Raw genomic sequence first — 49,815 nt, forward strand, 5'->3', positions numbered from 1 at the left:
CGATTAACTTTGCAACATACTCTTTATACTCTTGGGAATTATGTTTACTCATGTGAACACGTCCTTTTAAATGATGATTGTATTATAAACTAAATCTCATTTTTACGTGTCCACTTTTAAGACTAACCTCAGGTTCGGACACTTCCTCCTCTTTTTCAATCAGTTTTGTCCGAGGTTGCTCAGGTTCGGACACTTCCTCCTCTTTTTCAATCAGTTTTGTCCGAAGGTTGTTCTGGTTCGGACACTTCCTCCTCTTTTAACAGGACCTTCCCGATGAAAGTAAATACCCGGTGAGGAAATCTACAAGCAAATTAGCAGGGATAATCAATAATAAAAAGGTAATTTAGATTAGACAAAATAAATAATTGCCTAGAAAAAGACCCTTTCTCTACAATAAAAGCCGCCAAAAAATGGCGGCTTTTTCGTTTAGTGTTGAACCTGCTTTTGCTGCTCCATTACCTTCTTGTGTGAAGGAAGTAGGAAAGTAGCCAGTAAGTTTGCGATTGCGATAAAGAACACGAGAATAAACACAAGGTGCATACCATGAGCGAGAGCCTCTTGAATCAACTTCATGACATTTGCAGGAAGTTTATTGACAGCGTCTGAGCTTAAGAGATTGTTAATATTGCCGCCACCGCTCCATGCTCCGTTTGAATATTCTTTTCCAAACTGAATGAGTGAGTTGTTAAAAATAGTTCCAAACACAGCAATTCCCACCGTTTGTCCGATTGATCTGGTAAATGAGTTAGAAGCGGTTGCCGCCCCACGCATCTGCCAGCCTACTGCTGCTTGAACAAGTACAGTTGTCGGGGTTGTCGCGTAACCCATACCAAGACCGATCACAATCATAATTCCTACAAAATACCAATATGGGGAGTCAAGTTCCACTGCCAGTAACCATGTTCCGCCAAGGGCAATCAATACAGCACCAATGACGGCAGTTAACTTTGAACCGATTTTGTACATATAACGTCCGGCAAACGTGGCACCTAAAGGCCATGCAATCGACATTGGCATCAGCGTAAGCCCTGAGCTTGTCGCACTATGTCCAAGAATGGTTTGAATCCACATTGGCAAATAAACGTTCACTCCTATAAGTACAGCACTTGCCAGAAAACCGATAAAATTTGAAACAAGAATGACTGGAATCTTGAATAACGATGGCGGAAGCATCGGTTCCTTCACCTTGGTTTCAATATAGCCAAACAGCACAATAAAGATCACCGCAACAGCAAACAGCATATAAATTGTAGCCGAATTCCATGCATACTTTTGCCCTGGACCCGCATTTAGTAATGCATATAAAAGAGTCGAAATCCCGATGGTAAACGTAACCGCTCCAAGATAATCAACTTTACGTTCCTTTTTCAATTCAACTGTTTCGTGGAAGAAGAAGGTGATTAAGACGATGGACACTAACCCAACCGGTAAATTAATGTAGAAAATCCACCGCCAGCTGATTTGATCGACGAAGAAGCCTCCTACCAATGGACCGAGAAGTCCCGCAATTCCCCAAATTGAGCTAAACACTCCCTGCATTTTTGCACGCTGTTCACCGGGGTAAAGGTCACCGATAATCGTAAAGGTTAACGGCATGACCGCCCCTGCTCCAATTCCTTGAAAAGCACGGAACCAAATTAATTGATGCATCGTCTGAGCAGCGCCTGACAACATCGAGCCAGCTACAAACAAAATAACCCCTGTCATAAAAACTTTCTTTCGGCCGAATAAGTCAGCTAATTTTCCGTAAATCGGTGTTGTTACAGAAGTGGTGAGAGTATAGATGGCAAACACCCAGCTGATTAATTTTAAGCCGCTAAGGTCACTAACAATCCGCGGCATAGCGGTACTGACAACCGTGACATCAATGGCGACGAGTAAAATCGCAACCAACATCGCAACAGTAACCATTTTACGATTCGTAGTTGTTTTTGGCATGTTTCATATCTCCTTATAATTTGCATAAATCAAGAAAATTCCTTATTTGTCAAGTTGTTGACTAAAATAGTGTAAGTTATCATTGCATTTTAGTCAATAACTTGACTAAAATTATAAATAGTCAATATAACGGAGGTTTATATGGAGAATTTAAAAACAAACATTACTTTAGATTTTATTAGAATATCCAATCTTTTAAGCAGATATGGAGCAAAAATGGTCGCCGATGTTGGATTGACCAGTATCCAGCAATGGGTGATTCTGAGAACGATCATTCAAAAGGGAAGTATTTCCATCGGTGAACTAAAAGAAGAAATGCTTGTGACGAAACAAAATATGACAGGGATGATCAACCGCCTGCAGCAATCCAATTTGGTAACACTATATCAAGACCCAGAAGATAAAAGACGAACTCGAGTGAATATCACTGAGGAAGGACACCGAGTCTACGAGCAATTGAGTTCGTTACGAAATGATTTTAATGCCCAGACTTATCATATTTACAATGACCAAGAAATCGTGTTGTTAAGCGATTTGCTTGGCCGGCTCGTGGAGCATTTGAAAGAGGATTAATAGAACTTAATAAAAAAAGACCGCCGGTGCAGAAACACCGTACAGTCTTAGAAATTTAAAACCTATATTATTTGAATAGAGCCGAACTCACCGTGAGGATGGCTTACTAATTTATATCTTCTGTATTCAGATTCTAGCTTTCTTAGTGTCATTCCATAAAGGTTTTGATCTTCTTTATTATATACGTTAAGGAAAATTAGTTTATTAATAAGTTTTTGTCGCTTTTTTTCGTCGTTATTTCTCATTAGAAACACTCCTTTGATTTTACAAAAAGCTTACAATAGCCGTTGGTTGATAAATTCATTATAAACTGATAATTCCTATCTGTAAAGTATGAATTAAAATTTGTTTAAAAAAGGGCACCACCATTCTGTCGTTGCACCAAAAAAAAGACCGGTTCAGTACCGGTCTTTTTATAAAGTAGATTAGTGAGAATCCTTCATCTCAATGGTGTTTTGAGTTTGTACCATAAAGTACTCTCCTTTTTTCATGCTGATATGGCCTGATTCATAGGGCTTATTGTCAATGGTGAGGTATACTTTTGCCGTTTGATAATATTGACCTACTGTATTGACAACGCTTTGAAGAAGCATTTCTTCATATGCTGCTCCAGCAGACATTTCATCCCTAAAGGCCTGATTCAAATTGATATACACGATTCCATCTTGGTTTAAATATAAGCTGTTAATCTCTGTATTTTTTGAAAAAACAACGCCCAATTGATTGTTTATTGGCTCCTTGTAGGCTTGCGCCAAAACTTTCCTCGTAATGTCATTGGTATAAAACTTTATTTGCTTGCTTTTAATATAGAGCTTTCCGTCATCAATATTCGGGTAAAAAAAGTTGATGTTCTGAACCAATGGCACATTTTCCTCCATTTTAGTTAGTGTGGAGGATATTTCAGTACCGCCAGATACAAAAATAGATTTAACTAAACCAACGTTTTTAGAATAGTAATCAATGGTTTTATCTTTTGTATTTTTTGTGGTAACTTCGATTGCTTTATAGTTCCCTGTTGGCGTTGTAATATCTACTGCCGTATTCGTGATTGTTCTCACTCGTCCATCCTTTAATGTCCAAGTAGTCCCTTTTGTTAATGGGGTCATCAAAATGACTTCTTTTTCATCATTACTAGCTTTTAATAGATTTTCTCTGTAGTAGGTTTCTCCTCTTGAGAAGACTTTAGTAAGCTTGCCATCCTTAAGTTCCAATACATTGACCATAACAGTACCGCCATTATCGATTCTTTGTTGAACTTTTTCTTCAGAAATATAATCGTTGTAAACATCATAAGAGGCAAATTCGTTTCCTGTTCCTTCATATATATATCGAATATTTTTCTTCATTGGATAATAATCTTTAATGGTTTCTGAATTTGTCGTTGATTCTTTATTACCCTTATTATTGTCGGAAGTACCATTATTGTTCTTATCATTATGGTTTGCGGTGCTATTGTTCTTGCTGTTGTTATTTTCGGCGTTATTGTTTCCGATTTGTATACCGCAACCTGCAAGGTTTCCAAACAAAATGACGAAGGCAAAGAAGACAATCATCTTTTTCATATCAATATCCCCTTTTCTATTTCTAGAAGAGCCATATTACAAATAAATCCTCCTTTCTTTAAAGTATTCAATTTTGCTTTCAAATATAAGCCTATTGGAATAAAGCAAAGGGACGGTTCTCGTGCATCAAAAAAATGATGCATGAGAACCGTCCCCGTGTTTCATCCACTAGTGTTGGTTACCTTCTCTTTTGATAAAGCCTGTTTAAATTGTTCGATTAGGATTGGAACGATTTCAAAGGCGTCGCCGACAATTCCGTAATGACAGTTCTGGAAAATCGGGGCTTCTTTGTCCTTATTGATGGCAATGATTAACCCGGAATTTTTCATTCCGACGATATGTTGAATCGCACCGGAAATTCCAATCGCAAAATAAATCTTTGGCGTGACCGTCACACCGGTTTGCCCGACTTGATGGGCGTGGTCAATCCATCCCGCTTCTACTACATCGCGGCTGGCACCAACCGCGCCTCCTAGCGTTTCCGCCAATTGGTGGATTAACTGAAATCCTTCGTAACTACCTAACCCTTTTCCGCCCGCAACAATGATATCCGCTTCGTCGATTCTTACTTTCTTTACCGTTGCCTTAACAATCTCCAAGACTTTTGTCCGGATATCTTCTTCCTTTAAAGCTATGGTCTCTTCCACTATCTTACCTGTTCTCCCTGGCTGTGGAGGCAGCGCCTTCATGACTTTGGAGCGAACCGTCGCCATTTGCGGCCGGTATTTTTTACAAAGAATGGTTGCCATGATATTTCCGCCGAAAGCTGGCCTGCTCGCCAATAGCAACCCTGTTTCCTCTTCCACATCGAGTTCCGTCGTATCCGCCGTCAAACCTGTCGGCAGGTCGGTGGCTACCGCGCTTGCCAGATCTTTTCCGGTCGACGTGGCGCCAAACAGGATAATTTCTGGTTTATGTTTATCGCTGCATTCCAGCAGTGCCTTCATATAAGATTCTGTCCGGTAATGTTTAAAGATCGGTTGGTCATAGACATACACGGTATCTGCCCCGTATTCAAATACTGTGTTTGTTAAATGCTTAACATTTTCTCCAATTAAAATACCCGCTAATTCTACTCCCCGTTTGTCTGCCAGCTTTCTTCCGGCACCCAAAAGTTCAAGGGATACGGAGGCAACCGCTCCATCTTTTTGTTCTATGAATACCCAAACACCTTTGTAATCTTGGAAATCCAATTACAGCCCCTCCTTTGTTTCAAAGAGTTCTTTCTTTTCAAAAAGGACAGAGAGCAATTGCTCTACTTGTGCCGTTGGGTTACCTTCAAATAACGTTCCCCCAGATGGTTTTTGCGGCGCCCATACTTTGGAGACAATTGTTGGCGATCCCTTCAAACCAAGCTGCTTAATATCTACATCTTCCAAGTCATCAACCGACCAGATATGCGGCTTGTATCTAGCAGCCTTTAGCATGTTTGGAAGCGGAGAGTACGGCACTTCATTGATTGTTTTCTCAACAGAAAACAAGCACGGCAAGGTCGACTTCACGACTTCATAGCCATCCTCCAACTTGCGATGGACAATGGCATATCCTTCTTCTTGATTGATTTCCTCTACCTTGTTCACAGAAGTCAGCGGTGGAATATCAAGCCTTCTTGCTATTCCAGGTCCGACTTGCCCGGTATCTCCATCGATGGACATTTTTCCGCAAATAATCAGATCTACTGGCTTCGTTTTTGAAATTTTTTCAATCGCCTTTGTTACGGCATAACTCGTTGCCAACGTATCCGCACCAGCAAACCGGCGGTCCGTGATTAAATAACCTTCATCAGCGCCTATTTCAATGCACGTTTTAATCGCGTTAACCGCGGGAGGCGGCCCCATTGTCACAACGGAAACGTGTCCTCCATACCTATTCTTTATACGAACCGCCTCTTCAACCGCATGGGCATCATACGGATTCAAGATTGCAGGCGCCGTCCTCCGGTCCATCGTGTTTGTTTTTGGATTCATCTTGATAATTTTGGTGTCAGGTACTTGTTTAATACAGGCTACAATGTGCAGCATTTAATCCCTCCTTTTATTGTAAAAGCAAATGGCGGTGCCATTACTTAACCTTCTATATGAAACTCTCGGTTCTAAAAAGCTTTTCGCCCGTTACCATTACTTTATTAACAGAGATGTCCTAACATTCGAATTTTCGGATAAATATCTTAATATTCCTCGCTGATTTTTAAATGCTGGGATATCTTGCAAATTTCAAGACTCTTAATATTCTTAAATCAAAAAAACGGCAGGAGAAATCCATCTCCTGCCAAGCTATCATTCTAAATATTTATTTGTTGTTTTCGTAAATATTGTAGAAAAGAGCCCATTAAACAAGCACCCTCTTCTATTCTTTTTAAAATAAAAGCATTTATCATTCATTTATTCTTATTCTTTTGGTTTGATTTTTTGGAATTATTATTTTTGTTATTGTTATTTTTAGATGTTGCATTGTTCTGCTTTTTGTTGTTGTTTGATTTTTTTGCCAACAATATCACCCTTTCGAAAGATTTGACTGGAGCGTAATATAGAATATTCATGTCCAGAAAAAAATCTCAACAGAGGTCAAAAAAAGGCGGTCAGCAAGCCTTTTTTGGTCAGCCCTAATTTGGTACTAATAGACCGGTTCTGGGGCTTGCCTTACTAATTTAAATTAATATTCCCTCGATTATCAACCGAACCCTTGTCCCCCTTCATGAATATCTTGTAATGAAGGAGATGAAGGAATTATGTCAAAGAAGAAAAAAAGAACTGTTGTTCCAATCAAGGTTGCAATCCAATTCAACCTCGTTCATTCTCTAAGATAAAAATAATACCTGTAAGAGAAATCCCAGACAACTGCCAATTAGAAATCTATTAATTTTAAGGAGAGTGACTCTATGCAAATCACCATCGGCCATTTGAACCCTCCTGGTTCAGCTTACGATCAGGGGGCCAAGGTGTTCAAACAAACCTTAGATAGAATGACAAATGGACAAATAAAAGTAAGAATAATTTCTGGCCTTAACCTAAGTGGCATTGAATTAATTCGTGCGGTGCAGACAGGAGAATACGATATCGGCATTACGTCTTCGAGCAGTTTAGGAAATCTTGTACCTATAGTGAATGCGTTCGATTTTCCTTATTTATTTCGAAGCCATGAACATGCCTACCGGGTACTGGATGGTGAAATTGGTGATTTTGTAAATGAAGAAATTGACCTCGTTGGGTTAAAAAATTTGGCCTGGTGGGAAAACGGATATCTCCATATTACGACGGCTAAGACACCCATTATTGAACCGGAGAATCTACGTGGGCTGAAAATCAGGACCATGGACAATCAAATTCACCGCACACTATTTCGCGATTGGGGTGCGATCCCTGTTTCTGTCCCTTATCCTCAGCTTTATGATGCTTTAAAGAATGGAACCGTGGATGGCCAGGAAAATTCTTTAGGAAACATTGTTCCCAATAGGTTCTACGAGGTTCAGCGTGAATTAACGTTGACTGGACACATTTACAATCCTGCTTTATTTGTAATGAACAAAGGAAAATATGACCACTTTTCTTTCGATTTAAAGATAAAAATCTTCGATGCCGCAAGAATTGCTCGTGACTTTGAAAGGAACTTTTTAAGAAGAAATAATCCGATTTATTTGCAAATAGCCCATCAAAATGGAATGCATATCCTCACGGAGACAGATATTGATTACCCTGCTTTTGTGCGTACTTCAAGAAAAGTTTATACTCAGCTGGGCGAACCATACAAATCAATTCTCAGAAAAATTCGGGCCTTGTAGGATTCTTGCAAGCCCTTTTTTAGTTTTGTGTAACGCAGATCTATGGATATGCGCTTGGGATTCTCACTCGATTTTAATCAAGTTGGGCGGGACCGTTTGAAATGTAGCGAACCGACCAGATCTGGCATCCCGAGTTCTCATACGTTTATAGAGTTACAGAATACATGCATAGCCGATTGATGCCTTGAAACATACTTATTTTTAGTAACCCAGAAGCGCCAAGGATAGTCCTTAGCATCGCCAGAATTTTCTATGCCAATCCTCTTTCCAGCTGATATACTTTCCGGGCAGAACCCTTGAGCCACATATAAAGGGGGAATCGTTAGCGGACGGCCATAGTCCTCCATTGAAATTCCTAATGATTTTGTAAGTTTTCCGGGTCCGTTTGTCAGTTTGGACTGATCTTCAATGCCTCGCCTCTTTATCATAAGCCCGATGCCATAAATAGGTTCCAATGCACGAATCAAAACTGCTTCAGGTTTTTCTTCACCTCCGCTGACTATATTGAAAAGGCAGTGTGTATGCATTAGATACGTATAGGCAAGGCCGGAGCGTTGGAACATCACCTCTGTTCTCGGAGTGCGTCTGTTGTTATAGCTATGCGCAGCCCTATCACCAGGACCCATGTAAGCTTCAGTTTCTACAATATATCCGGCCGCAATACCTTCATTCGTTTCTTTTACTAGAAGGCATCCGAGCAAAGCCTTTGCCAGTTCAAGAGTAGGCTGTTCATAAAATGACTCGGGTAATGGGACGATCCCTTTATCAAATTCCTCCAATTTGTATGCCTCCTTAAAAGTTCCTTTCATTACTTAAAATTATAGACTTAAAATGCATTTCTTATTTAAGAAATAATATGATTCAGTTTCAGGAAACCTTTTACTCACTTATGATTTTTTAGCATTTCAAAAATTTTGGCACCAGAAGCAGGCTCTTACGAGGTAAATGGAACTATCCTTATCTGATTCCCGAGCCTTAATTGGTACTATCAGAAACACTCTAATCATATTTTTATAAAAGGAACAATCAGAAAGGAGTGTATATTTGGGTGAAAAAAGTTAAGATTCGTTTACAGCCGATTGTAAGTAAAATCAATTTACCCACTGTTTTGAAAACAGCTATGCTCCCGGGTGACTCAATGGAAAGCTTATTTATTGCAACCCAAGTAGGAGAAATCTTTTACATAGGAAACGGTGCTATAAGGACTTTTTTAGATATTCGCTCAAGAATTATAAAACTAGGTGCTTCTAGAGGCGGCTATGATGAACGGGGTTTGCTGGGGCTTGCTTTTCATCCGCAATTTTTTTATAACGGTCTGTTTTATCTACACTATTCAGTTGCTGAAACACAAGGTCCAGGGGCTCTTTCTAAACATTTTAGTCCTAACCCATGTGATCCCGCAACCTTAAACCTCAAGTGGATCAATAGAGAAACTCAATATGATCATATTGATACAGTCGAAGAATGGATTGTACAATCAAATAGGCAGCCTCAAAAACGACGGACATTACTTAACGTAAGAAGACCATTTTTCAATCATAATGGCGTCAATAGCTTAAACTTTTCACCTGAAACAGGAAAACTAGTTTTAACAACCGGAGATGGCGGAGCGGGCTATGACCCATTTAATTTAAGCCAGAATAATATGGAAATAGCCGGAAAAATCATGGAAATTGACGTAGTTAAGAATACATTTATCGATAATCCACCTGTAGTCACACGTTTTGATGAACTTCCCGCATCTATTCAGGAAACACTTACTGTTATTGCCAAAGGGGTTCGCAATATACCAGGCATTCAATTTCAAAGGTTTTATAATCAATATATCAAATATGTAGGAAATGTCGGGCAGGACCTGGCAGAGTCGATTTTTACATTCGTTTATTATAAACCAATACCGGTTACTCAACTTGTTCAAACTGCTTTAAGAAACACCGAACCAGACCAAGACGGATTTATTAACTTTGGCTGGCGAGGCTGGGAAGGTGCTTTTCCTACTTCTATTATAACGGGCTGCTCTGGAAATCCGGACCTGGACGAGAAAACAATTGCTTATTACGATGAAGCAGTTAAAACCTCAGTAAGACGTCTCCCACCTTTAACTAGTTATTATCATAAAGATCCCCGCCCTGATAAGTTTGGAGGGACTTCTTTGACGGGAGTCCAGCCCTATATGGGAAATGCCATCCCCAATTTAACGGGAAGCGTCGTGTTTACCGACCTTGCCCGAGGGCCAGAATCTCAACCTCCGGTTAGAGGAGTTTTAGCATATACCAGGGTAAGAACAGATGGTAAACTAAATGATTTTAGCGTTATTGAAACCGATTATAATTTTGGTCCTCAATCTGCCTACTATGTTAGTTTGGGAACGAATCTGGACCAAACCAGACTATATTTAGGGGTTAATGGCTCTATGAAAGTCACTGATTTTAACCAAGGTAGTGTTTTTGAAATCGTTACATGAAACAAAGAATAACCCAGCTGCTGCAGGGTTATTTTTTTGTTTAATCGTTGTTTATAAAATAAAATTGGAAAAACACTTCCATATTTAGTTCATAATGTTTTCTACCTAAATCCAAAAAGATATGATATACCAATATCATAGAAGTTCAAAAAATATACATAAACACGGGGGAATCAAAAGACATGACAGTTCTACAAATTTTAAGTTTAATAGGAATCGATATTTTGTTATCAGGTGATAATGCAGTAGTTATCGCATTAGCTGCCAGCAAAGTGCCATCTCATTTGAGAAATCGAGCCATTTTCGGCGGGACATTAATGGCTATTGTGTTAAGGATTGTTGCAGCAACAGTGTTAATTCAGTTTTTAGATTTACCGTTTGTTCAATTAGTGGGCGGTTTAATCCTGTTACGGATCAGCTACAATTTAATCGCACAAAAAGAAGAAGATGACCCGAATATAAAACCATCAGATAAAGTTTGGGGTGCAATCAAAACGATTGCAATTGCCGATTTCGCCATGTCTATAGATAATGTGATCGCGTTATCAAGCGTTGCGGAAGGAATTCTGCCGATTGCTGTTGGTATTGCCATCTCAATCCCAATCATTATTTTTGGCAGCAAATTATTAACGAGCTTAATGGAGAGATATCCAATCATCGTTTATGCAGGTGCAGGATTATTAACCTATGCTGCCGGTAAAATGATGGTTGAAGATAAAGGATTAGAAAAGTTCCACATCTTAATTCCAGATTCACTTCATTTAGTTGTTCCAATTGCGATGGCGATCATTTTGGTGGTAGCAGTGTTTGTAAAGAACAACATGGCAAAAGAAGCAAAAGCCACAGTATAATAATGAAAAAGCACCGTTCAATTTCGTTCGGTGCTTTTTCAATGCTTTGACTTGCCTAATATCATTCTATTTCATTATAATGGTAATATAGGAAAATATATAATTTCATATATTCAATGCAATTATCACTGCAATAATTCTTCTAAGAGCTCTTTTACATTCTCATTTACAATTATGATTTTCATTCTCCTCTACTTTTTTTTGAACAGCTTAATATAATAATCCGGGTGCCCTGGATCATGATTTAGTATTTCTCAAACATTTAATTTTTCCTCTTTGTCATGAATTTCACAAATCAAATTAGATTTACTTAAATTACCTTTGAAATTTCAGTATTTAGTACTCCTTTTCAAAATTATGATAGGTTTCTTGTTACTAAAATATATTTTTCCTCTTTACTAGACTTATATCTTCAAATTATTTCAAAATTTTCTTTCAATTTTATTTATTATTTGCTTTCAATTTCATTCATAATTTATTATAATGATTACATAATAATTATTATAATTCTAGTTTAATACTAGATATATAATTATAATACCTTTATTTTATTACAGAAGGAGAGATTAATAACATGGATGCTAATAACAAAGGATCTATCCAGGGATGCCCGTTTCACGGTGGTGCTACAAGTGTCAAATCAAGTGGTACGTCAACTCGAGACTGGTGGCCAAACGCGTTAAACTTGAATATTCTCCATCAGCATGACAGAAAATCTAACCCTATGGGTGAAAACTTCGATTATGTAGAAGAATTTAATAAATTAGACTACGCTGCTCTTAAGCAGGATCTTCAGACTCTAATGACAGACAGTCAAGATTGGTGGCCTGCTGACTATGGACATTATGGTCCATTCTTTATCCGTATGGCTTGGCACTCTGCAGGTTCTTATCGTACTGGTGACGGCCGTGGCGGCGGCGGCACTGGCAACCAGCGTTTCGCTCCACTTAACAGCTGGCCTGACAACGGTAACCTTGATAAAGCACGTCGCCTCCTATGGCCTATTAAGCAGAAGTATGGGAACAAGATCTCTTGGGGCGACTTGATGATTCTGGCAGGTAATGTCGCGATTGAATCAATGGGCGGCAAGACATTCGGTTTTGGAGGCGGCCGCGCAGACATTTGGCATCCAGAAGAAGACATCTATTGGGGTAATGAAAAGGAATGGCTAGGTGATAATCGTTACACAGGCGAACGTGAGCTTGAGAATCCTCTTGCTGCCGTTCAGATGGGTCTAATCTATGTTAACCCAGAAGGTCCAAACGGCAAACCAGATCCGCTTGCAAGTGCCAAGGACATTCGTGAAACCTTTGCCCGTATGGGAATGAACGACGAAGAAACAGTAGCACTAATTGCTGGCGGTCATACTTTTGGTAAGGCACATGGTGCAGGCGATGCTTCACATGTTGGTCCAGAACCAGAAGCTGCTCCTATTGAAGCACAAGGCTTAGGCTGGTTAAGTACATACGGCAGCGGTAAAGGCCGTGACACCATCACAAGCGGTCTTGAAGGTTCATGGACTGCTACCCCAACCCAGTGGGATAATGGTTACTTTGATCTATTGTTTGGATATACATGGTGGCTTACAAAGAGTCCTGCCGGTGCCTATCAGTGGCTTGCTGTAGATCCTGCCGAGGAACACCTTGCTCCAGATGCAGAGGATTCATCAAAGCGTGTACCGACAGTAATGTTCACTTCAGATATGGCATTGCGTTATGATCCAATCTATGAAAAAATTTCTCGTCGTTTCCATGAGAATCCAGCAGAGTTTGCAGATGCATTTGCCCGTGCATGGTTCAAACTAACACACCGTGACATGGGTCCTGCTTCAAGATATCTAGGCCCGGAAGTTCCAGAAGAAGAACTTATCTGGCAAGATCCTGTACCTGCTGGCAATTATGATTTAACAGATGCTGATGTAGCTGAGATTAAAGCAAAAATTTTAGACTCAGGACTTACAATCAGCAAGCTAGTAACAACTGCTTGGGCTTCTGCTAGTACTTACCGTGGCTCAGATCATCGCGGCGGTGCTAATGGTGCACGTATACGTCTTGCTCCACAGAAGGATTGGGAAGTGAATCAGCCGGAACAACTTGCACAAGTGCTGCAAGTACTTGAAGGCATTCAAAAGGAGTTAGATAAGCCAGTCAGCTTGGCCGATTTGATTGTATTAGGCGGTAGTGCTGCAATCGAAAAGGCTGCACAAGATGCAGGCTTTGATGTAACGGTTCCATTTGCTCCTGGACGCGGCGATGCAACACAAGAGCAAACTGACGTAGAAAGCTTTGGAGTCCTAGAGCCTATCTCTGATGGTTTCCGCAACTATCAGAAGGGACATTTCACTGTAAGTCCAGAAGAGCTACTAGTAGACAAGGCACAACTACTAAACCTTACTGCACCAGAAATGACTGTTCTTATCGGCGGTTTGCGCGTTCTGGGCACAAACTACGGCGGTACACAGCACGGTGTATTCACTGATCGTGTAGGCCAACTCACGAATGACTTCTTTGTTAACTTGCTTGATATGGGAGTGCAGTGGAAGCCTGTAGGAGCCAACGTCTATGAAGGACGTGATCGCCAAACAGGTGAAGTAGTTCGTACTGCTACTAGAGTGGACCTAGTGTTTGGATCAAACTCCGTTCTACGTGCTATCGCTGAAGTTTATGCTCAAGATGATAACAAGGAAAAGTTTGTGAATGACTTTATCTCTGCTTGGGTTAAAGTAATGAATGCAGACCGCTACGATCTTAAGTCGGCAGAGCTTAAGAAAGGTCAATTAGCAGCGAAGTAAGTGTAAAAAAGTAACCGCCGTCGAACCGACGGCGGTTATTTTTTGTAGAAGGAACACAACAAATTAATTATTACGTTTATTATTTTATCTATAAAATTATCTACAAGGAGAAGACGTCAGGGAATGACGTCTTCAAATTAATATTGGATAGTTATTCTATAACCTTCCAATTGGTAACAGTATCTGTTACTTTAGTTCCATCTGCTTTTTTAGCTGATGTAATCACTTCATTATCATTTTCTTTTAGTTCTACATTATCCCACACAAATACACCTGGCTGTTGCAATCTTCCTTTACCGTAATCCTTTCCATTCACCGTTAAAGTAACTTCATTTAGGTTTGAATAAACCTTTACCGGGGTAATGCTTTCTTTTCTATCGGCATATCTTCTACTTGTGATATATACAAATTTGTCTTCTTTATTCCATTGTGCTTTATAGAAATAGAATGCATCCTTTTTAACTTTTCGGTCATAAGAAACGAGACCCTTGGTGTTAATACCTGGAGTTGAGGCCTCATTTTTACCGGCAACGCCAAAATCAAACATATTCCAGACATGAGTTGCCCATAAATAAGGGCGCTGACTAATGATGTTCCATGCATTTTCATGTAGATAATTTTGAAATTCCTCTGGCTGCCATGGTCCACGGGAAGCTGCTCGATCCCATTTGTTGATAAAAGCTTCATCTATCAATTGATGCTGATAAGGGTTTGCGCCCCCACCATACTCGGATATACCTAGTGGTATATTTGGATACTTCTCATGTAGATTGTCAAGATATTGGGCTAAATCACCTGCTTTATTATAGTACCAGCCAAAATAGGTGTTAAAGGAGGCTATATCCACACCTGCACTTTCATTCCATGCCAAAGATTTTTGTAAAATTTTTGAGTAAGCTTCAGTACCCAAAAATGATGAATTTCCCTGAATAGCTTGAGTAGTCGGTCTGTTTGGATCTAGTTCTTCCGCCTTTGTTGCCAAACGGTTAATCAATTCAGTTGCCTTAGCATATTGCTCATCTGGAGTTAGACTAGAGTTATTTATATAAGAACCGCTTCCTCCAAATTCGTTTTCGAGACCCCATGTTACTATTGAAGGATGGTTATAGTTCTGCTTAATCAGCTCAGTCAATTGCTTTTCTGCGTTGTCTGAAAATTCTTTTGTTGGAGTCATTGAGTTTACTAATGGAATTTCAGCCCAAACTACCAGCCCCATCTCATCGGCTTTATTGTAATCATACTGTGAATGTTGATAGTGAGCCAATCGTAATGTATTTGCTCCAATTTCCTTAATAAATTGAAAATCCTCTGCTCTGACTTCATATGGTACTGCATTACCATAACCCTCTCTATCCTGGTGGAGGTCAACGCCATGGAGAGGATAACTTTTACCATTAAGGAAAAATCCTTTATCAGGATCCACGGAGAAATACCGGAACCCTACTTTTTCTTTTACCTGGTCAATTACATCGCCTTTTCTTGTAACCTTAACTTCAACAGTATATTGGTAAGGATCTTTAGTTCCATTCCAAAGATGTGGGTTATTTACAATCATTTTACCAGTGTAATTAGCAATGTCTCCTGACACATCTGCAGATTTTAACTTTTTCCCATCAACCTTCAATTCTGTTATTGCTTTGACTTTGCCCTCTGCATCTTTTATTTCAGCTCTTACTTCTATAGAGTTAGATATACTTGCAGCATCATCACTGTTTACAAAAACTGGTACTGAAAGTGTTACTTCAGCGTTTTTCTCGATTGATTTATCATTTGGAATGGTAACATATACACCGCTTGAACCATCATCTTCTACATCAATATGGGTTTTATCCGTAACTAAAAGATTTACACTTCTGTAAATACCACCCCAAAAAGTGAAGTCCCCTGCTAATGGGGCCGCATCTTTTACTTCATTGTTTACTCTTACAGCGACTATATTTTCTTGTCCAAAGTTTACATAGTCCGTAATATCAACTGTAAAAGCTGCATAGCCGCCTATATTGGTATATACAGACTTACCATTAACAAATACTTCTGCCTCTTTGTTTGCAGCTTCAAATTGTAAGAATACTTTTTTGCCTTTATAAGTATTAGGAATATTCAAATCCTTTCTGTACCATCCATCACCTTTGTAATTTTCATTAATTCCACTACCATCCTCTACGTTCCAGGTATGAGGAAGGCTTATCTTTTGCCTACTACTATCATTAAAATTAATTGCACTAAAATTTTCCTCAGCACCTTGAGCACCTTTATGGAATGTCCAATCTTTATCAATATTTTCAACGATTCTACCTGTATTGACTACTGTGTCTTTTAAAACCCTTTTTTCTCCTTGCTCAGCGCTAACACTTGGTAAAACGAGCGTAAATACTAATAAGACAATTAGCATAAATAACGCCGATTTTTTAAAATTATTCGCAATTAAAGACATTTCTCTCTCCCTTTCTATTTTTCTCTCTGTTAAATCACTTTCAGTATGTTATACAATTTGATAATAAAAACACCTCCTTATCTTCGTAAAACGCTTACTTCTCCTAATTTTACAAATTGAATAAAAATTAAGTAATGTTGATTTTTTATGGGATTATATGTTTTTTTAAGGTGTAGATTTTTTCCATTAACATTTTTGTATAAGGAACTAAAAAACTCCCACCACACCAGCGGGAGTTCTTTTCTATGAAAGTTCTTTTTTCACATACCATTTTTTGAGTTTCATTTAGCTCTCTGTTACTTTGTTTCTAGTTTAAGCGCAGTAGCAATATTGTCACATGAATCTACATATATTTGTTCATAGACAGCCTTATCAATATAATAGAATTTCATAGCAATAATACTGATAATATCCCCTAATATCGGAAATCCAAAATAAATTAATAAGGAGGTCCAAAAAAGCTCAGTGGTTGGCTGTACATTTGCGTGGTAGCCCGCAAGCCCCATTAGCAGTCCTACAATAGAACCTGCAAAGGAACTGATGACTTTATCGATAAAGGAGAATGAAGAAGCAATCATTCCAGGCATAAATCTTCCGGTTTTAAAAGTATGGTAGTCAACAATATCTGCTATCATTGGATCAACATTTTGTGCAGTCATTCGTCTAAAAAGCGTGTTAAAAGACATTAGAAGAATAAAGACTGGAACTACATCGAAAGGGCGGAAAAGCAGTAATGAGACCGAAAAAATTAAATTAATCCAAGCACCTAAGACAAAAGCCTTTCTTAACCCAAAATTGATGGCAATTCCTCCAGCGAAAAAGGCACCAACCAATGTAACTAACGTAGAATAGCCACTAACCATTGGCTGCAAGCTAACATTTTGAACTGCATACATATAGAAATAAATCAATGCTGCACTATCAACAGTATCGGCTAACTTGTTTGAGGACGCAGAAATCATTAGCATTTGTAGAGGTCTGTTATTTTTTACAATTTCCAAGTAATCTTTCAACTTGAACTTTTCTTTTCTGTGATCTCCTAATCTAAAAAAATCAGGTTTATCCTTTGCAGATATTGCCAATAATGCTAAACCAAGTAATATTAGATTTAAAATTACGGCAAATGTAGAAACCCACTTCCAGCCTAACTCGGCTCCAAAACCACCATACATATTAATCACTGGAACTATACTTACTAATAATGCAGTATTTAATAATGTGCTATATACTCCTCCAGCAATACCGGAAACAGGTCTCTGTTTAGGATTCCTAGTTATGACCGCAAGTACAGATTTATTAACGGTTGACATCATAGAATAACCTATATCCCAAATAGCATAAAAAAAGATAATCCAAAAAATTTGAAAGTTATCTGGAATGATAAAAGACACTTGGAATAACATGATTAAACTAATATTCATGATAATTGATCCACTAAATAAAACCGGTCTAAACTTTCCGAATTTTGTTTCAGTCTTGTCAATGAATGTTCCCACAATTGGATCCATAAACGCATTAAAAAGTCTAGATAGTGTTAAAATTATCCCTGTTATTACTGGATTCATTTTTAAGGCTTCAGTAGCGAATACCATAAAGAATGACATAAACAGAAAAAAGTGCACATTAGACGACGCTGACCCTAGTGGCGTCATAATAACATGCCATAATTTATCACCTGAATTTTTTATAGTCATAGATAACTCCCATTTTTAACTCTGATTTCCATCTTGACCTTTACTTTTTAAGTTTGTTTTGTATTGATTCGGAGTCATACCGTATGTTTTCTTAAAAACTTTATAAAAGTAACTATAGTTTGTATATCCTACTTCAAATACAATATTTTCAATTGTCATATCTGTATTTTTAAGTAAATTACTTGCTTCTGACATTCGAACATCCGTAAGTATATCCTTTAAATTTTTACCAAATTCTTTTTTAACAAGACTACTCAGATAACTTGGATGGAAATGAAAATGATCGGCCATTTCTTTAAGATTTGTATTTTTATATTTATTTCTAATGTAACTTAAAATTTTTTCCTTTATCTTAAGTTGTTCATCCTTTATATGTTCTCCAATACTATAAGTTATTTCTCTAGATAGTTCTGTAAAAAGAATTAGGAGATAACCGTTAATAGCGGCAGAAGATTTAATTTCAGTTGAATAATATTCTAGGAGAAGATTCTCTAATATTAATTTAATGAAAGAATCTTCTTTTACATGGTGAATTAAGTAATTTTGTGCCTTACTCTTGGAGTAAAGACTATTAATTATAAAGTTAGAAATATAGTTGTCATCGCACAATAAATGCATAAAAATTCCATCGAAAAATTCCGGTATCAAGATAATATTCACAACCACGTCAGAATCACTTAAAGGTAATGAACTATGTACGACATTTTTATCTAAAATACATAAATCCCCTTTATTCATAACGATCTGTCTTCCGTTTATTTTTTGAATAAAACTTCCTTCTAAAACATATACAATTTCAATATATTCATGTTTGTGTTTTAAAATAGGTATGTATTTCGTTTTTCTCCTTATTGCAAACTTATTGGTTTTTACCTCATTATTAGGATGAGATGTTATGGTTCCTTCCTCGTCTTGGTCCATAATAATTTTCACGTTGTTATCGCCTAACTTAACTTCATGCGAGAAAGGTTGTTGTATAGGGTTTTTCAGAACCTTATGTGGATTCTGCATTAAATATTCTTCTATGTCAGTTCTTTTATTTATTATCTCCAGCAAATTCTTATAACCTTTGAGTCTCATTGAAAACTCTCCAATCTCTGAGATTCTATTAAAGCGCTAACATATTAATTTTTTTATTTATTTTACCATGTGTATAATAAACTAAATAGTCATAAAATTATTACTATTTTTTTAAAATGTTTCCTTAAACCCCTTTTTGAATAAAAAATATTATGAATGTTTATTGTTACCGACATTTAAGCAATAAACTGATCAAAATTTTTTGTGGAAGTTTTAATAAAAAGACGCCTCCCGTATAACTGTTAGCTAGTTATACAGGAGGCGTCTTTTCATCTTTCTCCAATATTTAATTACGAGGACATTATACACAGCAATTTCTTACAGGCAATAACATCAACTTTCTGTCATTATATGCTATCTATTTAATTGTTTTACTTTCATAGTCTTCGTTTCCTTGCTCACTTTGATAATCTCCCCAATAATACTGATGGCAATTTCTTGTGTTGTTTCCGAGCTAATATCCAATCCAATCGGAGAATGGACCTGCTCCAAAAGTTCTTCGCTGACCCCTTCATTTTTTAGTTTTTGAAGTATGGTAATGGTTTTACGCTTGCTGGCGACCATGCCAACATAGGCAATCGGATATTTTAGTGCCGTATTTAATACAATATCATCACCATCTTTTGTTACTATTACCACATAAGACTTTTCATTTGGGCTTGCTTGGCGCAAAGCCTCTCCAATATTCTCATGTACAAAGATGTTGGTTGCATTAGGAAAGCGTTCCTTTGTCGCATAACCGACCCGGTCATCGACTACGCTGTAAGGAATTTCAAGGAAGTCAGCAAGCGTTGCCAGCGCATGCGCCAGATGACCAGCTCCCGCCAAAATGAGTTCAGGCCTGCTTTTATAGATTTCAATAAACACTCGCAACGTGCCGCCGCAGCTCATTTGAATTCCATCTTTTGCATGTCTGTTCAATTTGTATTCAACGATTTTCGATTGACCCTTTTCTAGCGCCTTTACACTCTCCTCAATAATGTAGTGTTCGGCCAATCCCCCTCCGACAGTACCTTCAATCGAACCATCACGGTATACAATCATTTTTCCAACATGCCTGGGAGTCGAGCCCTTTGATTCAATTATCATAGCAAGTGCAAAGGTATCGTTTTGACGGTTCAGCAAGGCCACTTTTTCCATCAGTAGCATGAGTAGCTCCCCCCTTTATTGAAAGGCTATTTTTTAAAAGATTATTGTTTTTCCCTAATTAATGTAAAACCGAAAAAGAATTCCTTTTTGCTTTTCTAAACGACGAATGGAATGGAAAAATTCTTTGCCTCAGTCGCATACGACTTTTCTACGCGACCGAACTCTTTAAAAAATCATGGTTCCAGTCGCATTCGACCTTTAACTGCTTCCGAATACTCTTTTGAAAAATTAATTCAGTTGATATTGCTTCAAACTAAGAAAATAACGTAATAGATTTAAAGCTACTTTTTTTCTATAGATAGCTGTCGAGCGCTGATCATCGATTGGCCGAATGATCTTATCGAAGGCTGCGACAACCTCAGCGATGTCTGTATCTGCTAATGGTATGGTTTTTCCAAGCAGCTTCTTCTCAATATCAAGAGAACGGACCATCGTTGGTCCGACCGCTCCAAATGCAAAGCGGACATCCTCGACTCGAGAATCATTGACCCGGATAAGTCCTGCAAACCCTACTTTAGCAATGGCATCTGCGTTGCGGTTGCCGACCTTCTCAAACACAACATGTGAACCTTCTTCGAGCACGGACGGCAAGATAATTTCAGCCAAAATTTCATTATGTTGACGCCCAACTCTTCGGACCCCTTGAATAAAATCACTAATCGCAACGACCCGATCGCCATTTACGGAACGCAGCAAAAGCTTGGCATTGTACACATATAACAGTGGCAGTGTGTCACCGGCCGGAGAAGCGTTACAAATATTTCCTCCCAACGTCCCTCTATTTCGAATCGCAGGTGCTGCAATCGTTTTTATTGCGTTCTTTAAGGGAAGCGGGATTACCGGTTCCTCAAGTAATTCACTATAGGTACAGCAGGCACCGATGTGAAGATCCTTTTGATTTTGATAGACCCGCTTTAGTTCAGATAGATGATCAATAAAAATAACTGGGTTCGGGATTTTCGGAGGGACTCCCCTCCGGCTTTTGTGAAGGACCATGACATCGGTACCTCCGGCAATGATAGTACAGGTTTCTTTATTCAATTGGCTCAACGTTTGGTCTAAACGATCGAAGCGATATGCGGTTATTTTTTCTGCCATAAGCCGTCCCCTTTTTTCGCTGCTAGGTTGATCGCATCCACAATCATATTGTAGCCGGTACACCGGCACAGATTTCCGGAAATCCCTTCCCGAATTTCAGCCTCCGAAGGATGAGGGTTTTTGGATAATAATGCGGCACTGGCCATGACCATCCCAGGAATGCAGTAACCGCATTGCACGCCTCCGGCACTGGAATAGCTCTCATCCAAAATCTTAAATTGTTCCGATTCCATGATCCCTTCTATCGTTACAATATCGGCTCCATCAATCGAACCAATTGGAATAAGGCAGCTGTTTTGCAGAAGATTATTGACAAACACGCTGCAGGCTCCGCATTCTCCTTCGCCGCAGCCTTCCTTTGTTCCGATTAACGCAAACTCATCCCTAATAAAATCTAGTAATCTTGCTGTGGGAGGGGCATCCGTTTCTACCAATCTTCCATTAAGCGTAAATTTTATCAACCATGCTCACCCGCTCTCATTCATAGACTTTCGATAATGACTTCCGGTGTGATCGGAATTTGCCGAAAGGACGTTTGCAGTGCATCCTCAATCGCCGCTTGAACCGCTGGAGCGCCGCCGATTAACGTCAATTCTCCTGCACCCTTCGCCCCGTATGGACCATCCGCATAAGGATTATCAAAGACCTTGCTTTGGATTGAAACCACGTCCATTGAAGTCGGAGGGCCATAATCCGAAATGCTTTTTTGTTGGATTCTTCCTTGCTTTGACGTCATCTTTTCTAAATACCCGTACGCTAACCCTTGCGCCAAGCCGCCGTCAATTTGGCCTTTCAAAATCCGGTTATCAATGGCTTTACCCACTTCATAACTGCCGTATACTTTTTCCAGCTTTACATTTCCTGTTAACGTATCCACTTCTACTTCAACGATATTGACGCCCCACGAATAAGCCGGGTAGGCATCTCCCGTGAAGGTTTTCTCATCCCACGGAATCATTTCACGGTGAACATAGTTCTCTACTACTTCCTGTTCCACCCCTGGTTGCCACTGCGCCTTCAGTTTCTTTGCGGCGCGTTCAAGCAGCTTTCCGACAATCATCGTCGTCCGGGAAGCTACCGTCGGACCGGAGTCGGGTACCTCCTTTGTATCGGGATCAGGGTACAAAACTCTATCGAACGGGAGGTCAAGTGCTTGGGCGACAATTTTACTCAACGTCGTATAAATTCCTTGTCCCATATCAGAATTGGAGATTTTTAGTATAACTTTGTCGTCCTTTGATTTAACCAGCTTGACTGTTGCTTTAATATGATCTCTTTCGCCGCTGCCTGTAAATCCACAGCCGTGGAGGAACAGCGAAGTTCCGATGCCTTTTTTATAGCGCAGATTTTGTTGATTGAAACGCTGGAACTCCCCTTTTTTCTTTTTAAAATCTGACGCATTAAGCAAATCCTCAATCATGTCTTCCATTAAGATTGGGTCGCGGAATTGGCCTTTGGTAATGGTGGGGTCTCCTTGTTTGACGAGGTATTTTCGTTTATATTCAAGTGGTTCGATGTTTGCTAGTTTACTAAGATGGCCCATATGACTTTCGATTCCTGCAAAACTTTGCGGAGCTCCAAACCCTCTGAAGGCCCCATTTGGAACGGTATGGGTCTTTAAGACGTACCCTTTTGCATGAAAATGTGGAATTTTATAAACGCCAGCGCTGTTTAATAAGGCACGCTGCAGCACGACTGAGCTTAAGCCAGCATTTGCTCCTCCATCAAGAAAGACATCCACACACATGCTCAAAATATTTCCTTCTTCATCAATAGCCGTTCGATATTTAAATTTGGCCGGATGCCTTTTCGTCGTTACCACCATATCTTCAGAGCGGTCGAACACGAGCATCACCGATTTCTTGACGGCATTTGCAGCAACCGCGACGTGACACGCCATCATCGAAGGAAATTCTTCTTTGCCGCCAAAACCTCCGCCGGTAGGGCTTTGAACCACTCTGACTTCATCATCACCGCAGGCTAAAGCGCTTATCAACGCATTTTTTATATAATAAAGGCATTGCATCGAGCCCTGGACGATAATTTCATCTTCCTTATAGATACCTAGCATTCCTTGCGGCTCAAGGTAGACATGCTCCTGATAACCCGTAGCATACTCCTCTTCAATGATTTTGTACGCTCCCTGCTCAATCGCGGAAATGACCTCTAAGCTTTCTCCAAATTCATAGCTTGCCATTGTAACCCCGGGTGCTGATTTTTGCCGGATGGCATCATCCAATGTGTAAATAGCCTGATGTTCTTCAAATTCAATCTTCACTTCATTTAGCAAACGGTACAGGATATCCAGCTCTTTTCCAACGAGCATAAGAATCGGTTCCCCAATATAATTAACCCACTCATTGGCAAAAATGGGCTGATCTTCTTGAATGATTTTCACAACATTCGGACCAGGGACCTGCTCTGCCCCAACCGCTTCATACCCTTCAGGAAAGTTTGGCAATTGAATGGATTTGATTTTTCCATAAGAAATGGGCGAACGAACCAAAACACCATAAACCATATTTTCCACTTTCACGTCACTAATATAAGCCAACTGGCCCGACACTTTACCACTATGGTCCTTTTTGGGCACTGCGGTGCTTATGTCTTTGAGACTCATTACATACAACAACACCCTTCGACTCATTATTTATTAATAGAAACCTCTTCCTACAATTTTATAAATAAGAATGATATTTTATGATTCATTTTTGCCCCCATTACGTTGTATAAGCCATTTTAGTTTTAAAATAATCCATGGCTTCTTGGTAATCCTCCGGCGTATCGACATCCATTAAAACACCCGGATCATCTACATTCAGATAATTCTTATCGTAATTGGCGAGGACCATCCGTAAATTGCTTGTTGGATCGGTATCAAGAACTTTCTGTTTCACATCACTTGATAATTTAATAGGGTGACCACCTTTATAATTAAAGCTGGGAATAACTACATCCCCTTTGTGTTTTGCGATTAGCTGAACGGTCTCTTTCTTAACAAGCGGACAATCTCCTGGAGTTAATAAGAGGGTTGGGTCATTCACTTCATGGCAGCCCTTTTGGATAGAACTAAACATCCCCTGAGTAAAGTTTTCATTATAAACAAACTTCATCTCGAATGAATAGGCATTTTTACTGCTGATTTTTGCTATTTCCTCCTGGATAATTTCCGCCTGAAACCCCGCTACGATGATAGCCCTGCTGATTATTCCTTCAAATTTAGAAATCGTTTGCTCCAATACGGTCATATGCCCGAGCGGCAGAGTCATTTTATAGGCATTCGCCCTGCTGGAATATCCAGCTGCTAGGATGATAGCTTCTATATTGTTCACCTCCTTCGAGAAATTTTAGAGTATTTTCAGACTTTTTTTGCGATTTTTAATAGTATAATTGCTATTTCGAGCGATTTATTTGCGAAACTCCCCTTTTTATTTGCGAACCTAAATCAGGTGAGCGAGTCCCCCAAATTTATTTGCGATTTTTAATAATATATTTGCGAGTTTAAGTGATTTATTTGCGAAACTCCCCTTTTTATTTGCGAATTCACCCTTTAATTGCAATTCTGCAATTTTTATTTGCGAATCTTTAAAAGGATCACTTAAAGTAAACAGTGATCCTTAGAATCGATGTATGATTAAATACTTGCGTCTGCCGAATGATCCGATTTAAGATCTTCTAATATATCATTATTCATTTGTTCTTCCCTTTTATTTAAAAATAGGTTAAGCACAATAGCGGTAATACTTCCTATTACTATCCCGTTTTGGAAAAGCAAACGCAAACCCTCGGGCAATTTAGCAAATGCATCAGGGATAACTGCGGCTCCCAGGCCAATTCCTACCGAAATCGCTATAATCAGCAGATTTTCATTTTTTTGGAAATCGACACGGGAAAGCATTTTGATACCAGAAGAAATAACCATACCAAACATCGCAATCATTGCTCCTCCAAGAACAGGATTTGGGATGATCATTGTAAGCGCTGCCACTTTTGGAACCAATCCTAATATCATCAGAATCACACCAGCGGCAATGACGACATTGCGAGTTTTTATTCTCGTAAGGGCGACCAACCCCACATTTTGGGAAAATGTCGTGTATGGAAAAGCGTTAAAAATTCCTCCTATAAAACTAGCCAAACCTTCTGCCCGCAATCCTTTTTTGATGTCAGACGATTCCAGTTTCTTCTCGCAAACATCCCCCAATGCCAAAAATACACCTGTTGATTCAATCATGCTTACGATGGCGACGAGAATCATCGTTAAGATGGCGGTTACATGGAAAGTGGGAATCCCGAAGTAAAACGGCTGGACCATGTGAAACCAGGAAGCCTGGCTAACTGATGATAAATTCACCATTCCCATCCCCATCGCAACCAGAGTACCTAAAATCATGGAAATTAGAACAGAAACAGCTCTCATGTAGCCTGAAAGGTAGCGGTTCATAACGATAATGAGGACTAGGGTCAATGCCGCCAGTAATAAATTTCTTAGGTTCCCAAAATCCGGTGCCCCTACTCCTCCTGCTACGTTGTTCATCGCCACAGGAATGAGTGAAATCCCAATAATTGTTACAACAGATCCTGTTACGACAGGCGGAAAATACCTCATTACTTTACTCATGAATTGAGCAAGTATCATGGCAATGATCCCGGAGACGATGATGGCACCATAAATTGCGGTTATGCCCTGAAGTTTTCCAATGGCAATCATCGGTCCAACTGCCGTAAAAGTACAACCTAATATAACTGGAAGCTTAATTCCAAAATACTTTCCTCCTACTACTTGAAGTAATGAGGCAATTCCGCAGGTGAACAAATCGATGGAAATAAGGAAAGACAATTGCTCCGGTGTCATGCCTACCGCAGGTCCAACAATAAGGGGAACGATAACGGCCCCAGCATACATGGCCAAAACATGCTGAAGACCTAAAGTCCCTATTTTCCATGGAGTTAACTTTTCCATTATTATGCCTCCCTTGGTAAAGACTTTTTGAGCATTGTAACAACTTCTGGGCATCCCCCCCTTTCTAAAAAACGCTAAATTTTGTTTAACTAGCGGCAAAAAATTGCCGTGTAAAATCCCCTCTCTTAGTGGACGATGGGGGCTTTACATCAAATCAATTCTCTCTCAATCATTGATATCTTTTTCTTTACTTGCCTGTGGGAATTCAATTTGAACGTATTTTTTATTTAACAAGTCTTATATAGTGTAAATTCTCTTTAAATTATATTTCTGATCATAATAGATATACCTGTCTACAACGTTAAGATTAATAATGAGCATTTAACCAAATTTAAGAATCATCCAACAACGACAACAACTGCTTTTTTGCACTCACGTTCGTATAACCAAATCCATTAGCGTCCCAAAACTCAATAATTTCTTTGACATCATCTGTTTTTTGATTATTCTCTGTATGTGGAGTGAGATGGAAAGCTTTTTGTTTTTGTTTTTGTTTTTCTTTTTTATTTTCTTTTTCTTTTTCTTTTTCTTTTTGCCCACCTATCGTATAACGATGCGTGAACGTATCGTCTATCGCCTCGTATTCCTCATCGATATATGTATCATTTTCATCCAGATCGCTAACTTCATTGAGAAAAGGCATCTCGTCTTGTTTACAAAAAGATTCATAGAGGCTGCGGATTTCCTCTCTTTGTATGGATTCCGAAACATAATAAATAAGCGTTGAATCCTCGACCTTCTTTAATTCGGAAAAAATACAGTCCATGACCGGCTTGCCAGCCTTATGCAGGTTATCTTTCCCCCAGTATTTAATCGCGAGCTCCCTCGTTTCAGGATTGTAACGAATCAATTTATGATGTTCGATGAATCGTTCCATTAAGGAATGAACCGTCTCAATCGAATAGCCTAAATCAAAAGCCATTCGTTTTTTCGTAATTTTATAGATTCCAATTTGTGTGGTTTGTGGATTGGTAAGGAGATAGAGATAAAAATACCTGTCCTCCGGGGTCATCTCTTCCAAAACAATTGGATTGGACCAAAAGTCTGTACGAACCATTCGATACCTTGCCATCATCAAACACTGTCCTTCCTACAAAAAAAATCCTTTACTTAATATTTAGTGTTTAATGAAGAATGCGGTCATGGTGCTCTTGCAAAATGTGTGGATATTTTTTGACAAAATAATATCATGATACCTGGCTTAAAAAGGTATGGGGTACCTTTTTCCTATAACAAAGATAGAGGGGCTTTTCTGCTGATTTTCTGCATAGAATGTAGACAAGTATAAGTGACCTTAACCGGGAGGGAGTAGCCTAATGAATTTTATTGAAGACATTAAGGACGTGAAATTTAGCTTTTTGGAAAAACCGCCGGCGTCGTCTATGTCTTATGCCTTTGTTTATGTTAATAATGACAACGAACACTTTGCAGTTAAAAATGGAGAGCGTTTGACACGGAGTGAATTGCGGATTGGCAAATATAAAAGAGTTTATACCGTCAATATGCAGCAGCAAACCTTCACCTACAATGAGGAAATCCCTTCGGCAACTAGAGGCAGAAGCTTTTCTGTCAATTTATCTATCGATATTGCCGTTGAACACCCAGAATTGTTAGTTCAACAAAATGCAGGAGAAATTGGTGACATTTTTAACAACAATCTGCCCTTCTGGGTGGAATCGGAAGCAAGATTTTATCCGATTGAAGAGGATTTGAGTTTTGCCCGGCATATTGAAGAATTTTTTCAAACATCAAGATTGGTCAAGGTGTTAAGAGAGGCTGGGATTGTGGTTAGAAATGTTAGAGTTTTGATCCGGCAAGGTATTCGCGACCAGCACCATGATGAGGCGATTGCAGATTTAGACCGGAACGCAGAACTATCTGCCTATCAAGAGGCTCTCGACTTAGAGGAAGCTCGCCGGATTTCGGCCTCCATTAAAGAAGCCCTTCAAGCAGGTGATTTTATCACGGCAGGGAAGCTTGGAGAAAAGAATGAAATGGCAAAACGGTTAGTGGAATCCGAGTTTAGTCAAAATCGATCCTTTAAATATGAGGTAAACAAACAACTTTTAAACTTGATCAACGATCACTCTATTAACCAGTTTGAGGCAGAACAAAGATTGGCCAAGCTAAAAAAACTGTTCCCCTATCTCCCTGTTAATCTGGAAAACAGCAATAGAAAAAAACAGATTGATAGTCCAAGGAAAGAACTTCAATCCTATCTAAATAAAGGAGATTAGCGATTGTGGAATCCATTTTAAAACAGCTGTTTTGGATTTGGTCACCTATCTCTGCCCTGCCGGAATGGTTGCGTATTTTTTTGGTTCTCTTTGTTCTACTGCAGCTCGTAAGGCTGATGTTGTTGTACCTTGTTCCGCCTTTTTTAAACTTGTTGGCCCGTTTGTTGAAAAAAATGCTATATCTCATTTCTTATCCAATCATGACATTCGTTTGCACGATGCAAAGAAGACAGAGAGAAGCAGGAGAAGCTGGCATACCTGTTTGGATTGAGATCATTGAAGGAATGTTTGCCTTGCTCGAAGGTTTTTTCAACAAAATCATTCAGCTTTTCATGAAACGGAAAAGGAATAGGACAAGGTTGAAAAGATGGACCTTCTACTCTGCCACCACATTAGTAATTTTGCTGACAGTGGCAATCATCAGCATTCCAAATAAGTGGTATACAGAAAAATGGAAGAAAGCTGAAGCTTGGTTAAACCAAGAACATATGCCCGTACAAACAACCGTGGCTTCCCCTGTTCAAAAAGAATTTATTTTAAATAAGCAATATAAAGAAGGCGGAAATATTAGGGAAGCTCCCACACTGACCGCAGCACGTCTTTACACGATTACAAATGGAGAAATCATCCGCTTTTTGAATGAAGAACAAGTGGATTCAAAAGGAATTAAGTGGCTAAAGGTTGAAACCGCAAACGGAGTCGAAGGCTGGATTTCGGCCTTGATTGTAAAGGAAAAATAATAAATTTGATTCTTTATCCAATTTATAAACAACCCAAATAAGGAGAGTAGACTCCAATAGGAATAGTCCGCTCTCCTTATTAAAAGCTATCTCTAATTTTATCAAACTGTGAATCTTCAATTAAACAGAAAGACCTCTGCCATATAAAAAAGAGCACAGAAAAGATGATGAAATAAAAGAATATGATTGTTAAGAAAATCGTTATTTTTTGTACATAAGGAATAATGAAACTCCTAGTAAAATAGCAGCAATACCCCTTTGCCAATCAAAAGGAATTTGTTTTCCTCCAAAAAGACCGAAATGATCAATTACTCCACTTATCAATACTTGGCCTAATATAACGGATACAATGGTTGTAGCCACTCCGATTTTTGGTACAGCTAATACCATAACCAGCACATATATAGCTCCTAACAATCCGCCTGTTAATTGCCATTTTGGAACTGAGAACACGTTTAAAAGGTTCCCCTTACCTAGAAAAATAGTACACACTAATAAGATTAATGTACCAATAGCAAACGAAACAAAAGCACCTTCAATTACCCCGATTTTCTTTCCTAAACCTCCATTAATTCCCGCTTGAGTACCTATAGATATACCTGCTATAACAGCGAGAAGGGTCATAATCCAATTCATAATGAGCCTCCATGTTTTTTTAAAATATTCAAGAAGTAAGAAAACACTTCCTTTTATCGATTTGTCTACAAGCCATTATAACAGAAAAAGGAAGTTCAGCATCAGACCTAAAAATATTTCGGAATATACAAAATACCCACCTTTTATACGAGTTTTTTGGTCATAATAAAGTCCGTTTGTTCTTCATCCCCCATATAAAAAGAGTGTGCCCCCGTTTGAACAAACCCCATTTTCTTATAAAAAGCAATGGCATTTTCATTCTTTTCCCATACACCCAGCCAGATTTTCTTTTTATTACGCTCCATGGCAAATTCCAGCGCTTTATTTAGGAGGTATTTACCAAGCCCATGTTTTTGGTATTCTTTCTTTATGTAAATCCTTTCAACTTCAAGCGATTCCTCACCCATTTCTTCGGACTGAGCATCATTGATATTGACCTTTAAATATCCAGCCAAGTCATTATTAAAATAAACGAAAAAGAATTGCGAAGAAAGATTAGATAATTCTTTTTCTAATTGCTTTAAGTTAAATGCCCTTTCCAAATAGGCAATCATATTTTCGGGTGAATTCTGATCCTTAAATGTCTCGTTAAATGTTTCAGAACTAATTTCTTGAAGGGTGTGTAAATCTTCAAGGGTGCATTTCTTTATATTTATAGTCATTTTTATATTTCGCTCCTTCAATAAATTCTCTTATTTCCCTTTTTGACAAATTCCCAGTCTTTTTCTACATTTTTTCTTACTCTTTGAAGAAGATTGAAAATGGTTTCTACTTCACTTTCGGAAAACCCCTCTAATGCAACGGTGTTGGAATAATCATTTTCACGTCTTATAAAAGGATAAACATTTTTCCCTTTCTCTGTTGGAAAGAGTTTTTTAATTTTTTTGTTATGTTGATCGTCTTTCTTTTCTATAAAACCATTCATTTCAAGTTTTTTTATCGCACGGGCTGCAGTTGTTCGATCTACTTTTGTCATCTCAGCTAACTTTTCTTGAATGATTCCTGGATTTTCACATATTCGCACTAGGTACAAATATTGCCCTTTTGTAAGGTCATATTCTTTAAATTCTATATTACTGATCGAATCTAACGCCCTAGCAATCATACCGATTTCACGAAGAATTTCCTTCATTATTAACTCCTTAGTGCGTTATTTTTTTGTTGCAAATGCAATAAAAATATTATAGATTAAATTTAACCTATCTTTGTTGCATTTGCAACAAAATTTCTTTGTAAAAGGACTGAAAAAAATGTATACAAAAAGATCCTTTTGATGCACTTTTAGTGGGATTGTCCAAAAATGTGGGGCTTACTGTTGAAAGTTGGGAAATCATAATAGCTTTAATACTGATATGTGGTAATTCTTTTTTTAAAAGACAAAGACCAGAGTTTTAGGGGTTATTAACAGCATTTATAACGGGCATCGGTATTGATATGCGGTTATTTCTATTGCACAATTTGATAACACCTGAACTATGGTACAGCAAAGTGTTTGTTTTGGACTCGGCTTAGCCTTTTTTCGTTTACGCACATGTTAATATAAAAGTTTAGTCTCAGCACCCTGAATATTGTTAAACTCTTCCAACCACTGTTTTCTTCTTGTTCCATTTCCCCTCCCACCTGGGATTTTCCTCCCCAAACTTAAAAACTATTAAATCGGTACGAAAATCGTGAAATTGGCCTTCTCATTTCCAATTTGGAGCCGAAAATTGCATTTTCCTACCTAAATTTGCTCCAAATTGGAAATGAGTGAATTCGACTCATTCTGCCAAACCCGATATCTTAAATGTACCAGAACCGTGTGTGTTAACGAGGAACTGGCCTACTAAACAGATCATAAAGGGCGGCGCATCCAAATGAGTTTAAAATCAGCCAGTATTGAACACTTTGAAGAGTTTTCTCAATTTACTAGTCTCGCCGAATTTAATCACCATTTCGAACAGTGGCTGCTTAAGCACAAGGCCGACTTCTCCAAAGGCGAAATCGTAGGCTTAAAGCGTCTCGTCCGCTTTGCCGCCAAGATTTCTGGTGTCTGCAATGCCAAAATTGGAACCATTCTGAAGGCCATAAACGAGGAATACCACGAAAATGGCATATCCCGGTCTACCTTTAAACGGATGGTTTTAAAAGCAAAGGAATTCGGGATCATCACCGTATACGAAACAGAGAGAAAAAACGGCTCACAGACTAGCAACTTATATGTTTTTAATCGTTTTCCTGCAAATGAACCACCTAAACCGGAAAAAATGAGCCAGCCAATAGAAACTAGTAATCTTTTTAAAACAGAAAAAGATCAAAAGATTAATAAACGTAAAGAAGAACCGTTGGAATTAGATCATAGCTATGTTGGCAATCATGTTCCAAATGAGTTTGTCGAGCTAGTAAAGTACTTTTATTCTGATGCCAAGACCATTGAGGAATTCTGGCATATGACACAAATTGCTGCCTATAAATATCTAAGCGAAAACAACACAGAGCAGATGCTTGATGTAGCCATTGAAGCCTTTAAACAGCTCATTCGAAATTAAAATTCACTAAATCAGTCATAAATCCAATCGCCTACTTTTATGACATTTTGCTAAATAAATTTAGTCAGCGCTTTTATGATGAACTCAATGAAAAATATGATGTATCAGAATCTACATCTAACAATTCCATCGTAGATATTCTGAATTATGATTTTTTTGAATGCGCAATTTAATTATCATTGAATAACTTTTGTACAAAAAGATAAACCGGAACCGTACCCATTTTTAACTAAAAAAACTGTTGTTTTTGCTTTTGAAATGAATCTGTTCTTTTTGATTTTGTATTTTCTTATCCAATAAATTTAATTTGTCATAGAATTACCATTTTTGGTTACTCTACGAATATTTTATCATGCTATAATTTTTCCATAATTAGAAATAAGGGGGAAATTTTAGTATGAAAAAGATTTTTAAGTTTGGTTGTTTAGGAGTAATTGCTTTAGTTATTTTAGGAATAATCGGGGCGATTGCTTCTGGTGGTGGAGATGACACTGCTTCCACAAACACAAATAAGGAAACTACATCAAGTAAACCTGCAGAAACTAGTAAGCCAGCCGAATCAACAAAAAAAGAAGAAAAACCTGCTGCAAAAGAAGGTGTCCTAACTAAAGAAAAATTTGAACAAATTAAAGACGGCATGACATATGAGGAAGTTGTAAAAGTAGTTGGAGCAGAAGGAAAACTTCTATCTGAATCCGGTGAAAAAGGTACTCAATTCCACACAGTCATGTATGAATTCGAAACAGATGGATTTATGTCAAGTGCTAGTATGATGTTCCAAGGTGGGAAATTAATCAATAAGGCACAGTTTGGTTTAGGTGGAGGATCAGGAGTTGAAATTTCAATAGATCAGTTCAACAAAATCCAAAACGGTATGACACTAGAAGAGGTAATTGCCATCGTCGGTGGTGAAGGAGAAATTATTTCAGAATCTGGAGAAAAGGGTACACAATTTCATACCGTCATGTACTCATATCCAGGTAAAGGAAGTATTGGAGCAAATGTTTCGTTAATGTTCCAAGGCAACAAGCTGCAGAATAAATCTCAATTTGGTCTAGAATAATTTAAATAATAATAAGCCCCCTTTGATTTGGGGCTTATTATTTTTGGTCGCTTCAAAAAAATGTATTAAACCATAGAATATTAATTATTGGTTTTATAAAAAATTTATGTCGGCCATTACCTCAATCCGGATGCTCAGCCTTCCATTTCAGAAGCAAGGTAGTTCTCCACAAAACGCAAAAAAATCTTCGCGCACGGTGATAGATATCGTCCCTCACAGTAAAAGATAGAAACCCAGCGTGAAAGAGGAGGGTCCAAGTTCAAAATAGAAATAGAAGGTCCCGGGGACTCCGCCATTAAACGCGGGAGAACGGAAACTCCTAGTCCCTCTGCCACCAGAGTTCGTGGAGAGGCGCACTCGTATGCAATAAGTGGCTCAAACCCCTCTCTAAGGCACGCCGCAATTAGTTGCGAACGAATTCCGGACCCCGCTTTAAAGGATACAAATGATTCTTCTCTAAGCTCATTAATGGAAATTGTTTTTTTCTTTTCCAGTGGGTGTCCGTTGGCGACGGCCAAAACCAATTCATCTTGATATAATGGTTTGGAGCAAATCCCCTTTATCGTAACTAAATTTAGTAAATGCGGTGAGTATTTTACATCCAAGCCGTGGGCCAAGGCAAGCTCTAATTCTCCCTTTTTCAGAGCATCTAGCAGCGGTTCAGTCGTGTTCTCCCTTATAAACACTTTAATCCCAGGGTACTCTTTCCCAAACTCTACGAGCAACTTTGGCAGCCTAGTTTGTACTAGGGATTCTAGCGCCCCTACCATAATGGTGCCATGCGGATCGTTTATGACCTCTTTAACTGAGTCTTTAGCCTTTTGCGCTTCAGCTAAAGTCTTTTCAGCGCCAATAAAGAATTGCTCCCCAGCCTCTGTTAATGCCACTCCTCGCCCAGTTCGTTTAAAGAGCTTCACGCCAAGTTCTTGTTCCAAATTACCTATCTGTTGTGAAAGAGCCGGTTGAGCGATTTTTAGCCGTTCGGCTGCTCTTGTAAAATTATTTAGTCTCGCCACTTCGGTGAAGTAAGTTAACTGTCTTAGCTCCATTCATTCAAACACCACCTTACGATATAAGAAATTCTTATACCTACAATAATACAAATATATTTTTCTTATCAATTATACCGTATTATAATTTTTTCTATAGAGAAGGGGAAACAGGAGGGTATGGGATTGGCTAGAAAACAAACATTACTCGCTTCCTTTAGCGAAAAACAAAGAAGTATTGAACATGAATAACAACAAACGTCCTTATTATGGTTGGTATATTGTTCTATCTGCGACCATTATTGTTTTGCTTTCGAATGGAATGCGGATGGGAATTGGCCCTTTTATTAAACCAGTTATGGAGGATTTAGATCTGTCTCGAACGGAGCTTTCGATCATTGTTGCCATAGGGATGATTGTTTATGGAATCGGAATGCCAATCGCGGGGCTTCTTTTGAAAACTTTAAGTACGCGTTTTATGATTTTAACGGGATTAACGATTGTTTGTTTATCAATCGTGTGGACGGTCAACAGCAAAGAGCTTGTTTCTTTTCTTCTTTCATTTGGTGTCTTTCTATCACTTGGGCTTTCCTTTTTAAGCAATGTCTCATTATCCCCTATTGTCAGTAAATGGTTTGTTAGGCAACGAGGTAAAGCACTTTTTTATCTGGCAACAGGTGGAATGGCCGGTATTGCCGTTATGACCCCTCTAGAAACGTGGTTAATTCACCTTGTAGGGTGGAAGCACACTCTTCTGATATTTGCAGGTGTATTCATCTTTATCACTGTTCCATCTGCCATTTTTATTATGAGAGAGAATGTTCCAGAAGGGGCTGACATGATAGGACCTGTCGGCAGTCTGGAAAAACAAGAACTACCAGAAATTAATGTGAGATATGCTGTAAAGACAAATGCTTATTGGAAAATCGTTCTAGGCTTATTCGCTTGCGGGTTTGGGATGAATCTTTTAGGTTCTCATGGGGTACCTATGTTAATCGATCATCATTTTGAGCCAATGGTTGCTTCTTTTGGTGTTGGATTAATTGGGATTGTTGCCATGTTCAGTACATTTGTCTTAGGTCACATCGCAGATCGTTTCCCTAGAAAAAATATTTTATTTTTAGTGTATTTTGTTCGCGGCCTTGGGTTTTTAGGTTTAGTTTTAGCAGCAACGAATTGGCAGCTATTTATTGTAGCATTTAGCGGCGGATTAGTGTGGTCGGGGTCTGTTGCTATGTCCACAGCTATTTTAGGTGATCTTTATGGAACACGTTTACTTGGCATCTTAAATGGCTGGGCATACTTCGGACATCAAATAGGAGCTGCCTTGGGTTCATTTCTTGGCGGCTGGTTATACGATACTTTTGGCACTCATTTATATTCATTTATTACGGCTGCTGCACTTGCGATTATTGCTAGCTTAACTTCCCTTTCATTGCCAAAACATCTATCATTCAAAAAGCAAATAAAGATAATTGAACGGCATACTCTCGTAAAATAATATAATTGGGCGAACAATTGACCATAATTGCTAAGTACAGTAGAAAGGAAGCAGAAAACCATTTTCTGCTTCCTCCATGCTTATCCCCGTAAAACGTGTTTCAGGACTTTTCCACTCGCGTTTCGTGGTAATGTGTCAAGAAAGTCTAGTTCCACGGGCAGTTTGTATTTAGCCAGTTTTGTTTTGCAGTAGGTGAGGACGTCTTCTTCTGTAAGTGTCCTTCCTTCTTTAGGGACCACAAATGCTTTTGGGACTTCACCGTAAATAGGATGCGGGACGCCGACAACCGCTGCCTCCAAGATTTCCGGAATTTGATATAGGACTTCTTCAACCTCGACGGGATAGACGTTTTCGCCGCCACGGTTAATCATATCCTTTTTTCGGTCGACGATATATAATAGTCCATCCTGGTCAAATCGGCCTAAATCTCCGCTGTATAACCAGCCATTTTTTAAAGCCTGCCGTGTGGCTTCTTCATTTTTCAAGTATCCCTTCATCACAAGCGGCCCTTTAACAACGATTTCCCCTACTTCCCCCGTTGGTACTGTCTCGCCAAACTCATCAACCACCTGCACCTCAAGCCCTGGCAATGGTTCGCCGACAGAACCGACTTTGTCCAGTGCATAATGGTCCTTTAAGGTTGTAGCTCCAGGTGAATTTTCTGTCTGGCCATATAAGTTTTGTACTTTTACATCAGGATAGCGTTCCTTAACCGTACGGACCAGCTCATATGGCATAGGAGCCGCCCCGTACGTGAACAAACGTAGCCTAGATAAATCAGTTTCTGCCATTTTAGGAGTATTTAATAGAATACTATAGATGGCCGGGACTCCAAAGAAAATGGTCACCTTTTCTTTTTCCATTGTCCTCAAGGTTTGTTCAGGTGAAAAAGCCTCCTCAATTACCACTGTACCACCCTTATAAATAGTAGGAACAGTAAAACAATGGCTCGCAGCACAGTGGAACAGCGGGGTCACGATATGCATGCGGTCAGCTGCTGTTATTTCCATTACATCTGACCAAATTTGAGCAGCCGCACGGACATTTCCGGCTGATAACATAACCCCTTTGGGCTTGCCAGTCGTTCCGGATGTGTAAAAAACAACCGCTGTATCATCCTCATCAACCTTCACAGGCTGAAAAGGGATTTTGTCGTCTGCTAAAACTGCTAGTAATGTATCCTCGCCGCCTACTGCTAAACGGTCCTTAAACTGCTCTAAGGAAATCTGATTCAGTTGGGCTTCATACCTTACATCATAAATGATCGCTTTCGCTTCAGAATGGTTGAAAATATACTCCACTTCTGGTGCAGTTAACTTGGTATTGACGGGCATGACCGAAAATCCGCCCAGCTGGCAGGCATAATAACAGATTACAAAATAATCAGAGTTGGGCAGATAGACCGCAATGATGTCATCCTTTTGATAGCCCTTCTCCTGGAAATACCCGGCTAAATTTTTCGCCTGCTGGTACAATTGAGCGTAGGTCATCTCCCTGCCCTGATAAGCGGTAATCACCTTGTCCGGCTGCAGCTTTACATGTTCTTCTAATTGTTCTGAGACAAACATTTAATACAACCCCACTTCTTTATTAGGAATTTTCCGAATAAACTAAATAATTCTCTATATTTTCTAAAATTCCTCTATATTCTACAAATTCCCGCACTTTTCTGCTGAGTCTCAGAATCTACTTCGTTCCTGTCACATTAAAATAAGAATAAAAAGCTGTTTTCGTAAATTAACGGGTTCACTTTCCCGAAAAAGGTAACTTTTTGGGTTGATTACCATATATTTGGATATACTTTCCGATTTGTAGTGGTTACTTTCCAATTGGGGCAGTTACTTTCCATTTTTACGATTTTACTTACACTTTCTGGCCAAATACTTTCCAAAATACCTGATTTACTTTCCAAACTATTTTACAGGCGGGAATTCACACCAAAAAGCCAGGCGGAGAGCCTGGCTTAGGTAACATATGAGATCTTAATAATACCTTTTTAAAATTTACTTGCTGAATTTCCTTCTAACTTGATATTCGAAAAGCAACATTCATATAGAAAAAAGCCAAATAAAAAGCTGACCCAAAAGTGTCGTCTTTCAACAACCTTTTGGGTCAGCCTCTTTACCTATATGATGAAAGATAAAAATCGCAGCAAATTATCCGCGTCTTCCACCTCTACCACCCTGTTTTGCAGTACTGTTGCGTTTTAGGGTAGACAAATTTTCTTCACTAGTCTTTAAAAATTTAGCCATTTTATCTTCAAAACTTTCTTTTGGTTTGAAATTACCTTTTGAACGAAAGTCTTTGGAACGATTATCCCCTCTACCACCCGGACGTGATGGGCGTTGAGAATAAGATGGACTTTGTCCTTCGGGTCTATCAACTGCCTTTTTAATGGACAAGGAAGTTTTACCGTCCTTCATACTAATTACTTTTACTTCAACTTGGTCGCCTATTTTAAGATGGTCATTTACATCTTTAACATAGCTATCCGCTACCTCGCTGATATGCACAAGACCTGTTGATCCATCCGGTAATTCTACAAAAGCTCCGAAATTAGTAATGCCTGTTACTTTACCTTGTACTTTGCTGCCAATTTCTACTGACATATTAATGGTTTTCCCCCTCAAGAATGTTAAAAACACTTAATTATAACAAATTAAATGAAACGAAACAATTGATATTGATTGCTTGGTTATATTCTACTAATTATAAATGGTTTCAAAGTATTTTTCAATATCTCATCTTACCTGAGTTGCTTCAGTTCCCTGATAAATTCGATATGCCGGAACAATGGTGTCGGAAACAATTTCTTTTCCTTTTTCACGAATGAAGTCCAATTTATAATAGGCATCGAATCTTCGGCTGATTTCCGTCTTCACCAGTTCGGGCGGAGTGACGACGATAAATTGGAACTTCAGTTTTTCGGCGACTGAGAAAATCGGGTCGAGGACATGTGCTGATGCGGCTTGTCCGAACGGATTATCACAGACTAACGGAACCCAGCTTTGGTCTGACTCATTTTTAACTGACAATAGCATCATCATCATAACCATTCGGGCAGACAGCTTTTGTCCTCCACTGCCATCTGATTTCGTCTTTGAGCCTTGATTAATGGTCTGCCATGTTGAGTAGTGCTCTCTTTGCGGTTTTCCGTACATAAAGGCATTATCCGTCCGCATGTTATAGACGAGAAGCTCTGGGTATCGATTTCGTAGTGATACAAACAAAATTTGCTCATCACTAATAAGTTGTTTTATTTCTTGGTCTACTGCTTGATTATTGGGATCAATTGTATCAAATTGTTTGGTAATTTTGTTGATGGCAGCGACAAAATGCTGCTTCAACAGCGGCTCGATATCTTCGGGCTTTTTAGGTAAAATATCTTCTTTTAGCTGCACAAGCGGGAAGGATCCTCGTTCATTTTTCAGCTTCATTTTTGCAATCATCGAACGAATCGCCTCTGAAATACTCATTACCTTCATGCTGGCTCGGCTGGCCCAGAAGTTTTGAGCCTTTTCTGCCCGTTCTTTGTCACGTTCTAATTGTTCCAAACCACCTTGTGAGAAGCGCTTCATATTTTTAACAATGCTTTGTATATGCGAATAATGCCTTGTATCCATATGGTCTAATGTTGTTAATACTTCATTTTTAAAACGAATCTCCCAATCCTTTCCTTCAATCGTCTGCTTTACATTACGTAAGGATTGTTCGATTTTCGCATGCTTCTCTTTGCCTTCTTCCTGAATCACTTGATGTTTTTCACACCAAGATATAATACATGCTTTCCCTTGACTCCTGACTTTTTCTACATCCATATCAGTAAAGGCTGCCGCTTCCTCCTTAAGGACCACGGATAATGTTAACAAATCCCCTTCATAACCCGCAATGTTGGAGTCTATTTCTTTTTGGCGCTTTTCAGCCTGCTTTACTTCCTCTAGCGTTTGTTTCGTTTGGTCTTGTATTTCTACTCCCTTTACTTCTAAGTCAAGATCTTCCCATTCTTCAGGCAGCTTTTCATGTTTGGTCACTTTCTTTCCTGACTTATCACGCTGAACAATTGCATGCTTTAAAGAAGTTTCTGCGACGGTTACAGCCGTTCCTTGTTCCCGTTCTTCTTTTTCCGCCGTCTTCGCTTCCTTTTGGGCTGTTTGCAGCATATTTTCTAATATGCTTATAGGTTCATCTGGTTCCGGAGCGTCTTTCCACTCCTTATTATAGGTATCTAGTTTTTTCTCTAATTTATTTTGCTGCTTTTGTTCTGTTTCTTTTTTTACTTGAATAACCAGCAATTCTCTTGCTTGTTCTTCTTTTGATTTTTGGAGCAGTTTTAACTCTTCAATACTGCCATTTAGCTCCTCTAATAAATGAGCTGACAACCGGGGAATGTCTTCACACTGCTCTACTTTTTCATCAGGAGGAAATACCGCTGTTTCAATAAAGACGCCAATCTCTTTAATCGTTTGCTCGGTTGTAACCTTCCATTCTAAATACGTTTGATGCCACTTGGTTTGCAGGTCAATGATCTGTTGGTGCTCTTTTCCTATTTCCTGCTGCGCTAAACTCGCGGCTTCCTTTTGTTTCTCTTTCTCTAATTTCACACGTTTATTTTCTTGATGAATTAGCCTTTCGCGATCATATTCCGTTAATGTTTCTACATCTCTTGTCAGCGTTTCGATTTTTTCTTTTGCCGTCTCCATCTGTTCTTTTAGCTGGAGCTGTAATTCTTTTTCTTTTTGCTGCTGTGTTGTGATTTCCTGTAACTTCGTCTTCATAGAATGAAGAGTATACTGTTCCTTATTAAGCTCTCTCTCAATATCCACCGCAAGCTCGTGAGATAAAAATCGATCCATTTCTTTTAGTATACGACGCAAGGCAGTTTCTGTTTTTTCAATTTCAATAAGTGTTTCTTTCTTTTCTTCTATTTGCTTAGCAATATTAATTTTCCAGTTGGTAAAATGATTTTTATCCGTTAATAGCTCTTTCTCTGTTCCGTTAATTATCACAAAGGTTGGTTGGTGATTTTCACTGTTCATTTCCTCACGTAAAAATATCGGAACAGGACTTTTGAACATTCTTCCGGAAAGAAGCTGCTGATTAATTTTTTGCCATTGCTGCCCGCTAACGACTAATCCATATGGAAGGAGCGGATAGGATTCAAGGTAATTCGCAAGCTCTTCTTTACTTAAAGATTGGAGAAATTGCGTTCCATAAAACACATCGATGCCAGTCTTTTCATCAATCCATTCTTTTAATTCTTTCACATCTTTATTCGGAATCCAGAAGTGCTCATCATTTAAGGAATGATCGAGTTGTATTTCCCAAAGATCTTTTTTAATTTGTTCAGCTTGTTCCCTATTATTGCCGAGTATGTCTTCAATCTGGATGACATATTTCGAAAGAAGCGCATGAGTTAGCGGTGCCGCGACATCATCTAACAATCCACGAAGCCGATCCAATAGTTTTACTTCCTTTTGTGTTTGCTCCTCATTTGCTTCCTTTAATTTTTCACATTTTTCTTCCGAAAACTGAATCGATTGGACAAGCGTACCATGAGTAGTGGCTAGTTGGTTTTGCACTTCACTAGATTCTTTATCTTTTGCTTGTAACTCTTCTATCGAAACCTTTTTGTTTTCAATTTGTTTAGAAAGAAACCCAATAAATCCCTTCAAATCATAGGATATCCGGTCACCAAATTCATTAATGAGGTTTTCTTCCTTAGACTCAAATGTATGCATTTGTGTATATAGGAGATCAATTTCCGTACTAAGCCGGGCAATCTCACTAGTCTTTAGTTTCTCCTGCTGCGACAGGTCGTTTCCTTTTTTCTTTAGGAACTTTTGATAGCCTAAATACTGCTTAACAGCTTCTTTAATGGAAAGATAAGACTCATCCCATTGCTTTACTGCTTCTTCTTTGATTTCATCCATTCTTTGATTCACTTGCTCTAGGCCACTATTTTGTTCTAATGTCGCAATCTGCTGTGAAAGAGCGCGAATACTTTGTTCATTTTCACTCCATTCCTTTAATAATACCTGAAAGGCTAGCTGTTCTTTTCGTTCTTGTTTTTCTTGAACCATTGCTTGTGAGGAAGTATGCTTATCCTTTTCTTCTCCTAATTTCTTCTCCCAATCCAGTACCTCTCGGTGAGCTTTTGCATATTCTAGATTGTCTTTTTGATAGCGTAAATCAGCTTGCCTTATCGTTAATTTTTCAATGTCTTCCTTTAAAACAAGCAGCATTTCCTCTTCGGATTGCTTTAAATGTTCCAAAGCACCTAACAGTTGTCTTCCTTCTTTTATACTTGCTTGCACAATGTCTTTATGTTCGGCACCTCTAGCCAGGTTCTCTTCAAAAGGGACAATGTCTTCTAAAAATTCCTTATGTGCTTGCTCTCTTTTTAACAGAATAGGCAAATCCTTCGCGATACTTGCCTGACTCTTGAAAATCTCGACAAGATCGTTCTTTTGCTCTTCTGTCCTGTGCAACACTTGGCTAACCGTAGGAATGATTCGTTTTTGGAATAAGGAATGATCATCTTCGGCCCCTTCAAAGTATTTGCCAACGCCGCCTTCATCCTTGTTAATCTCCTTCATAATATCCCAATCTTTACGGTTAATTCCGTATGTATCAAGAATGCGGTAGTGTTTCTTTGTATCTCGGTAAACATCATAGCCATTCCATTTTAAATAGTCCTTCAGGCTTTCAGTATCAGCCACCTCATCATTTTCAAATAATGGAATATGCTCTAGGGATACCTCTTCCTTCCGTTCAAATTCCCTTGTGTAAAACGTAATATTAGGAACAATCTTCGCTTCCTGTTCCAAGGTTTTGCGGTCATTTCCACTTTCTTCATTCATCGAAATCCGCTGTTCGGCTGAGAACATTCCTCCCGTTACCAGATGCCGTCGGTCTGAGCCGTCCAATTCCCATTGGATGAGAACATGAAAGGTATAAGGAATAAATTGCTCTTTGTTATTAAAAAAGAACTGCTGATAATAACGATTGTTTTGTTTTCCCCATGAAGTTCCAGGTTTAAGTATTTGGAAGATGGTTTGCAGAAATACACCTTTCCCGCCCCCATTCATCATCGCAATAAGGCCATTTGTGGATGTCTCTTTATTATGAAAGTGAAAGGTGGTATCTTTATATTGCTTTTGCATGCCATCATACTTCAGGCCTACAATTCTAATTCGATGGATTTTCGGCATGCTCCCCCACCTCCGAAGTCATTAATTTTTTGAATAATTCATAACGGTCATAATCGTGATAGAGGTATTCAATTCGCTCAAACAGCTCTTGTTTCGGAATGGCCTTTGGAATATCATCCCGGTCCAAAATGACGATCAGTCCCTCCGTCTCTAATAAACGCATGCTGCTTGCAATTAAACCGATTCTGGTTCGTCTATTGCCTTTTTTAGCCCCATAATCATCCGTTTCAACCTCCATGTATTTCCAGGTTGTCACAACATCCTTCATATCAATTCTTTCCTCTTCTCCGAAGTCAGGTTTCGCTTTAAGAATGCTATCCCATTTCATGATCAGATCGTTGACAAGACGCTCTAATGCGTAATAGCTGATTCCTTCCCGCTTCGTACGAATTTTAGCAGCCTGATTGCTGTCAATCGCCGCTAAAAAAGCCATGATGACAATACTAACAAGATGAAAGTGCTTTTTCGATTCGATTTGCTTATGCTTATCTTTCAGATGCGTAAAATTCGTGGCAAAGATAGAGCCGGTCGGCTGGACAACCAAATGGATTCGTTTAGGCGATTCAATAATATATGTACCTGATTCGTCTGCTAATAAAAGAACGGTCTGTCTCACTTCAGGATCAAAATACGTCTCGAAATGTTCGCTATTTTCGTCAATTACTTTTTCTTTTAATAGAGTAAAATAGACGGCTGATGCTTTTTTAATAGATTCTGCATTCATCTTTTTTCCTCCAGTACACAGATCTTAAACGGGGTAATTTTCGTTTGATACCAAAGAAAAGACTTCGCCCGATGGTCAAACATGGTAAAGATTTTCAAGCCTTCAAACACTTGAAATTGCGGATATTCCTGCATTAGTTTATAAAGAAGAATTTCCCGCTCGTCACTTAATGTTTCTTCTTTCCGATGCAGCACTTGAACCTTTAACGGCTTTTTATCAAACATCATCCATAAATCAATCGATTCCGATTCTTCAAACCATAAATCCTGTACTTCTAATGGAAGAGTGGATAAATCAGCTAATGAAAACTCCCCGTATGTTTGTAAATGCTGAAAAACATAACTCCATGCCTTAACAACAGAATCCCAGTTCGTCACTCGCACTCGAGTAATGCTTTCTTCTGATTCTTCTTCGATTACAGCATCCGTTAGTTGTTTTTCATCAAATTCTTGTTCGCCCCAGATCCAATCAAGCGGCAGAATAAATTCATTCTTCGGTGAAAATAAGGGAGAAAGGACTCTTTCAATCGTCTCGAAACTCTTGACCCCTTCTTTCATTAACCAATTTTCATAAAACTGTTCGCGAAATGAAACCAGACTCGTTTCCCAAAACAAGGAGGGATTTTCCGCTTTTAATTTCATCTCATAGGAGATATTTTGAATCACTAGCTTGGCAAAGCGGTCATGCAGCTGCCTAGTATGGCCAATTTTTTCTTGGAGCAGGAACAATTCCTTTTGGATAGGATGATCCTCTTCATTTCTTCGTTTCGATTTCTCTATCATCCTAGTAATAGTCCGAAAGTGATTTTTTTCTTCCTCAAATTGCTTTTCAATTTCAACCCGATTGTCGGCCCTTTGCCATTCTTCTTCCATCAGCAAGATTTTGGGATTATTTATCATTTCCTTTTGGAAAGTGAATTCCTTTGCCATTAAGCGATTTACGCGTGAAATGAGGTGATCGAGGTTTCGGGTAGCTTTTCTAAAATTACCATTCTTAATTAGCTGCATACTATAGAGCTGTTCGATTGTAATGGAGAATTCTTCGGCCATCTCTCTGCTCATAAAAATCATTTCCTGAGAGACGTCAGTAAGTTTATAAACAATCGATCCGCCCAACTCTAAATTCGTATATATTTCATCCATCGTGACATAACGGAAGACCTGAGTTTCCCATGATTGTTTTATTTCATCGTAATATAAGGCTTCAAACGGTTGACTATACTCTTCTTTCCCCTGATATAATAGCCCGCTTGTAATCCGTTCAATTTGCTTATCGTCGGCCAGCAGCTTCATTTGCTTAATGGTGTCCTCTACCATATACTTGATATCTGATTTGCGCCGATGATCATCATCATTTAATTCCCGGTAAAAGATGGTCAGGAGCACTTGCATGAGAATCGTTTGGACATAAGGCTTCAGCTCCCCTACTTCCATTCCCCGGCCAAGCTCAAACAGTGGATTTAATCGTTGCATCCGCTGGGCAAAACCTTCCCATGATTCGTTCAAGTCCATCTCCTCCATGTTTCAATCGTTAATACTTCTTGTGGGATTCGCTTGTTTTCCTGCCATAATTGCTGTAATAATGCTTGCTCCTCATCTGTAAACCATTGAAAAAATAAATCACGGTATTTGAGGTTTTGCGTTTGCCCCATTTTCTGGTCATTTTTTTGTTCTCGACAATCTAGCATTTTCCGATAAATTTTTAAGGCAGGCTGAATGCTGCAATCTGGGTATTTTTCGATCAGCCTGATGAGGATTCCGTACCCTGCAGCATCAAGATCTCCTGCGTAGTAGAATAGATAGGATTTGGGCGGAAACATTCGAAAGAAAAAGGAAAAGCTCTGCTCAATTTTCGTGCCTTCCCCGTAAATAACGAGTTCTGGCTCATAATCGAGTTGATTGGCTTCCAATAATTTAATAGAAGTATGAAAGAACGATAGATTTTCGATAATCAGAACTCTCTGAATATCTTTTATTTCTTTCCCTTGCTTCATCCAAAATACAAATGGCTCCCCATACTTCACCATTTTAAGTTGGTCCTCAGATATTCCGATTCTTGTTAAAAAGCCTTTTCCATCAGGAAATTGCTCACTATCTAATAAGAATTTTTCATGGCCAAAGAGCTCTAGGCTTCTTTCTTCCAATGATACGATTTCCCGTTCCTGGCTGGACTTTAGAAAACTATATAAATTCTCGATTCGCTGCCACTCTTCTTTCGTCTGCCATTCGGGATGACGCTCATAATAGGAAAAATCAAACCGATCACTTAATTTCATCATCTCAAGACGATCCCATTTGTCGGCCTGTACTTTTATATTGACCCAGTAATATAAGGCAAGAGCAGGTGTTTTACCATTGTATTGATTATTTTGAATAGGGATTAGCTGTCCCTCCGCCTGCAATGTTTCGATTGCTCGATAAAACAAAGAATAGCCGTCCATTTCAAAATAATCATCCACTAACTTGCGCAACTGAAATTCTAAATCGTTACTATTGATTTTCTTTTTTTGTTTAGGGTGCTGAATATCGCTAATGAACCCTCTTACCCTTGTTTCAATGATATTGATGGTACTCACCTACTTATATCTTCTTAAGAGCCATTAAAAGACTCCTATTACCTATTTTCGACATCCTTTTATTATAAACTAGTTGCGTGAATGTTCGTAAATGAAATTTTTCTAAAATAATAGATTGAATAAACAAAAAACACATCAGTGAATAAATTCACCGAAAAATAGTGCCTGACCCCCGGCATCTGTAACGCTTAAAATGTCGGGGGTCAGGCACTGAAATTCAATGTATAATTATTTTAGGGCTTTACTAACTTTTAGTTTCTTCCCTTTTATGGTTGTATTTTCCATGGCTTGTAAAACGAGCGAGCCTTTTCCATTTAGAATATCAACATAGGACATTTGATCCTGGATCGTAATAATTCCAATATCATCGGCAGTTACTCCAGGAATTTTCGCAATCGTTCCAACAAAATCTACTGCTCGAAGTTTCTTCTTTTTTCCACCGCTAAAATAAAGTTTCATGATATCTTGGTTAATTCTGGCGGTTTTATTATTTCTTACGACTCGTCTGCCGCTGATTTTTTCTTCGAAAGCAGGCTTTTTACCAGCAACATCATGTGGCGTAGGTGCATCCATGATTGGAATTTCAAAGCCAATATACCGTTCAATAGCTTTAACGAATTTTCCTTCATGAGGTGTCACAAACGTAATCGCTTTTCCTTCATTTCCTGCGCGACCGGTTCGTCCTGTCCGGTGGACATAACTCTCTTTTTCCATTGGAACATCATAGTTGATAACAAGTGTCACATTATCAATATCAATTCCTCTTGCCGCCACGTCGGTGGCAACTAAATAACGGAAATTCCCCATTTTGAACCCATCCATTACAGCAAACCGATCTTGCTGTTCTAATCCTCCATGGAGTCTTTCACAAGAATAATTGGATTCCTCCAATTCGGTATAGACAGTATCAACATGTTCTTTTGTGCGGCAAAAAATAAGGCAGCTGTCTGGATTTTCAACGACGGTAACGTCTTTCAGGAGTGAAATTTTTTCATCTTCCTTCACTTCGATTAGACGATGTTCGATTGTATCTGTCGTGATCCCGCCAGCCTCAATTTCAACATTAATAGGATTTTCCATATACTTATGGCAGAGTTTTTCAACATCCTTAGGTAATGTGGCCGAAAATACCATGGTTACTCTGTTTAAAGGAAGTTCATTGATAATTGATTCTACTTCATCGATAAAACCCATATTAAGCATTTCATCAGCTTCATCTATAATTAGATACTTAATTTTATCAAGAACTAGGGTTTCTCTTTCAATATGGTCCATAACACGGCCTGGGGTACCAACAACTACATGGTTTTTTTGTTTCAATTCTTCTTTTTGTTTCGTAAACGGTTCTTTTCCGTAAACGGCCATTGCTTTAATCCGTTTAAACCTGCCAATATTCGTAATGTCATCGCGAACTTGAACAGCCAGTTCTCTGGTTGGTGTAAGGATTAAGACCTGTGGCATTTTTTCTTCCCATTCAATCAGTTCGCAAATAGGAATTCCAAAGGACGCAGTCTTACCGCTGCCTGTTTGAGATTTTACAACAAGATCTTGATTTGCCAATGCTAGAGGAATGACTTTACTTTGAACCTCTGTCGGAGCTTCATATTTTAATACCTCTAAAGATCTTCTTATTTCATCGCTTAAATTATAATCCTCAAATCTTGTTTCACTCATGTATTAACCTCGTTTTTTTGTATTATCCCGCTTATCTATAGGATTTCTCTCGAAGAAATATCATATGTATAATCTGAATAATAGTCATTATACATGAAAGATATATGTAATTAAATCATGTATTTTCGGATTCCTTCTTATATAGCACTACTTGATTAAGATTACCATTTTTGAATTTTCCTGCCCATTCTGGTAAAAAGACAGCAAATTCGCAAAACCTCTTGAGCCATTGATGATTTTGACCAAAAACAGAAACAGCACCATTCCATTTAAAGTGGAAGGTGCTGTTTTCATTATATGAACATTTGTTGCATGAAGGCTTGTTTTTGTTGTTGTAGTAATGCCAGCTTGTTTTCTTCAGAATTAATTTTGTTCTCAATTTGTGAAAAAAAGTTAGCAATTTGTCTTTGCTCTTCTTCACAAGGAACAGAAATTGGCATTTCAAGAAAGGTTAAATCTTTGATATTTACTCGGTCATGTCTTGCACCAGTGTCGCCGTGCATATAAATATATTTATGCCATAAGGTGCCTTTAAAATAATAATACATAAATTCCTTATGTATGTTTTCTATTGTGAAACACATATATAAAGGAGAAACAATTCCAGGTTCACTTTCTCTATAAATATTAATCGGACCATAAGGGGCATCAGAAGATATCCTTGGGTTATAAACAAAATCACCCTGTGAAATAACATAATAACCATCTATATTTTCTTGGTTAGCAATTTCCTTATCAAAAAAATCTTTTTGTGAAATCAGGCCGTTTTTAGCAGAATTTGAAATTACATTGGTTATAGCTTTATCTATATTTTTTCTTACAATTTTTTTAGCAAAATGGCTCAATTTAATTGTTTTCCAATTTGGTTGATTTTCCCCATATTGATTTTTAAATCTAATTTCCTGACTAAAAATCTTCTGCAAATATCCTTTTTTCTGTTCTTTCAGCAAGTCGATTTTTCCCTGCTGAAGGACGATCTTTTCAGAAATCTTTTTAAAGAAATGTACAACTTTTGCCTGTTCATCTATAGAAGGTATATAAACAAATCGTTTCTTCCAATCTTCAATATTAAAAACCATTTTTTCGATATCTATACCGTAACTACTTAAGAAATAATGTTTCTTCATAAAAAAAGTTTTAGAAAGCAAATTAAAATATTCTGTTAGAATTAAAGCCTTTTTCCCTCTGGAAATGGTGTATTCATTTGAAACTATTGCATCATCAAAGTCTTCTGGAACAATTTCACAAGCACCATGAACTATTTGACGTTTTGAAATGAGAAAGTCTCCACTTTTTATATAAAATTGAGACGGTGTTTTTATATCTGATCCTTTATAAATACCTCGACTAACAATACCCTCATTACGTCTTTTTACAGTTACAAGTCGGTATTCTTTGTCTGAGTCTAATTTACATGGTCTTTTGATAAAAATCTAACAGCTCCCCTATTTGATACTTTTTAAATTCAGCGATATTTGTAAAAGTTTTAGAAGGTAACATGAACTACACCCCTAACTCTTTAAAGTACTTCTCTAACTCACGATCTACTACTGCGATTTCCT

Annotated in this window: 37 protein-coding genes and 2 pseudogenes; 11 read left to right on the plus strand and 28 right to left on the minus strand. The window is 38.5% G+C overall.

Features of this window, described 5'->3' with window-relative positions:
- Positions 1-426 precede the first annotated feature (426 nt).
- Positions 427-1,938, minus strand: a complete 1,512-nt coding sequence (locus ACNQGS_RS24265) for an MDR family MFS transporter (protein WP_491489571.1) — start codon at positions 1,936-1,938, stop codon at positions 427-429.
- 141 nt (positions 1,939-2,079) lie between these two features.
- On the opposite strand from ACNQGS_RS24265, the gene ACNQGS_RS24270 reads away from it, so the two are divergent.
- On the plus strand, positions 2,080-2,511 hold the full coding sequence (locus ACNQGS_RS24270; RefSeq protein ID WP_491489572.1) for a MarR family winged helix-turn-helix transcriptional regulator: 432 nt from the start codon (positions 2,080-2,082) through the stop codon (positions 2,509-2,511).
- Between the two features lie 62 nt (positions 2,512-2,573).
- On the opposite strand, the gene ACNQGS_RS24275 is transcribed toward ACNQGS_RS24270, so the two are convergent.
- The 4 genes from ACNQGS_RS24275 to ACNQGS_RS24290 form a co-directional block, all read right to left on the minus strand.
- Positions 2,574-2,756, minus strand: a complete 183-nt coding sequence (locus tag ACNQGS_RS24275; protein ID WP_464493751.1) for a Fur-regulated basic protein FbpA — start codon at positions 2,754-2,756, stop codon at positions 2,574-2,576.
- Positions 2,757-2,936: 180 nt separating this feature from the next.
- On the minus strand, positions 2,937-4,073 hold the full coding sequence (locus ACNQGS_RS24280; protein ID WP_491489573.1) for a GerMN domain-containing protein: 1,137 nt from the start codon (positions 4,071-4,073) through the stop codon (positions 2,937-2,939).
- 161 nt (positions 4,074-4,234) lie between these two features.
- Complete coding sequence (locus ACNQGS_RS24285; RefSeq protein ID WP_378581258.1) at positions 4,235-5,266, minus strand: electron transfer flavoprotein subunit alpha/FixB family protein; 1,032 nt, start codon at positions 5,264-5,266, stop codon at positions 4,235-4,237.
- Entirely contained in the window at positions 5,267-6,094 is an 828-nt protein-coding gene (locus ACNQGS_RS24290; protein WP_213140610.1) for an electron transfer flavoprotein subunit beta/FixA family protein, read from the minus strand. It lies immediately after the preceding gene.
- Between the two features lie 857 nt (positions 6,095-6,951).
- Here ACNQGS_RS24290 and ACNQGS_RS24295 point away from each other — a divergent pair.
- Positions 6,952-7,851 (plus strand): TRAP transporter substrate-binding protein, encoded by a 900-nt coding sequence (locus ACNQGS_RS24295; protein ID WP_491489574.1) that lies wholly within the window; start codon positions 6,952-6,954, stop codon positions 7,849-7,851.
- A gap of 137 nt (positions 7,852-7,988) precedes the next feature.
- Here ACNQGS_RS24295 and ACNQGS_RS24300 read toward each other — a convergent pair whose 3' ends face one another.
- Positions 7,989-8,660, minus strand: coding sequence for a DNA-3-methyladenine glycosylase (locus ACNQGS_RS24300; protein WP_491489575.1), 672 nt, complete (start codon positions 8,658-8,660; stop codon positions 7,989-7,991).
- A gap of 239 nt (positions 8,661-8,899) precedes the next feature.
- On the opposite strand from ACNQGS_RS24300, the gene ACNQGS_RS24305 reads away from it, so the two are divergent.
- From ACNQGS_RS24305 to katG, 3 genes are all read left to right on the plus strand, one after another.
- Entirely contained in the window at positions 8,900-10,315 is a 1,416-nt protein-coding gene (locus tag ACNQGS_RS24305) for a PQQ-dependent sugar dehydrogenase (RefSeq protein ID WP_491489576.1), read from the plus strand.
- A gap of 182 nt (positions 10,316-10,497) precedes the next feature.
- Positions 10,498-11,166, plus strand: coding sequence for a TerC family protein (locus ACNQGS_RS24310; RefSeq protein WP_491489577.1), 669 nt, complete (start codon positions 10,498-10,500; stop codon positions 11,164-11,166).
- A 574-nt stretch (positions 11,167-11,740) separates the two neighbouring features.
- The gene (katG, locus tag ACNQGS_RS24315) at positions 11,741-13,957 is read left to right on the plus strand and encodes a catalase/peroxidase HPI (protein WP_491489578.1); all 2,217 of its coding nucleotides are present in this window, start codon (positions 11,741-11,743) and stop codon (positions 13,955-13,957) included.
- Positions 13,958-14,108: 151 nt separating this feature from the next.
- On the opposite strand, the gene ACNQGS_RS24320 is transcribed toward katG, so the two are convergent.
- The 10 genes and pseudogenes from ACNQGS_RS24320 to ACNQGS_RS24365 all read right to left on the minus strand — a co-directional run.
- Positions 14,109-16,391, minus strand: a complete 2,283-nt coding sequence (locus ACNQGS_RS24320; protein ID WP_491489579.1) for a glycoside hydrolase family 2 protein — start codon at positions 16,389-16,391, stop codon at positions 14,109-14,111.
- Between the two features lie 296 nt (positions 16,392-16,687).
- Positions 16,688-18,085, minus strand: coding sequence for an MFS transporter (locus ACNQGS_RS24325; protein WP_491489580.1), 1,398 nt, complete (start codon positions 18,083-18,085; stop codon positions 16,688-16,690).
- A gap of 15 nt (positions 18,086-18,100) precedes the next feature.
- Positions 18,101-19,165, minus strand: a complete 1,065-nt coding sequence (locus ACNQGS_RS24330) for an AraC family transcriptional regulator (protein ID WP_491489581.1) — start codon at positions 19,163-19,165, stop codon at positions 18,101-18,103.
- A gap of 354 nt (positions 19,166-19,519) precedes the next feature.
- A complete protein-coding gene (locus ACNQGS_RS24335; protein WP_491489582.1) occupies positions 19,520-20,314 on the minus strand; it encodes an XdhC family protein in 795 nt (264 codons plus the stop codon).
- Positions 20,315-20,542: 228 nt separating this feature from the next.
- Positions 20,543-21,412, minus strand: a complete 870-nt coding sequence (locus ACNQGS_RS24340; protein ID WP_491489583.1) for an FAD binding domain-containing protein — start codon at positions 21,410-21,412, stop codon at positions 20,543-20,545.
- On the minus strand, positions 21,397-21,873 hold the full coding sequence (locus tag ACNQGS_RS24345) for a (2Fe-2S)-binding protein (RefSeq protein ID WP_378581238.1): 477 nt from the start codon (positions 21,871-21,873) through the stop codon (positions 21,397-21,399). The genes ACNQGS_RS24340 and ACNQGS_RS24345 overlap by 16 nt, the downstream gene beginning before the upstream one ends.
- Positions 21,874-21,893: 20 nt before the next feature.
- Positions 21,894-24,059: a xanthine dehydrogenase family protein molybdopterin-binding subunit gene (locus tag ACNQGS_RS24350; protein ID WP_491489584.1), complete on the minus strand. Its 2,166-nt coding sequence runs from the start codon at positions 24,057-24,059 to the stop codon at positions 21,894-21,896.
- 73 nt (positions 24,060-24,132) lie between these two features.
- A complete protein-coding gene (locus tag ACNQGS_RS24355; RefSeq protein ID WP_491489585.1) occupies positions 24,133-24,744 on the minus strand; it encodes a nucleotidyltransferase family protein in 612 nt (203 codons plus the stop codon).
- 302 nt (positions 24,745-25,046) lie between these two features.
- Positions 25,047-26,375: a nucleobase:cation symporter-2 family protein gene (locus tag ACNQGS_RS24360; protein ID WP_491489586.1), complete on the minus strand. Its 1,329-nt coding sequence runs from the start codon at positions 26,373-26,375 to the stop codon at positions 25,047-25,049.
- 517 nt (positions 26,376-26,892) lie between these two features.
- Positions 26,893-27,447 (minus strand): annotated as a pseudogene (locus ACNQGS_RS24365) (DNA replication protein DnaD); the annotation flags it as partial.
- A gap of 244 nt (positions 27,448-27,691) precedes the next feature.
- On the opposite strand from ACNQGS_RS24365, the gene ACNQGS_RS24370 reads away from it, so the two are divergent.
- Positions 27,692-28,612 (plus strand): hypothetical protein, encoded by a 921-nt coding sequence (locus ACNQGS_RS24370; protein WP_491489587.1) that lies wholly within the window; start codon positions 27,692-27,694, stop codon positions 28,610-28,612.
- Positions 28,613-28,617: 5 nt separating this feature from the next.
- Positions 28,618-29,352, plus strand: a complete 735-nt coding sequence (locus tag ACNQGS_RS24375; protein ID WP_491489588.1) for an SH3 domain-containing protein — start codon at positions 28,618-28,620, stop codon at positions 29,350-29,352.
- Between the two features lie 201 nt (positions 29,353-29,553).
- Here the strand turns inward: ACNQGS_RS24375 and ACNQGS_RS24380 are convergent, their stop codons facing one another.
- The 3 genes from ACNQGS_RS24380 to ACNQGS_RS24390 form a co-directional block, all read right to left on the minus strand.
- Positions 29,554-29,988 (minus strand): DMT family transporter, encoded by a 435-nt coding sequence (locus ACNQGS_RS24380; protein WP_491489589.1) that lies wholly within the window; start codon positions 29,986-29,988, stop codon positions 29,554-29,556.
- A gap of 143 nt (positions 29,989-30,131) precedes the next feature.
- The gene (paiA, locus tag ACNQGS_RS24385; RefSeq protein ID WP_491489590.1) at positions 30,132-30,650 is read right to left on the minus strand and encodes a spermidine/spermine N(1)-acetyltransferase; all 519 of its coding nucleotides are present in this window, start codon (positions 30,648-30,650) and stop codon (positions 30,132-30,134) included.
- Between the two features lie 17 nt (positions 30,651-30,667).
- Entirely contained in the window at positions 30,668-31,120 is a 453-nt protein-coding gene (locus tag ACNQGS_RS24390; RefSeq protein ID WP_491489591.1) for a MarR family winged helix-turn-helix transcriptional regulator, read from the minus strand.
- A 134-nt stretch (positions 31,121-31,254) separates the two neighbouring features.
- Here ACNQGS_RS24390 and ACNQGS_RS24395 point away from each other — a divergent pair.
- The 3 genes and pseudogenes from ACNQGS_RS24395 to ACNQGS_RS24405 form a co-directional block, all read left to right on the plus strand.
- Positions 31,255-31,520, plus strand: a pseudogene (locus ACNQGS_RS24395) (DUF6198 family protein); the annotation flags it as partial.
- A gap of 324 nt (positions 31,521-31,844) precedes the next feature.
- The gene (locus ACNQGS_RS24400; protein WP_491489592.1) at positions 31,845-32,516 is read left to right on the plus strand and encodes a hypothetical protein; all 672 of its coding nucleotides are present in this window, start codon (positions 31,845-31,847) and stop codon (positions 32,514-32,516) included.
- A gap of 397 nt (positions 32,517-32,913) precedes the next feature.
- The gene (locus tag ACNQGS_RS24405) at positions 32,914-33,579 is read left to right on the plus strand and encodes a DUF3862 domain-containing protein (protein ID WP_491489594.1); all 666 of its coding nucleotides are present in this window, start codon (positions 32,914-32,916) and stop codon (positions 33,577-33,579) included.
- A gap of 134 nt (positions 33,580-33,713) precedes the next feature.
- Here the strand turns inward: ACNQGS_RS24405 and ACNQGS_RS24410 are convergent, their stop codons facing one another.
- On the minus strand, positions 33,714-34,628 hold the full coding sequence (locus ACNQGS_RS24410; protein WP_491489595.1) for a LysR family transcriptional regulator: 915 nt from the start codon (positions 34,626-34,628) through the stop codon (positions 33,714-33,716).
- Positions 34,629-34,812: 184 nt separating this feature from the next.
- On the opposite strand from ACNQGS_RS24410, the gene ACNQGS_RS24415 reads away from it, so the two are divergent.
- On the plus strand, positions 34,813-36,069 hold the full coding sequence (locus ACNQGS_RS24415; protein WP_491489596.1) for an MFS transporter: 1,257 nt from the start codon (positions 34,813-34,815) through the stop codon (positions 36,067-36,069).
- Between the two features lie 80 nt (positions 36,070-36,149).
- On the opposite strand, the gene ACNQGS_RS24420 is transcribed toward ACNQGS_RS24415, so the two are convergent.
- The 8 genes from ACNQGS_RS24420 to ACNQGS_RS24455 all read right to left on the minus strand — a co-directional run bounded on the left by ACNQGS_RS24420 (position 36,150) and on the right by ACNQGS_RS24455 (position 49,380).
- Complete coding sequence (locus ACNQGS_RS24420; RefSeq protein ID WP_491489597.1) at positions 36,150-37,637, minus strand: class I adenylate-forming enzyme family protein; 1,488 nt, start codon at positions 37,635-37,637, stop codon at positions 36,150-36,152.
- A gap of 588 nt (positions 37,638-38,225) precedes the next feature.
- Positions 38,226-38,678 (minus strand): S1 domain-containing RNA-binding protein, encoded by a 453-nt coding sequence (locus ACNQGS_RS24425; RefSeq protein ID WP_491489598.1) that lies wholly within the window; start codon positions 38,676-38,678, stop codon positions 38,226-38,228.
- Positions 38,679-38,810: 132 nt separating this feature from the next.
- Positions 38,811-43,280 (minus strand): coiled-coil domain-containing protein, encoded by a 4,470-nt coding sequence (locus tag ACNQGS_RS24430; RefSeq protein ID WP_491489599.1) that lies wholly within the window; start codon positions 43,278-43,280, stop codon positions 38,811-38,813.
- On the minus strand, positions 43,258-44,004 hold the full coding sequence (locus tag ACNQGS_RS24435; RefSeq protein ID WP_491489600.1) for a DUF6063 family protein: 747 nt from the start codon (positions 44,002-44,004) through the stop codon (positions 43,258-43,260). The genes ACNQGS_RS24430 and ACNQGS_RS24435 overlap by 23 nt, the downstream gene beginning before the upstream one ends.
- Positions 44,001-45,515, minus strand: a complete 1,515-nt coding sequence (locus ACNQGS_RS24440; protein WP_491489604.1) for a hypothetical protein — start codon at positions 45,513-45,515, stop codon at positions 44,001-44,003. The genes ACNQGS_RS24435 and ACNQGS_RS24440 overlap by 4 nt, the downstream gene beginning before the upstream one ends.
- Complete coding sequence (locus ACNQGS_RS24445; protein WP_491489601.1) at positions 45,506-46,579, minus strand: Wadjet anti-phage system protein JetD domain-containing protein; 1,074 nt, start codon at positions 46,577-46,579, stop codon at positions 45,506-45,508. Before ACNQGS_RS24445 ends, ACNQGS_RS24440 begins: the two co-directional genes overlap by 10 nt.
- Positions 46,580-46,807: 228 nt before the next feature.
- Complete coding sequence (locus ACNQGS_RS24450; RefSeq protein ID WP_491489602.1) at positions 46,808-48,253, minus strand: DEAD/DEAH box helicase; 1,446 nt, start codon at positions 48,251-48,253, stop codon at positions 46,808-46,810.
- Between the two features lie 293 nt (positions 48,254-48,546).
- Positions 48,547-49,380, minus strand: coding sequence for a restriction endonuclease subunit S (locus tag ACNQGS_RS24455; RefSeq protein WP_491489603.1), 834 nt, complete (start codon positions 49,378-49,380; stop codon positions 48,547-48,549).
- Positions 49,381-49,815: the final 435 nt, after the last annotated feature.

Source organism: Neobacillus sp. PVCKKU3 (assembly GCF_058323225.1).

What these genes read in the sequence shown, in the direction of transcription:
- ACNQGS_RS24410 (WP_491489595.1), bottom strand. Translation starts at nt 34,628, where the DNA reads ATGGAGCTAAGACAGTTAACTTACTTCACCGAAGTGGCGAGACTAAAT.
- ACNQGS_RS24380 (WP_491489589.1), bottom strand. Translation starts at nt 29,988, where the DNA reads ATGAATTGGATTATGACCCTTCTCGCTGTTATAGCAGGTATATCTATA.
- ACNQGS_RS24400 (WP_491489592.1), top strand. Translation starts at nt 31,845, where the DNA reads ATGAGTTTAAAATCAGCCAGTATTGAACACTTTGAAGAGTTTTCTCAA.
- ACNQGS_RS24270 (WP_491489572.1), top strand. Translation starts at nt 2,080, where the DNA reads ATGGAGAATTTAAAAACAAACATTACTTTAGATTTTATTAGAATATCC.
- ACNQGS_RS24275 (WP_464493751.1), bottom strand. Translation starts at nt 2,756, where the DNA reads ATGAGAAATAACGACGAAAAAAAGCGACAAAAACTTATTAATAAACTA.
- ACNQGS_RS24325 (WP_491489580.1), bottom strand. Translation starts at nt 18,085, where the DNA reads ATGACTATAAAAAATTCAGGTGATAAATTATGGCATGTTATTATGACG.
- ACNQGS_RS24340 (WP_491489583.1), bottom strand. Translation starts at nt 21,412, where the DNA reads ATGGCAGAAAAAATAACCGCATATCGCTTCGATCGTTTAGACCAAACG.
- ACNQGS_RS24280 (WP_491489573.1), bottom strand. Translation starts at nt 4,073, where the DNA reads ATGAAAAAGATGATTGTCTTCTTTGCCTTCGTCATTTTGTTTGGAAAC.
- ACNQGS_RS24405 (WP_491489594.1), top strand. Translation starts at nt 32,914, where the DNA reads ATGAAAAAGATTTTTAAGTTTGGTTGTTTAGGAGTAATTGCTTTAGTT.
- ACNQGS_RS24420 (WP_491489597.1), bottom strand. Translation starts at nt 37,637, where the DNA reads ATGTTTGTCTCAGAACAATTAGAAGAACATGTAAAGCTGCAGCCGGAC.
- ACNQGS_RS24450 (WP_491489602.1), bottom strand. Translation starts at nt 48,253, where the DNA reads ATGAGTGAAACAAGATTTGAGGATTATAATTTAAGCGATGAAATAAGA.
- ACNQGS_RS24440 (WP_491489604.1), bottom strand. Translation starts at nt 45,515, where the DNA reads ATGGACTTGAACGAATCATGGGAAGGTTTTGCCCAGCGGATGCAACGA.
- ACNQGS_RS24360 (WP_491489586.1), bottom strand. Translation starts at nt 26,375, where the DNA reads ATGGAAAAGTTAACTCCATGGAAAATAGGGACTTTAGGTCTTCAGCAT.
- ACNQGS_RS24320 (WP_491489579.1), bottom strand. Translation starts at nt 16,391, where the DNA reads ATGTCTTTAATTGCGAATAATTTTAAAAAATCGGCGTTATTTATGCTA.
- ACNQGS_RS24370 (WP_491489587.1), top strand. Translation starts at nt 27,692, where the DNA reads ATGAATTTTATTGAAGACATTAAGGACGTGAAATTTAGCTTTTTGGAA.
- ACNQGS_RS24425 (WP_491489598.1), bottom strand. Translation starts at nt 38,678, where the DNA reads ATGTCAGTAGAAATTGGCAGCAAAGTACAAGGTAAAGTAACAGGCATT.
- ACNQGS_RS24390 (WP_491489591.1), bottom strand. Translation starts at nt 31,120, where the DNA reads ATGAAGGAAATTCTTCGTGAAATCGGTATGATTGCTAGGGCGTTAGAT.
- ACNQGS_RS24300 (WP_491489575.1), bottom strand. Translation starts at nt 8,660, where the DNA reads ATGAAAGGAACTTTTAAGGAGGCATACAAATTGGAGGAATTTGATAAA.
- ACNQGS_RS24430 (WP_491489599.1), bottom strand. Translation starts at nt 43,280, where the DNA reads ATGCCGAAAATCCATCGAATTAGAATTGTAGGCCTGAAGTATGATGGC.
- ACNQGS_RS24310 (WP_491489577.1), top strand. Translation starts at nt 10,498, where the DNA reads ATGACAGTTCTACAAATTTTAAGTTTAATAGGAATCGATATTTTGTTA.
- ACNQGS_RS24350 (WP_491489584.1), bottom strand. Translation starts at nt 24,059, where the DNA reads ATGAGTCGAAGGGTGTTGTTGTATGTAATGAGTCTCAAAGACATAAGC.
- ACNQGS_RS24330 (WP_491489581.1), bottom strand. Translation starts at nt 19,165, where the DNA reads ATGAGACTCAAAGGTTATAAGAATTTGCTGGAGATAATAAATAAAAGA.
- ACNQGS_RS24415 (WP_491489596.1), top strand. Translation starts at nt 34,813, where the DNA reads ATGAATAACAACAAACGTCCTTATTATGGTTGGTATATTGTTCTATCT.
- ACNQGS_RS24295 (WP_491489574.1), top strand. Translation starts at nt 6,952, where the DNA reads ATGCAAATCACCATCGGCCATTTGAACCCTCCTGGTTCAGCTTACGAT.
- ACNQGS_RS24435 (WP_491489600.1), bottom strand. Translation starts at nt 44,004, where the DNA reads ATGAATGCAGAATCTATTAAAAAAGCATCAGCCGTCTATTTTACTCTA.
- ACNQGS_RS24265 (WP_491489571.1), bottom strand. Translation starts at nt 1,938, where the DNA reads ATGCCAAAAACAACTACGAATCGTAAAATGGTTACTGTTGCGATGTTG.
- katG (WP_491489578.1), top strand. Translation starts at nt 11,741, where the DNA reads ATGGATGCTAATAACAAAGGATCTATCCAGGGATGCCCGTTTCACGGT.
- paiA (WP_491489590.1), bottom strand. Translation starts at nt 30,650, where the DNA reads ATGACTATAAATATAAAGAAATGCACCCTTGAAGATTTACACACCCTT.
- ACNQGS_RS24335 (WP_491489582.1), bottom strand. Translation starts at nt 20,314, where the DNA reads ATGCTACTGATGGAAAAAGTGGCCTTGCTGAACCGTCAAAACGATACC.
- ACNQGS_RS24290 (WP_213140610.1), bottom strand. Translation starts at nt 6,094, where the DNA reads ATGCTGCACATTGTAGCCTGTATTAAACAAGTACCTGACACCAAAATT.
- ACNQGS_RS24455 (WP_491489603.1), bottom strand. Translation starts at nt 49,380, where the DNA reads ATGAAGAAACATTATTTCTTAAGTAGTTACGGTATAGATATCGAAAAA.